Source organism: Streptomyces sp. Ru72 (assembly GCF_002920635.1).
In the GTDB taxonomy this organism is placed as follows: domain Bacteria; phylum Actinomycetota; class Actinomycetes; order Streptomycetales; family Streptomycetaceae; genus Streptomyces.
In genome coordinates this window covers 1-55,441 of the sequence record NZ_PQSR01000024.1, presented here as the reverse complement: position 1 = coordinate 55,441, position 55,441 = coordinate 1, and the positions used below count along the sequence as shown (strand labels likewise).

Below are 55,441 nucleotides of genomic sequence, written 5' to 3'. Positions count from 1 at the left end.
GCGAGGGGTGCGAGCACCTGCCGCTGAAGGTGGCCGGCGAGGTCCGCGCCTTCGACCCGGCGGCGGTGGTCGAGGAGCGCTTCCTCGTGCAGACCGACCGGTTCACGCACTTCGCGATGGCCGCGGCCGACCTGGCCCTGGCCGACGCCCGGATCGGCCGCGCCGACGAGCACGGTTCGCCGTTCTCCCTCGGCGTGGTCACCGCGGCCGGATCCGGCGGCGGTGAGTTCGGGCAGCGGGAGCTGCAGCAGCTGTGGGGAAAGGGCAGCCGCTTCGTCGGCCCCTACCAGTCCATCGCCTGGTTCTACGCGGCCAGCACCGGTCAGATCTCCATCCGCCGCGGGTTCAAGGGCCCCTGTTCGGTCGTCGCGGCCGACGAGGCCGGCGGCCTCGACGCCCTCGCGCACGCCGCGCGGGCCGTGCACCGGGGCACCGATGTGATCGTGGCCGGCTCGACCGAGGCGCCGCTCGCACCGTACTCGGCGGTCTGCCAGCTCGGTTACCAGGAGCTGAGCACCGCCGAGGACCCGGAGCGCGCCTACCGCCCCTTCACCTCGGGGGCCTGCGGGTTCGTGCCCGCGGAGGGCGGCGCCATGCTCGTCGTGGAGGACGAGATTTCGGCCCGTGAGCGGGGCGTACGGGTGCGGGCCGTGCTGGCGGGGCACGCGGCGACGTTCACCGGCGCCTCACAGTGGGAGCGGTCCCGGGAAGGGCTCGTCCAGGCGATCCGCGGCGCGCTGGAGGAGGCCGAGTGCGCCCCGGAGGAGATCGACGTGGTGTTCGCCGACGCCCTCGGCGTACCGGAGGCGGACCGTGCCGAGGCGCTGGCGATCGCCGACGCGCTGGGCGCGCACGGCAGGCGGGTACCCGTGACGGCGCCCAAGACGGGCATAGGCCGCGGCTACTGCGCGGCGCCCGTGCTGGACGTCGCGTCGGCGGTGCTCTCGATGGAGCACGGCCTGATCCCGCCCACCCCCAACGTCCTCGACGTCTGCCACGACCTCGACCTGGTGACCGGCCGGGCCCGCGCCGCCGAGCCGCGCACGGCGCTGGTCCTCAGCCGGGGCCTCATGGGGTCGAACACGGCGCTCGTGCTGCGGCACGGCGCGGCCGAGTGAGCCGGGAGTGAACGACCGGAACAGCGGCGCCTCGCAGCGAGGCCGCCCTGGAGCAAAGGAGACCCACCGTATGAACGACCGCATCACCGTGGAAGAACTGTCCGAGCTGATGAAGAAGGCCGCCGGAGTCACCGTCGCCCCGCAGGAACTGCAGCAGCGGTGCGACTCCGGCTTCGACGCCCTCGGCATCGACTCGCTCGGCCTGCTCGGCATCGTCGGCGAACTGGAGAACCGGCACGGTACCCCGATGCCGCCCGACGCGGAGCGCTGCAAGACCCCCCGGCAGTTCCTCGACCTCGTCAACAGCACCCTCATGGCAGGAGCCTGACATGGCCGGACACACCGAGAACGCCATCACCATCGCCGCGCCGGTGGACCTGGTCTGGGACATGACCAACGACCTGGAGAACTGGCCGAACCTGTTCAGCGAGTACGCCTCCGTGGACGTGCTCTCCCGCGAGGGGAACAGGACGACCTTCCGGCTGACCATGCACCCCGACCAGAACGGCACGGTGTGGAGCTGGGTCTCGGAGCGGGAGACGGACCGTCCCACGCTCAGCGTCAAGGCACGTCGTGTCGAGCCGGGGCCCTTCGCGTACATGAACATCCGGTGGCAGTACGAGGAGGTCCCCGAGGGCACCCGGATGGTGTGGACGCAGGACTTCGCGATGAAGCCCGACGCCCCGGTCGACGACGCCTGGATGACCGACAACATCAACCGGAACTCCAAGGTGCAGATGGCCCTGATCCGGGACCGCATCGAGAAGGCCGCCGCCGAGTCGCGGCCCGCGCCCGCGCTGGCCGACTGAACCGGACGGAGGACACGCTCATGCACCAGGCCCTGATCGTCGCCCGTATGGCCCCCGGATCGGCCCCTGACATCGCCAAGGTGTTCGAGGAATCCGACCGGGGAGAGCTGCCGCACCTCGTCGGGGTCACCCGGCGCACCCTGTGGCAGTTCGGCGACGTCTACATGCACCTGATCGAGGCCGAGCAGGAGCCCGGCCCGGCCATCGCCAAGGTGGCCCAGCACCCGGCCTTCCGGGACGTCAGCGAGCGGCTCACGGCGTACGTCAGCGCCTACGACCCGGCCACCTGGCGCTCCCGAAGGACGCGATGGCGCAGTGCTTCTACCGCTGGGAGCGGGACTCCGCTCGCTGAACCGACCCCGACCCCACCGTCCGAATCACCCGAACGGCCACCGGTCGCCGGGCCCGCGTGGACCGCGGACCCGGCGACCGGTGGCGTGTGGGGGCGGCCCGGCGGGCCGGTGGCTGTCGACGTTCAGTGGGGGACGTTGTTCACCGGGAAACGCTGTTCACCGGGGGACGCTGTTCACCGGGGGACGCTGCAGTCGAACGCGTGCAGGTAGGGGTTGACCGGGCTGATGTCGTCGATCATCAGGCCCGCGGCGGTGATCCGGTCCACCATGCTCTTCGTGGTGTGCTTGGCCCCGCCCACGTTGAGGAGCAGCAGCAGGTCCATGGCGGTGGAGAACCGCATCGAGGGCGTGTCGTCCACGAGGTTCTCGATGACCACGACCCGCGCCCCGGGGCCGCCCGCCGTGACGACGTTGCGCAGGCACCGGGCGGTCGAGTCGTCGTCCCACTCGAGGATGTTCTTGATGATGTAGACGTCGGCCTTGACCGGGATGGCCTCGCGGCAGTCGCCCGGCACGATGCGCACCCGGTCGGCGAGGGCGCCGCCCTCCCGCAGCCGCGGGTCGGCGTTGCGCACCACGGGGGGCAGGTCCAGCAGCGTTCCCTGCATCGACGGGTACTTCTCCAGGAGGCTCGCCACCACATGCCCCTGGCCGCCGCCGATGTCGGCGACCGAGGAACTCCCCGACAGGTCGAGGAGTTCGGCGACGTCCCGCGCGGACTGCCGGCTGGAGGTCGTCATGGCCCGGTTGAAGACGTCGGCCGACTCCGGGGCGTCCTCGTTGAGGTAGGTGAAGAACTCCTTGCCGTACAGGTCCTCGACGACGTTCCGGCCGGTGCGCACCGCCTCGTCCAGCTTCGGCCACGCGTTCCACGTCCAGGGCTCGGTGCACCACAGGGTGATGTAGCGCAGGCTGTTCGGGTCGTCCTCGCGCAGCAGCCGGGACATGTCGGTGTGCGCGAACGTCCCGTCCTCGTGCTCGGCGAAGACGCCGTAGCAGGCCAGGGCCCGCAGCAGCCGCCGCAGTGGCCGGGGTTCGGTCTTCACCGCGGCCGCGAGGTCCTCCACGGCCATCGGGCCGTCCCCGAGGGCGTCGGCGACGCCCAGGCGGGCGGCGGCGCGGAGGGCGGCGGCGCACGCCGCCCCGAACGCGAGTTCCCGCAGGCGCATGGGGGGCGGCGGGGCAGGGCTTACGGTCGTCATGTGCTGCCTTTCCTCTCTGGGGTGCCTGGCGTCAGCACAGTCCCGCGGGCTTGGAGGCGCCGCAGGTGTTGCCCTGGAAGGTGTTGCCCTTGCCGGTCTCCCCGTTGACGAGGTCCGCCGGGGCGTTGCGCCGCACCGTGTTGCCGGTGATCTGGTTGCGTTCGTTCGAGGCGCCCACCATGCTCTTGAAGAGCACGATGCCGCCGGAGAGCGGAGACTTGCCCGTGTGGTCCGTGATCGTGTTCCGGGTCACCAGGGTGCTCTCGGCACCGGTCAGGACGATCCCGGAGCCCTGCAGGGCGGGCAGCCGGGTGGTCTTCGGGCAGGACTTGTTGTTCTGACGGATGACGTTGTCGCTCACGGTCAGGGCACCGGCCCGCGGCGTGTTCTCGTCCCCGACGACGAAGACCCCCGCGCAGTTGGCGGTGAGGTCGTTGCTCATGACGGTGAGGTCCCTCAGGCGGCGGACGGTCACGCCGATCCGGTTGCCCTGGAGATGGTTGCGCGCGATCACCGCGCCCTTGGTGTCCGTGGCCCCGCCCTCGGAGACGACCGTGTTGGCGAGGAACAGGCCCGCGTCGCCGTTGTCGCGGGCGGTGTTGTCCAGGAACACGCCCCGGGTGGAGCGTTCCTGCGCGATGCCCCACACCTTGTTCTTCTCGGCGGTCACGTGCCGGACGGTCAGCCGGTCGGTCCACGTCGACCACAGGCCGCTCTTGGAGAAGCCGGTCAGCGCGAGGGAGGCGATGGTGGTGTCCGTGACGGGGTGCCCCTGCGTCCCCTCGACGCAGATCCCGTTGCCGGCCTTCGCGCAGGCGTTCGAGGCCGCTTTGTCGGCCGGTGCGATGACGGTGTTGCGGCCCATGCCGCGCAGGGTCAGCCCGGAGGTGGTCACCCGAACGCTCTCCCGGTAGGTGCCGGCGGCGAGGAGGATGGTGTCTCCCGGTTTGGCGGCGTCCACCGCCTTCTGGATCGAGTCACCCGGACGCACCGTGCGGGTGCCGGGCGTCGCGGGGAGGGAGTCGGCGGTGGCGCCGCACCCCGACGCGACGAGCGCTGCGGCACACGCGAGATAGGCGAGATGGCGTTTCGTCATATTCGGTACGCTATGACCGGATAAGCCGTTGAAAGCCGGATCGTCCATACGGGGGCGTGTCTCGGCCCGCCCTGTCCTCGGGCGGAGGTTCAGCCGCGCAGTGTGCGGGCGATCTCCAACTGGACCGCCTCCAGCGGCCTGCCGTCCCCGATCTCCCACAGGCAGTTCTGCAGCACCCGGCCCAGCGTCCAGGCCCGCGCCCGCTCCCGGTCCAGGCCCAGCGCGTCCGTCAGGGCGTCGAAGCGCCACCGGGTCTCTTCGGGGTCGTAGCGGTTGTGGATCGCCGGGAGCAGGTCGAAGCCGGGGTCGCCGGCCAGCGGCTTGGGGTCGATGGCCAGCCAGGGGGCGCGGTCGGCGGCCAGTACGTTGTCGTAGTGCAGGTCCCAGTGCAGCAGGCGGTCGCCCGGCTCGGAAGCGACCTCGCCCAGGGCGGCCGCGCAGTCCGCGACCAGGCGGCGGTCCGCCGGCTCCGCTATCCGCTCGAGCGCTCGGGGGACCCGCTCCAGCATCGCCCGCGCGATGTCGCCGAGTCGGCGCATCGCCTCCGGGGCCGGGACGGCGGTGAGGCGGGCCAGCAGCTCCGCGATGACGAGGACCGCCTCACGCGCGTCGGGCACATCGGCCAGTGAGCGGGTCTCGTCCAGCCGTTCGAGCAACAGCGTGCAGGTCGGCTCGTCGTGCTCCAGCAGGCGTACGGCGCCCTCCCCGTCCCAGACGCTCAGTGCCAGGGGCTCGCCCTCGCTCTCGTCGTCCCGGAGCTGGAGCTTGAGCGCTGCCGAGGTGCCGTCGGTGCGGGTCACCGGCAGCACCAGCGCGGTCACCCCGTACATCGCGGGCCCTTCCACCCGCAGCCCCCACCGCTCCAGGAACTCCTCCACCCGCCGGGGCAGCTCCGCGACGAAAGCGCGTCCCGCCTCCCGGTTGAATTTCTCCTGAGAAGCGACCAGCTCGCCAGGCACCTCGATCACCTTCCCGACGATACTGGCCTGTGTGGACGGGGTCAGGCGCATTCGGCGCGGCCTCGGGGCAGCGGCGGCCTACATACGCAGCGCCCCGGGGACATACGTGTGGCTGCTGATCCTGTTCTTCACCACCATCGCGCTGCACCACATGTCGCCGCACTTCGAGGAGCGCTTCCTCCGGCACCGGTCCACCAACATCCACCAGCTGTCCCAGGACCCGCTGCGCGTGTTCATCACCTCCGCGATGTGGATCGACGGCGGGCACTGGCTGCCGTACGCCGCGCTCTACACGGTCTTCCACGCGCAGGCGGAGCGCTGGCTGGGCACCGCCCGCTGGCTGACCGTGTGCGCCGCCGCGCACGTGCTCGCCACGCTCGTCAGCGAGGGCGCGCTGCTGCAGGCGATAAAGGACGGGATGGCCCCGCACTCGGCGGTCAACACGCTCGACTTCGGGGTGAGTTACGCGCTGGCCGGGGTGGTCGGCGTGCTCACCTACCGGCTCGCGGCGCCCTGGAGCTACGCGTATCTGACCGTCGTCCTCCTGGTGTACGCCCTCCCCCTGACCGCGACTCCCACGTTCACGGATTTCGGGCATTTCATCTCGGTGCTGATCGGTCTGGCCTGTTATCCGCTGACCCGAGGCTGCGGAAAACCATGGAATCCGAAGGAGACACTGGTCGCTCTGAGGGGTTAGCGTCCGGCTTCATGAACAGTGCGGTGAACAGCGTCGTCAACGGCGGCGTCTCCTTCTGGTACGCCGACGACGGCCTCCCCGAGCCCCGGGAGCCCCTCGCCGGGGACGCGACCGCCGATGTGGTGATCGTCGGCGGTGGCTACACCGGCCTGTGGACCGCCTACTACCTGAAGAAGGCGGCGCCCTTCCTGCGGATCACGGTCCTGGAGCAGAGGTTCTGCGGCTACGGCGCCTCCGGCCGCAACGGCGGCTGGCTCTACAACGGCATCGCGGGCCGCGACCGGTACGCGCGGCTGCACGGCCACGAGGCCGCCGTACGCCTGCAGAGGGCGATGAACGACACCGTCGCCGAGGTCGTCCGCGTCACCGAGGAGGAGGGCATCGACGCGGACGTGCACGCCGGCGGCGTCCTGGAGGTGGCGTACACGCCCGCGCAGCTGGCCCGGCTCAAGGCGTTCCACGAGCAGGAGTTGTCGTACGGCGAGAAGGACCGCGAGCTGTACGGCGCCCGGCGGACAGCCGAGCGGATCAGGGTCGCGGACGCGGTCGGCTCGACCTGGACCCCGCACGGGGCGCGGCTGCACCCGGTGAAGCTGGTCAAGGGTCTCGCGGCGGCCGTCGAGGCGCTCGGTGTGACGATCCACGAGCACACGCCGGTCACCGAGATACGCCCGAAGCACGCCGTGACGCCCTACGGCACGGTCCGCGCACCGTACGTCCTGCGCTGCACGGAGGGCTTCACCGCCTCCCTGAAGGGCCAGCGGCGCACCTGGCTCCCGATGAACTCCTCCATGATCGCGACCGAGCCGCTCACCGAAGCGCAGTGGGAGCGGATCGGCTGGGAGGGGCGCGAGACGCTGGGCGACATGGCGCACGCGTACATGTACGCCCAGCGCACCGCCGACGGCAGGATCGCGCTCGGCGGCCGCGGTGTCCCGTACCGCTTCGGCTCCCGCACGGACAACGACGGCCGCACCCAGCCCGACACCGTCGAGGCGCTGTACGACATCCTGGTCCGCTTCTTCCCGTCGCTGGCCGGGATCCGGGTGACCCACGCGTGGTCGGGGGTGCTGGGGGTGCCGCGCGACTGGTGCGCCACGGTCACCCTGGACCGCTCCACCGGCCTCGGCTGGGCGGGCGGCTACGTCGGCTCGGGCGTCGCCACCACGAACCTCGCCGCCCGCACGCTCCGCGACCTCGTCCAGCAGGACTCGGGCCAGGCGGGCCCGACGGAGCTGACGGCGCTGCCGTGGGTGAACCACCGGGTGCGCAAGTGGGAGCCGGAACCGCTGCGCTGGCTGGGCGTGCACGGCATGTACGCCACCTACCGCACGGCGGACCGGCGCGAACGGACGGCGCCCGGCATCGAGTCGTCACGGCTGGCACGACTGGCCGACCGGGTCGCGGGACGCCACTGACGCACCCCTGACAAATCTTTACGCTCTGATTGCCCGTAAACGCTTCTCCCTCAACTCCCGTCTCCCCAAAGCTGTGGGCAGCTTGTGTCATGTACGCCACGGCTCTTAGGGGAGGGCACGTTTTTCATGGCAGGCGACGGGTTGCGCAGAAGACGGGTATGGGCGGCGGTGTTCGCCGTGTCCGCAGCGCTGGGTCTGACGGTCACACAGGCCCAGGCGGCATCAGGTACCCATACGGACCCCTTCGGGGTGCGGGCGCTCAAGAAACAGGCCCTTGTGAATCAGCACAAGGGCCTGTCGCCGTTCGCGGAGACGGGGGACCCCGGCGACCCCGGAGGCGACGAGGACGAGGCCGGGAACATAGCCGAGCAGGCGGACCAGTACGCGGAGGCCCGCACCTCGCCGGGCATCGTGGCGCCGGGCGCCTACGGGGCCGCGTACGACGAGCTGAGCGGTCTGCGGCACACGCACAGCAAGTGGAGCGAGCTGACGCGGCTGCCGTACGACTCCGACGACCCGCGCTACCGGGACATCAACTCCAACTCCAGCGGCGGCGCCGGGCGGGTCACGGGGCGCGTGACCGGGCTCGCGGCCGACGACCACGGGTATGTGTACGCCGGTTCGGCCAACGGCGGTGTCTTCCGCTCCCGTACGGGCGGCGGGCACTGGCAGAACATCTCCGACGGCCTGCCCGCCCTCTCCACGGGCGACCTCCAGCTCGACGGCCGCGGACGGCTGTGGTACGCGACCGGTGAGGCCAACACCAGCGCGACCTCGTTCCTCGGCACGGGTGTCTACGTGCTCGACGACCCGCGCAAGGGGAAGTTCAGCACCCGTGACCGGGTCGGCGGGGACGAGCTGGAGTCCACCTCGATCAACGCCCTCAGGTTCGGCGGGGACAAGGTGTGGGCGGCCACCACGCGCGGCGTGTGGAGCCACTCCACGAAGACCCTGACGGGCCACTGGAAGCTGGAGTTCGCGCCCAACCCCGACTATCTGCCGGGCGGTTCCGAGGCGAGCGACCCCGACGCGGCGTACAAGAACATCACCAGTGACATCGCCATCGACCCCAAGGACCCGAACAAGGTCGTCCTCGCGGTCGGCTGGCGCGGCGGCGACACCTACAACGGCTTCTACGCCAAGGGTCCGCGCGGCTGGCAGCGGCTGACCGGGCTCGGGGACCTGCCGAGCGACAGCGACGACGTGGGCAACGTGACCTTCGCGCGCAGCGCCGACGGCTCCCGCTACTACGCCATCGACCAGTCGCCGGCGATGACCAACTCCAACCCCGACAGCGGGCTCGCCGGCATCTTCGTCTCCAAGTCCGGCTCGCCGACCGGGCCGTGGACGAAGATCGCCGACTACACGCAGCTGCGCGACTCCGGGTCCGCGCTCACCGGCGCCGGCTACCAGCCGGGCATCCAGGCCTGGTACGACCAGTTCCTCACCGTCGACCCGAAGAACCCCGACCACGTCTACGCGGGTCTGGAGGAGGTCTTCGAGACCAAGGACGGCGGCAAGAGCTGGACCGTGCCCGGGCCGTACTGGAACTTCGGCTTCCCCTGCTGGTCCATCGACCCGTCCAAGCAGAGCGGTGACTGCCCCTCCACCGTGCACGCCGACCAGCACGCGGTGGCGATCGGCAGCAACGGCGGCGCGCCGTACCTGGTGGTCGGTGACGACGGCGGCGCGTACCGCAGGCCGCTGAACGGCTCGGCGAACACCTCGGGCCACGCCACCGACTGGACGTCCCTGAACGACGGCACGATGGACGCGCTGCAGTACTACTCGGTCGGCGTGGGCATCGACCGGGCCGCGCGCGGGCTCGACGTCAGCGGCGGTCTGCAGGACAACGGCCAGTCGATCCTGCGGCCCGGCGACCGGGTGATGGGCTCCAACTTCGGCGGTGACGGCGGCGACACGATCGTCGACCCGGCCAACGGCTGCAACGTCGCCTCCGAGTACGTGTACCTGGCGGTCGCGGTCACGCAGAACTGCGCCGTGAACGACGGCAGTTGGGTCAGCGACCCGTCGAAGGCGACCACCTACTCCGTGGCCCCGCCCGACAACGCGACCAGCGAGGCCCGCTTCATCGCCCCGCTGAACTCCGACATCAAGGACGCGAACACCTGGGTCGCGGGCGGCCGGCACGTGTGGATCAACACCAAGGGCTGGGCGATCCGCAGCGGCAGCGAGTGGCTGAACGCGTTCGACCTTGGTGCGGGCCACACCGCCACAGCCGTCGCCTCCTCCGGGGGCAAGGTGTACGCCGCCTGGTGCGGGCCCTGCAACAACGAGGGCTTCACCCGGGGCATCGCGGTCGGCAACGCGGACGGCACCGGCTGGCACCAGCTGAACCTTCCGGTCGACGGGACGGTCCCCAACCGCTACCTCGCGGGCCTCGCGATCGACCCGGCGGACTCCAGCCACGTCCTCCTGGCGGTCAACGGCTTCTCCCGGAAGTGGACCGAGGGGCCGGGTGCCGGTGTCGGGCACCTGTTCGAGACCCGGGACGGCGGCGCGACCTGGAAGGACATCTCCGGGAACCTGCCCGACGTGCCCGCCAACACGGTGGTGCTGCTGAAGAACGGGACCGTGGCGATCGGCACCGACCTCGGCGTCCTGGTCCGCCCGGCGGGTGCGTCCAGCTGGAAGGTGGCGGGCACCAACCTGCCCACGACGGCGGTCCTCCAGCTCCGCACGGGCCCCGACGGACGGCTCTACGCGGCCACCCACGGGCGCGGCATCTGGGCGATCGACGTACGGCGCCTGCGCTGAGCCGTCGGTGACGGGCGGGGTGGGGCCGGGCCTTGGTGGGCCCGGCCCCACCTGTGTTTGACTGCCCGCATGATCCGCACCGCGACTCCCGACGACATCCCCGTCATCCACACCCTGATCCGCGAACTCGCCGCCTACGAGAAGGCGGCCGAGGAGGCGCGGGCCACGCAGGAGCAGTTGAGCGAGGCGCTCTTCGGCGCCCGTCCGGCGGCCTTCGCGCATGTCGCGCAGGACGACGGGGGAGAGGTCGTCGGCTTCGCGCTGTGGTTCCTGAACTTCTCCACCTGGCGGGGCGTGCACGGCATCTACCTGGAGGACCTGTACGTCCGCCCGGAGGCCAGAGGCGCCGGCCACGGCAAGGCGCTGCTGACCGAACTGGCCCGCATCTGCGTGGAGCGCGGCTACGAGCGACTGGAGTGGTCGGTGCTGAACTGGAACCGCCCGTCGATCGACTTCTACGAGGCCCTGGGCGCCCGCCCGCAGGACGAGTGGACGGTGTACCGGCTGACGGACGGGGCGCTGGCGGAACTGGGGCGGGGCGCCAAGGGCTAGTACCGCAACCGCATCCGGGGTGACGATCGATGCCGTCTGCCGTTGATGTGACTGTGCGCTGATGCGCTGACGGACGAACAGGTTGAGTCGTGGTCCGAGGGGACAGTCGGGCTGCGTGCCCGGTTCTCCCGCCGTTTTGGCAGGTCCGAGCCGCGCGAGCGGGCGTTGGACTACCTTCAGGGCCCAACCCTGCAACGGCACCTGGCCGGGCAGCACGGCTGTGCACCAGGGCACGATCCCGTCGGGCAGGACCGGCGCCACCTCATCCTCGGGGTGTGGACGATCGCCGACACGGCCAACGCGTTCCCCTCCTGCCTGGACGTCATGTTCTGCATGCTCCCGGGCCTTGCCCGACGGTGAATTCATCAACCACTATGTGGGCTGATGGATAAAACATTGAACCGGAGACCGGCGCTCTCGCCGGTGGTCGGCCTTGTCGCCGCCCTGACTTGTTGTGTGCTGGGCATCGCCCCGGCCCCCGCCGTGGCGGCGGACCACGCCGCCACGGCATCCATACCGGAGATCTGGCCGACACCTCGTCAGGTACGGCCGGGCCACGGTTCCCAGCCGGTCCCCGAGCGGGTGGTCGAGGTCGTCGGGCACGACACCGACCCGCCCGCGCGCAGGCTCGTCGAGAGCGTGCTGCGCGGCGCCGGGGCCCGCACCATCGATACCGTCACGGCGGGCGCCCCCGTACCGCCCGCCGCGCTCACCGTCTACGTCGGCGGCCCGACCGAGAACCCGGCGACCGCCCGGGTGCTCGCCCGGCTCGGGGCCTCGTCCCCGGCCGGGCTGCCGTCCGGCGGCTACGAGCTGGCGTCCGGCCAGGGTCAGGTGGCCCTGGCCGGCGTGGACGCCACCGGCACGTACTACGCGGCACAGACGCTGCGCCAGCTGGTCGCCGGAAGCCACCGGGCGGTGCCCGTCGTCACGGTCCGGGACTGGCCGCAGGCCGCGCTGCGCGGAGTCGTCGAGGGCTTCTACGGGGCGCCCTGGTCGCAGCAGGACCGGCTGTCCCAGCTGGACTTCTACGGCCGCACCAAGCAGAACGTCTACGTCTACTCCCCCAAGGACGACCCCTACCTGCGGGCCGACTGGCGCGACGAGTACCCGGCGGACCAGCTCGCGCCGCTGAAGCAGCTCGTGGACCGCGCCGCGGAGAACCACGTCCGTTTCACCTACGCCCTCTCCCCCGGCCTGTCGGTCTGCTACTCGTCGGCTTCCGACGAGAAGGCGCTGGTGACCAAGTTCGAGCAGCTGTACTCCATCGGCGTGCGCTCGTTCGCGATCCCACTGGACGACATCAGCTACACCACCTGGAACTGCGCAGAGGACGAGAAGGAGTTCGGCACCGGCGGCGGCGCGGCGGGCCAGGCCCAGGCGTCGCTGCTGAACAAGGTCGTCAAGGACTTCGTCGGCACGCACCCGGACGTGCAGCCGCTGGAGATGGTGCCGACCGAGTACTCAGACCTCGCCGACTCGCCGTACAAGACCGCGCTGCGGAAGCAACTGGACTCCTCGGTGGTCGTGGAGTGGACCGGTGTCGGCGTCATCGCGCCCACGATCAGCACCGACCAGGCCAAGCAGGCCCGTGAGGTGTTCGGGCACCAGATCCTGATCTGGGACAACTACCCGGTCAACGACTACACCACCAGCCGGCTGCTGCTCGGCCCCTACACCGGCCGCGAGACCGGCGTGGCCGGTGAGGTCGCCGGCATCACCGCCAACCCGATGATCCAGGCCGAGGCCAGCAAGCTCGCCCTGTTCACCTCCGCCGACTACGCCTGGAACCCCGGCGCGTACGACCCGCGGGCCGCGTTCCTCGCCTCCGTCGCCGACCTCGGCGGGAAGGCGGCGGCGTCCCTGCGGATCTTCGCGGAGAACAACTACTCCTCGCAGCTGGACGCCACCGAGTCGCCCACCCTCACCCCGCTGATCAAGGCGTTCACCACCGCGTACACCAGCGGCAGCGGGCTGGACGAGGCGGCGAAGAAGCTCGGCGCGTACTTCACCGCCATGACCGCCGCCCCCGCCGACCTTCGCGCCCACCTCGGCAACCCCGGGTTCCTGAGCGAGACGGCGGCCTGGCTGGACAAGCTCGGCGCCTACGGCACTGCGGGCAACACCGCCGTCCAGCTGATGCTCGCCCAGGCGCGCGGCGACACCGACGCGGTGACGACGTACTACGACCGGCTCCAGACGGAACGAAAGCAACTGGACTCGGTGCCGCAGCAGATCGCGCCGGGCGTGATGGACCAGTTCCTCTTCGACGCCACGCTGCGGGCCGCGCCCGACCCCGGTCCGGACGCCTCGTTCACCCCGTCGTCGCTGTCGCTGGCCCCCGGGGCGAGCGGCACGGTGACCCTGACGGTGGCCGACAGCCGCTCCACGGCGGACCGCACCGTCTCCTGGAAGATCGCCGCGCCCGACGGGCTCACGGTCTCCCCGGACAGCGGAAGCGTCACCGTCCCGGCGGGCGGCAAGGCCACCGCGACGGTGACCTTCACCGCGTCGGGCGGCGCGGGTGCCGGGGTGCGGTCGGCGGTGGTGACCGGTGACGGGCTGGTGGACCGGGCGATCCCGGTCCAGGTGACGGACGGCCAGGGCACCGAGCGGGCGCTGACCGCCAACTTCAGTGGCGCGTCGGTGAGTTCGGTGGACCTGGCGTCGGGGACGTCGACGCAGATCCCGGTCGGCCAGAACCCCGGCGAGGTCGTCCTCAGTGTCGACGGGCGGACCGCGTACGCCGCCAACCAGGGCTCGGACACGGTCAGCGTCATCGACGTCGCCTCCGGCAAGGTCACCGCCACGGTGCCGGTCGGCGACGTGCCGTCGGGCCTGGCTCTCACGCCCGACGGCAGGACGCTCTGGGTCGCCGACTACTCCGACGACGCCGTCCAGCCGGTGGACCTCACGACGCTGACCGCCGGGACGAAGGTCGCCGTCGGCGGCGGCCCGGAGAACATGGCGATCACCCCGGACGGCGCCACGCTGTACGTGGCGAACATCCACGACAACACGGTGTCCCCGGTGGACCTCGCGACGGGGAAGGCGGGCACGGCGATCCCGGTCGGCCCGAACCCGTTCAACGTGGTTGCGGCGCCGGACGGGAAGACGGTGTACGTGTCCGACTCCGGCGGCTCGACGGTCACCCCGATCGACACCGCGACGAACGACACCCGGGCCTCCCTCCTGGTCACCGGCCAGGCCTACGGCCTCGCCATCTCCCCCGACGGCCGCACGCTGTGGGTCAGCCCCAGCAACGGGGACACCGTCACCCCCGTCGACACGGTCACCGGCGCCCCCGGCACCCCGGTCACGGTGGGCCGCTCGGCGTTCGACGTCGCCCTCGACTGGAACGGGACCACGGCGTACGTCACCACCGCGGACGCCGGCAAGCTGGTGCCGGTCACCACGGCGACCGGCGCGGTCGGCACGGCGTACTCGACAGGCGCGTACCCGCTGGCAGCCGCGGTGACCCCGGTCCCGGTCGGCTAGTACTGCAACCGCATCCGGGGTGACGATCGAGGTCGTCTGTGGTTGATGTGACTGTGCTGATGCGCTGACGGTCGAACAGGTTGAGTCGTGGTCCGGTGGGAGAGCCGGGCTGCATGCCCGGTTCTCCCACCGTTGTCGGAGCAGGTTGGCCGGCTCCGCCCGGACGGTGTCCAGCGCCTGCCCCCCGAAGCAGGGCACCAAATCCGCCGGGCACGGAGAACTGCCAGATCGGAACCTTCCTCGCCTACGCCTCGGCCCAGGGGCGTGCCCTGATCGATCGCGAGCTCTACCTCCCAGCCTCCCAGCCTCCCGGACCGACGACCGGGACCGCTGTCGGGCCGCCGGCCCGACGACGAGGCCCTTGGCGAGCAAGAACGAACAGCCGTGGTGGCTGCTCCGCCACGATCGGGTGTGGCTCAGTCGTCGGCGACGCGGACGAGGGCGAGTGTGATGTTGTCCGGGCCGCCCGCGCTGATGGCGGCCTTCCACAGCTCGAAGGCGGCCCGCCCGTCGTCGTGCTCCCGCAGCACCGCGTCGATCTCCTCCTCCAGGACCGGGTCCGTGAGGCCGTCGGTGCAGACCAGGTAGCGGTCGCCCGGTGACAACGGCGTCGCCGTGACGTGCGGTGCGACGGCACGGTAGTGCGGGGCACCGCCGATGCACTGGGTGACCAGCGAGGTGGTGCGTTGCCCGGGGGCCAGGGGCGGGCTGTCGTCCACGCTGACCTGCCGCAGCCCGTCCCGCGGCGCGGCGAAGACCCGGCTGTCGCCCACGTTGAAGACCAGCAGCTCGTCGGGCAGCAGGATGATGCCCGCCACGGTGGTGCCCATCATGGCGAGGTCGCCGCCCTCCTCGCCCCCCGCCGCGGCGTAGACGGCCCGGTTGCAGGACTCCACGGCGTCACGGACGCCGTCCGCACCGCTGAGTGCCGGACCGAGGGCCGCGAACCGGCGTGCGACCAGCGCGCTCGCCACCTCGCCCCCGGGATGCCCGCCGAGCCCGTCGGCCACGGCGACGACCAGGGGCGTCCCCAGGGGGAAGACCAGCGTCTGCGGGTTCTCCGTGACGGTGGCGCACAGCGTCCAGGGGCCGGCGACGAGACTGTCCTCGTTCTTGTCCCGCACCAGTCCCGGGTGGCTGAGCGCGCTGACAGCGACGTACGACACCCAAGGCCACCGCCGATCACCGGATCACCTGTGGTCAGAGGCGATTCGGCCCCTGCTCGTCCCCCCGCTCGCCCTCCGCCTGGGACGGCTCCGTGCGGGGCACGTCCGGGTGCTGCTCCACGGCACTGCGCTCGCCCGGCTCGTCGCGCTCGCCCTCGGCCTGCGACGGGGTGTGCGAGTAGAGCCAGGTGTCGTAATCCGAGGCTCCGGATGACTTCATGGCAGGCCTCCTTCGTCGCTCCCCCTCCATGGTCCACCCACGCGACTGCCGTGGCGAGACGAGTGGCGACGCGCGTCCCTGCCGGGCGGTGTGACGGGGTTCCGCTTCGAGCGCCGTGGCCGCCACCATCCCGCCCCCGGGCCGCCGCCCGTGCCGGCCGCCGCCTGTGCCGGGCCGCTTCCCGTGCCGGCCCGCCTTCCGTGCCGGGCCGCCTTCCGTGCCGGGCCGGCTTGCGGGTCTGCCGCCCGTGCCGGTTCGCTTCCCGTGTCGGCCCGCCGTGCGGGTCTGCCGCCCGTGCCGGTTCGCTTCCCGTGCCGGGCCGCCGCCTGTGTCGGCCCGCCGTGCGGGTCCGCCTTCCGTGTCGGCCCGCCGTGCGTGTCGGACCACCGCCCGTGCCGGGCGGTCGTCAGTCCGCTTCCGCCACCCGCAGTCCCAGGGCCGCCGCCAGCACCGGCGCGAGATCCAGCAGCTGCGCATGGCTGATCGCCGCGCCGGACAGGCGGTCCACCCCGCGGGCGACGTCCAGGTCCGCCGCGCGGCGCAGGTCCACGTCCACCAGGGTCGCCGCCGTCAGGTCGGCTCCCTTCAGTACGCAGTCCACGAACTCCACCCGCTCCAGCCGGGCGCCCCCGAAGTCCGGCTCGATGAGCACACAGCCCTCGAAGACGACGTCCTTCAGCCGTGCCTTGCGCAGGTTCAGGTAGTCGATCTTGCCGCCGCGGACCAGTACGCGCTCCAGCACCGCCCCGTGCAGCTGCGTCCCGCCGAGCCGGGCGTCCACCAGCTCCACATCGCGCAGGGTCGCCTCCGCGAGGTTCGTGCCGACCCCCCGTATGCCCGTGAGGACCGAGTCCAGCACGCGCGCGTGGCTGAGTCCCGTCCCGTCCAGCGCGCACCCCGTCAGCGCGCAGTCCATGAACCGGGCGCCCCCGCCGTCCTGCTCGGCGAGATCCGCGTCCCGGAACTCCAGCCCGTCATAGTCCCCGTCCGGCACCACCTCCCCGTCCGGCCACGCCACCAGCTCGGGCAGCCGGACCTCCGGCCGCCGCGCCGCCTTCACCACCCGCGCCTTCCGCACCATGCCCCCATGCTCCACCCCACCACTGACAACCGCCCCGGCCTGCGAGGTCGCCCTTGACCTCAAGCGCGCTTGAGCTTGAAGGGTGGGCTTCGAGAGCAGCACGACAGACGACGGCAAAGACGCACGGACGAGGAGCCCGCCCATGCACGCGATCCGGCTGCACGCCTTCGGCCCCGCCGAGAACCTCACCCACGAGAAGGTCGAGGACCCGGAGCCCGGCCCCGGCCAGGTGCGTGTCGCCGTCGCCGCGGCGGGCGTGCACCTGCTGGACACCGCGCTGCGCGAGGGCGAGACCGGTCCCGCGCCCGGGCCGGCCCCGCTGCCCACGATCCCCGGCCGCGAGGTCGCGGGCACCGTCGAGTCCCTCGGCGAGGGCGTCGACGCCCGCTGGCTCGGCCGCCGGGTCGTCGCGCACCTCGGCTTCGCGCCCGGAGGCTATGCCGAACTCGCCGTCACGGACGTCGCCCGCCTGCACGAGATACCGGCGAACCTGGACGAGGCACAGGCCGTCGCCATGATCGGCACAGGCCGTACGGCGATGGGCATCCTTCAGTTCGCCGACCTCGGCCCCGGCTCCGTGGCCCTCGTCCCGGCCGCCGCGGGCGGCATCGGCACCCTCCTCGTGCAGTACGCCCGGCACGCGGGCGCCACCGTGATCGGGCTCGCGGGCGGTCCGGAGAAGGTCGCGCGGGTGCGGGAGAACGGCGCGGACCTCGCCGTCGACTACACGGACCCCGCCTGGGCGGACCGACTCGCGGAGTATCGCGGCAGGGTCACCGTGGTCTTCGACGGCGTGGGCGGCGCGGTGGCCCGGACCGCCGTGGGACTGCTCGCGCCGGGCGGCCGGCACCTCGTGTTCGGGTGGTCCGCCGAGGGCATCCGGGGCGGCCGGCCGTATCTCGTCGACGGTGTCTCCGAGCAGGTCCTCGGCCCCACGATGCTGCGGAGGGCGGGCGGTCCGGACCCCTTGCGCACCCTGGAGGAGCGGGCGCTCGCCGAGGCCGCGGCCGGCCGCCTGGTCCCCGCCGTCCAGCGCTTCCCGCTCGCCGAGGCGGCCGAGGCCCACCGGGCCCTTGAGACGCGGGGCACGGTCGGCAAGGTGGTGCTGGAGCCGTGAGGGGCGGACCGCCCCGTCGGGGAGCTCCCGGTGTCAGGCGACCCGGGGGAAACGGGCCTGCAGCGTCCAGATCGCCGGGTTCTCGCCGAGGTCCTCGTGCAGGTCGGTCAGGTCGGCGATCAGGTCCTGCAGGAAGTCGCGGGCCTCGCGGCGCAGTTCCGCGTGGGGGAACGTCAGCGGAGGCTCGGCCGGCGGCAGCCACTCCGCCTCGATGTCCACCCAGCCGAAACGGCGCTCGAACAGCAGGCGGTCGGTCGACTCGGTGAAGTCCAGCTCCGCGCGCTGCGGCCGGGCGGCACGGCTGCCGAGCGGGTCCCGGTCGAGCCGCTCGACGATGTCGCACAGCGCCCAGGCGAAGTCGAGCACCGGCACCCATCCCCAGGCTGTGGACAGCTCCCGGTCCGCCTCGGTGTCGGCGAGATAGACGTCACCGCAGAACAGGTCGTGCCGCAGGGCGTGGACGTCCGCACGGCGGTAGTCGGTCTGCGGGGGGTCGGGGAAGCGGTTGGAGAGGGCGTAGCCGATGTCGAGCACGGGGGCGATGGTGTCACAGGGCCTTGCGCAGCACGGCGCACGGGCGGCCCCGGTCACGGTCCGGCCGGCGGTCGATGACCTCGTAGCCGAGCGCCGCCCAGAAGGCGAGGCCCGCGGGGTTGTTCTCCAGCACGGCCAGGCGCACGGCGGTGCGGCCCGCGGCGCGGAAGCGGTCCTCGACCAGGGACGCCAGCAGTCGCCCGTGCCCGTGCCGCTGCATCGCCGCGTCCACCATCAGCAGGCCGATCCACGGGTCCGGGTCGGACGGGTCGGGGTGGTGGGCCAGCGTGACGACGATTCCGACGAGCCGCCCGAAGCTGCGGGCGAGCAGGACCTCCACATCGGGGTGCGCCAACTCGTCGGCCAGCGCGGCCGCCACCTGCTCCGGGCGGATGTCGTCCGGGTCGGGGAAGTCGCCGCTCAGGGCGTGGAACTCCCGGTTGGAGGCGTAGAGCGCGGTGAGTTCGGTCAGCAGCTCACCCGGAAGGTCGTGGTCGGGGGCGGGGCAGAGGGGCTCGAGGATCACCCGCGCAACGTATCGCGGACGGGTTCCGCACGGGTCGCGGGAGACCGGGGACCACGCCGGGGCCCCGGCCCCCTCGGACCGGGGTCCCGGTGAGGGGACAGGGGGCCGGCGTCAGACGTTGACGCCGAAGTCCTGGGCGATGCCCACCAGGCCCGACGCGTAGCCCTGGCCGACCGCGCGGAACTTCCACTCCGCGCCGTTGCGGTACAGCTCGCCGAAGACCATGGCCGTCTCCGTGGCCGCGTCCTCCGACAGGTCGTAGCGGGCGATCTCCTGGCCGCCGGCCTGGTTGACGATGCGGATGTAGGCGTTGCGCACCTGGCCGAAGTTCTGCGAGCGGGACTCCGCGTCGTAGATGGACACAGGGAAGACGATCTTGTCGATGTCGGCCGGGAGCGCCGCCAGGTTGACGTTGATCGCCTCGTCGTCGCCCGCGCCCTCGCCCGTGCGGTTGTCACCCGTGTGGACGATCGAGTTGTCCGGGGTCTGCTTGTTGTTGAAGAAGACGAAGTGCTGGTCCGAGTAGACCTTCCCCTGGGCGTTGACCGCGATCGCGGACGCGTCGAGGTCGAAGTCCGTGCCGGTGGTGGTGCGGACGTCCCAGCCGAGGCCCACGGTGACGGCGGTCAGGCCCGGAGCCTCCTTGGTGAGCGAGACGTTGCCACCCTTGGACAGGCTTACAGCCATTGTTGGGAGTCCCTTCCCTCGTTGCGTGTGCGGATGAAGCTACCGCCACCTCTAGCAACGCCAAGGGGGGTACTCACGGTTCCGGGTTCCTTTACCTTTTTTACCTGCCGCCGGAAATCGGGATGACGCGGACCGGGCGGAGCGGGGAACATGGACGGCATGTCCGGTCCTTACGTCGTCCGCGGCTCCGTCTCGCTCCCCGAGGCCGAGCTGATGTGGCGTTTCTCGCGGTCGTCCGGGCCCGGCGGACAACACGTCAACACCAGTGACTCGCAGGTCGAGCTGCGCTTCGACCTGGCGAACACCGAGGCCCTTCCCCGGGTGTGGAAGGAGCGCGCCCTCGAGCGCCTTGCACCCCGCCTGGTCAACGGGGTCGTCAGCGTCCGCTCCTCCGAGCACCGCTCCCAGTGGCGCAACCGCGAGGCCGCCGCGGTACGCCTGGCGGCGCTGCTGGCGGAGGCGACCGCGCCCCCGCCCAAGCCCCGCAGGCCGACCCGGATACCACGGGGGATCAACGAGCGGCGACTGCGCGAGAAGAAGCAGCGCTCGGAGACGAAACGCGGCCGCTCCGCCCGTGACTGGACGTAGGCGGACAGCCGGACCGGCGGTTCAGGCCAATTCCAGGACGCCCACGGCCTGGTCCCCGCTCGTCTCCCCGTTCTTGTGGAATCCCAGCCCCGGACACCTTCCGCTCACCCCAAGTGCCGGTACCGCCCCCGGAAATACATCAGCGGTCCGCCCTCCGCGCTCGGCACCCGGGCCGTGAGCACCCTGCCGATCACCAGCGTGTGGTCGCCCGCCTGCACCCGCTGTTCCGTGCGGCACTCCAGGGTCGCCAGTGCGCCGCCGACCAGCGGTGCGCCGGAGGCCTCGCCGCGGATGTACGGGATGTCCTCGAACAGCAGACGGTCGCTGACGCGGCCCTTCATCGCGAAGCGTCCCGCGATGTGCCGCTGGCTCTCCGAGAGGACGGAGACCGCCCACAGCGGCTGCTCGGCGAGCAGGTCGTCCATGCGGGCGCCCTCGCGCAGGCTCACCAGGACCAGGGGCGGGTCCAGGGACACCGACATGAAGGCGGTCGCCGTCATCCCGACGTCCTCGCCCTTCGGCCCCTCGGGGTCCAGCGCCGGCTCGTGCGAGGTCACCAGGACCACGCCCGCCGCCAGCCGGGACATGGCAGCGCGGAACTCGTCGTTGCTCACCCCCTCAGGATGCCCGGAGGAGGGCGGCACGGCGGACACGGACGGGACAGCGGAAGTCTTGAGCACGTCAAAACGCTAGTCTCCGCTTCCGGCCGCCCGCATCGGGCCCGGGCCCGATGCGCGTCCTAGGACCAGCGACGGACCGCGACGGACGCCGTCGGACGTCGTAGGATCACAGGCTCTGCACACAGGGCCCGCATCGCGTCCGGAGGCATTCCGCGGAAACACAGGAAAATGCGGAAGCTCTCCGTAATTGTTCATCTTTGGCTGTGACTTGAGTCACAGGAAGCGTATTTTGTTGACCCTGTGTACCTAGTGGGCAGCGCGCTGTGATTCAGTGGCGGAGACGCTGCATGATGCTACCCGTGGAGTACGCCCAGTAGCGTGCCGTGGAAAACCGGGAACGGTAGTACGCCGACGCGTCCCTGGAGTTGCTGCGAGATCTCGAGGGGAGGGCGAATGGAGACCGAGTCCGAGCCGTATGTCCGTCTTGCGACCCTGCGGCAGCTGCACCAGGTGATGGCGGACATGAACACCGCCCGCAGCCTGGCGGACACGCTGCAGACGGTGGCCGACGGCATCGTGAACGGCCTCGGCTACGAGCTGGCGGCCGTCAACCTCGTACGCCCGGACGGTGACCTCGTCGTCGCCGCACTCGCCGGGAACTCCGCGGCGGAGGCGCTGATCACCGGCCGCGTCGGCTCCCGCGCCTCCTGGGAGCGGCGCCTCAGCATGGGCGAGGCGTGGGGCACCCTGCGGTTCATACCCCACACGGAGGGCTGGATCCTCGACGAGGACGACGTGCCGCAGTGGTACACCGACGGTCCCGAGCCCCGCTTCGAGGACGAGTGGCACCCCTCCGACCGCCTCTTCGCGCCCATGTACACGCCGGGTGTCCAGGGCAGCTCCTGCGGTGAACTCCTCGGCGTCATCTCCGTGGACCGGCCGCGCAACGGGCGGCGGCCCGGCGCCTGGGGGCGCGAGGCGCTCCAGATGTACGCCTTCCACGCCGCCATCGCCATCAGCAACGCCCGGCTGCGAGCCAACATGCAGCGGGCCCTGGTCCGCCTGGAGCGGGAGCAGCAGGCGCTGCGCGCCAGCGAGGAGTCCTTCCGGCAGGCGTTCGAGTACGCCCCCTCGGGCATGGCCATCGCCGAGATGGGCGGCGACCAGCACGGCCGGATCCTGCGCACCAACGACGCGCTGTGCCGCCTGCTCGGCCGGCCCGCCTCCGCGATGCGCCGCTACTCGTTCTCCGACCTCGTCCACCCCGAGGACATCGGCACCCTGCTGCGCACCTCCGCCGAGGGCGGGCGCGCCGAACTGCGGCTCGGACGCCGCGACGGCACCTATGTGTGGGTGTCCCTGCGCAACTCCGTCGTCGCCGACGCCGCCGACGGGCCCCGCTTCCTGCTCACCCACGTCGAGGACATCGAGGAGCGCAAGCGCCGCGAGCTCCAGCTCGCCCACCGGGCCTCGCACGACTCGCTCACCGGCCTGCCCAACTCCGCGGAACTGCGCGCCCGTCTGTCCGCCCGCCTGTGCCGGCGCCCGCAGTCGCTGCCGCCGAGCGCGGCGGACTCCCTGGACGCCGCGTACGGCGACGGACTCCGCAGCGACCACCCGGCCGCCCACGGCAGCGGCGGCCACGCCTTCGACTTCCACGCCGGGCCGGGGCCGTACGACGCCTTCGACCACCATGTGCACACCGTCGCGCCGGACAGCGGCGCCGACGACGGCACCAAGGGCCTCGCGGTGCTCTTCTGCGACCTCGACGGCTTCAAGTCCATCAACGACCGGTTCGGGCACAACGCGGGCGACGCCGTCCTCATCGAGGTCGCCCGGCGGCTCAGCCGCGGGGTGCGGGACGGGGACACGGTGGCCCGGCTCGGCGGCGACGAGTTCGTCGTGCTGGCCGACGGGCTCGGCAAGGCCGACGCCCAGGACCTCGCCGTGCGTCTGCGCAACGAGATCATCCAGCCGATCCGGGTCGACGGCCGCGCCATGCGGGTCGGCGCGAGTTTCGGCATCGGCTGGGCACACTGCGGCATGACGGCGGACGAAGTGCTGAAATCGGCTGACGAGCGGATGTACGTAGAGAAACGGTCTCGTCCCAAACAGCACAGGCGTGCGGGGTAAACCGCAGGTCAATCCTTGGGTGATGGGAACAACAGCCGTGTGCGGTCCGGGGACCGGGTAGGCTCGCCATTCAGCCACGTACGCATCTGGACCCGCACCTGTTGAGGAGACCTAGGGATGACGCCCGGCAACAACGGCGCGAGCACGCCCGAGGACGACGACCCGTTCGGCTACCTCTACGCCGACGGTCAGGCCAACGGCGCCCAGCCGCCCTCCGGCGGCTACGGCTACCCCGGCTCCGTCAACAGAGTGCGCACGGTCGGCCAGCGCCAGTACGGCCAGCCGCAGGCCCAGACGGCCCCCTACGGCCAGGTCCCGCAGCAGCAGTCGTACGGCCAGCCGAACGCGCACTACGCGGCTCCGGAAACGGTGCCGGGCGGTGCCCCGACGACCCGTCAGACCCCGACGGCTCCGCCGCCCGGCGGTGGCCGCGGCCGGGGTCCCAACACCAAGGGCCTGCTGATCGGCGCCATCGCGGTGGTCGCGGCGGTCGTCATCGGCATCGGCGTCGCCATGATCACCGGCGACTCGAACGACGGGAAGAACAAGGCCGCCGGAGCTTCCAGCGCTCCGTCGGCCTCCCAGAGCGCCCAGCCCAGCCAGTCGGCGAGCAGCAGCACGGCGGCCGAGCTGCCGAAGACCGACGCGAAGGTCCTCCAGCTGTCTGGCGGCGCGACCACGGCCTCGGACGTCAAGGGGGCGAAAGCGGACGGCGGGACCTACGTGACAGGGTTCAACACTGTCGGAGCCTCGGTCACCTGGACTGTCAATGACATCCAGAAAGCCGGCTCGTACCGCCTGTATGTGCGTTATGCCATTCCCGGTGTGGACGCCAACGCGACGCTGACGGTCAACGGCAAACCCAACCCGCAGCCGGTGGGCATGAAGAACTTCATCGGCTCACCGAACGGCGACTTCGAGAAGGGCTGGCAGTCCACCTGGGCTCCCGTGACGTTGACCAAGGGCACCAACACGCTGACGATCTCCTGCGGTCAGGGGAACCAGTGCAACGCCCTCATCGACCAACTGTGGGTGCAGTAGGACTCGGACAGCGGAACACTCCGCCGGTCGACCGGCGGGGTGCCGGCGCCCGCCTCGCCATGACGGGACAATGAGCGCGGTGCTCCACCCGTGATGGGCGGAGCACCGTCGGTTCACCTCAGGCTCGGTCGCCGGTCGAAGGCCCCGGCACTACCTCGCCCAGACTTCGATCCCCGTAACGGTGCCACGGGTGTTGTCCGAGTAGGTGTGCGGCTGCAGAGTGACCAGCCGGGATCCGACGCCGCAGCCGGTGCCGGGAGTGATGTGCCAGAACTCGATGCGGTAGGACGTCTGGTTCGAGACGGACCGGGCAGTGGTGAAGGGATAGCAGCCGGGCGTTACGGAGAGGACGGTCCTGGTTCCGGTCCTGTTCGTCCCCGACCACCCGCAGACCTTCCCACTCGGGCAGGTGTTGGGATCAGCCGCCGCAGCCGGTGTGGCAAAGGCGCCGCCCAGCAACGCGCCGGCCACGGCCACCGTCGTCAGGCTTTTCCTGAGTACGCTCATATGAATTCCCCGATTCTGAATTTCGCTATTGGTCGATATAGCGAACGGTGATCATCTGATCATCCAGCTCACATGAGGGGAAAGGGCGTTTTTCGGCCAAACTGCCAGGCGGGCATATCCCGTGAAAATCGGGAAGCGTTCACGCCGCCGTGACCTCGGCCGTCACCGCCACCTGGTCCAGCAACTCCTCGTAGGCCCGCCGGTCGAACTCGCCCGCTGCCGGGGCGAGTACGGTCGCCGCCGACAGGGCCACCGCCCGGGCCAGGCGCTGCGGCCACGGCAGGTGTTCCACCAGGCCCGACAGCAGGCCCGCGACCGCCGAGTCGCCCGCGCCCGTCGGGTTGCCCCTCAGTCGGCGCGGCGGGGCGGCCCGCCAGTGGCCTTCCGTGTTGACGGCGAGCAGGCCCTGCGCGCCCAGTGAGGCGACCACCGTGTGCGCCCCGCGCCGACGGGCGTCCCGGGTGGCCTGGAACGGCTCGTGGGAGCCGGTCAGTTCGGCCAGTTCGTCGGCGTTCGGCTTGACGATGTCGGGGCGGGCGGCCAGGCCCCGCCGGAGTGCCTCCCCGCTGGTGTCGAGCAGCACCGGGACGCCCGCCGCCCGGGCGGTGCGCACCAGGTGGGCGTACGCCCCCACGGGCACGCCCGGCGGCAGGCTGCCGCACAGGGCCACTACGGCGGCGGAGCGCACCAGGTCGTCGTACGCCTGAAGGAACGCCGACCACTCGGCGGGCGTTATCACCGGGCCGGGTTCGTTGAGCTGGGTCGTGTCGCCGGTGGACCCGTCGACCACCGCGATGGTGCGCCGGGTGGCGCCCGCGACCGGGACCAGCGCGTCCACGAGGCCGTGCGCGCGGGTGAGCTGCTCCCGCAGCAAGCGGCCCGTCGCGCCGCCCGCGAAGCCCGTGACGGTCACGTGGTGGCCGAGCGCGGCGAGCACCCGGGCGACGTTCAGCCCCTTGCCGCCGGGCCGTTCGGTCACCTCGGTCACCCGGTGCGAGGAGCGCGGCCTCAGCTCCCGTACGCGATAGGTGATGTCGAGAGCGGTGTTCAGCGTGACCGTCAGGATCACGGGACCTCCCTCGAGAGTCGTGCCGGCGCGGTCCGGGGCCCGGATTCGTCGGTGCGCCTGCCGTCGGCGGTTGCGGAGGCTCGATCATGCCAAAAGAGTCGGCGGTCGGCCCAGTCCCGGGGCCGACCGCCGTACGCCAACAAACGGATGAATCACCCCAGTTGGGGATCGACCACCCACTGTCCGCGACGCATCACGCCCTTGAGGCGGAAGTCGCCGTCCAGCAGCACCAGGTCGGCGTCCTTGCCGGGCTCCAGGGAGCCCACCCGGTCGTATACGCCGAGCAGCTTCGCCGGGCGCGCCGAGATGGCCGTGACGACGTCCTCCACCGCCAGCCCGTCGACGGTGACCGCCCGGTGGAACGCGCGGTCCAGCGTGAGCGTCGAGCCGGCGATCGAGCCGCCCTCCACCAGCCGGGCCACCCCCTCGTGGACCTCGACCTCGAGCGGGCCGAGCATGTACCGCCCGTCCCCGATGCCGGCCGCGTCCATGGCGTCCGTGATGAACGCCACGCGCTCCGCGCCCGCCTGACGGAACGCCAGTCGCAGCGCGGCAGGGTGCAGATGGACGCCGTCGTCGATCAGCTCCACCGTGACCCGCTCGTCCTCCAGCAGGGCGGCGATGGGGCCGGGGGCGCGGTGGCCGAGCTGCGGCATCGCGTTGAACAGGTGGGTGGCTACCGTGGCGCCCGCGTCGATGGCCCGGACCGTCTGCTCGTAGGTCGCGTCCGTGTGCCCGATCGCCGCGATCACCCCGTGCTCGACGAGCAGCCGTACGGAGTCCAGGCCGCCGGGCAGTTCCGTGGCGAGTGTGACCATCGCGGCCCGGCCGCGCGCGGCGTCGATCAGCTTGCGCACCTCCGCCGGGTCCGGGTCGCGCAGCAGCTCCTCGGAGTGCGCGCCCTTGCGGCACGGCGAGATGAACGGACCCTCGAAGTGGATGCCGGCGATGTCGCCCTGCTCGGCGAGCTCGGACAGCATCCCCGCCTGCCGGACGAGGACGTCCATGTCGTCGGTGACGGCGGACGCGACGACGGTGGTGGTGCCGTGCAGCCGGTGGGCGCGGACGGCCGTCAGGGCGTCGTCGGCCGTGCCGGAGAACGACGCGCCGCCGCCGCCGTGGTTGTGGATGTCCACGAAGCCGGGGACCAGCCAGTGGCCGCGTACGTCGATGATCTCGGCGCTCTCGGGGGCGGACCGGGCGATGCGCGTGCCCTCCACGACCAGGCGGCCGTCGTCCACGACCCCGCTGGGCAGTACCACCCGGGCACCGGCGAGAACCTTCGTAGTGGCCATCAGATGGTTACCTCCGCAGGGTCAGTGGTTTCGAGGAGATCCCAGGCCATGAGCCCGGCACCGAGGCATCCGGCGGCGTCCCCCAGGGCGGCGGGGACGATCGACGGCAGCTTCTGGAAGGTCACGCGGCGGCGCACGGCCTCGCGCAGCGGTGTGAGCAACGTTTCCCCGGCCTCGGCGAGCCCGCCACCGATGATCACGGTGCGGGGGTCCAGCAGGGTGAGCGCGGTCACCAGGCCGTCGGCGAGAGCGTCCACGGCCTCCTGCCAGACCTTCCGCGCCCGCGGGTCCCCCGACGCCACGGCCTTCGCGCAGTCGGCGGCGTCCGCCTCCGCGGCACCGGCCGCCTCGGCCCAGGCCCCGCCCACGGCGGCGGCGGACGCGTACCGCTCCAGACAGCCGCGCTGACCGCACGGACACGGGGTCCCCTGCGGCCGTACGACGATGTGGCCGATCTCGCCCGCGAAGCCGTGCGCCCCGGCCTCCACCCGGCCGCCGATGCCGATGGCGCCCGCGATCCCGGTGCCGAGCGGCACGAACAGGAACCGGTCCGCCCCTCGGCCCGCGCCGAGGCGCCCTTCGGCGAGCCCGCCGGTGCGCACGTCGTGCCCCAGCGCCACGGGCACCCCGCCGAGCCGGCGGCTGAGCAGGTCCCGCAGGGGCACATCGCGCCAGCCCAGGTTGGCCGAGTAGGCGGCGACACCGCGCTCGGCGTCCACGATCCCGGGGACGGCGACGCCGGCCGCGGCCGCGGGTTCGCCGAAGTGGCGCTCGCCGTGCGCGCGCAGCTCGGCGGCGAAGGCGAGCACCGACTCCACCACGGCGTCCGGCCCGCGCTCACGTCCTGTGGCCCGGCGCGCCCGGTGCAGCAGCTCACCGCCGGCCCCGACCAGAGCGGCCTTCATCCCGGTGCCGCCCACATCCAGGGCGATGACATGTCTCACGGGGAACAGTGTCGCCCCTGGACCCGGAAGAGGTCTAGTCCACTCGGTGGTGTAGACCTTATCCTTTGGATATTCCGAATGACGAGACGGCAGGGCTAGAGCAAGTGCAGCGACGCGGAACGCGCAGGACGACATGGGGCAGGGGTCTGATCGCGGTGGTGTCCGCCCTCGGCATGACCGGAGCCCTGGCGAGCTGCGCGGGTGCGGTGGGTTCCGGGGACGTCACCCTGCGGCTGGTGGCCGCGGACTACGGCGACTCGTCGGCGAACAGCTCCGAGAAGTACTGGGACCAGCTGGTCAAGGACTTCGAGGCGGAGCACTCCGGGATCAAGGTGGACGTCAGCGTCTACTCGTGGAACGACGTGGACCGCAAGGTCAAGGAGATGGTGGCCGGCGGCGACGCCCCGGACATGGCGCAGATCGGGGCGTACGCGGACTACGCGGCGGCGGGCAAGCTGTACGAGGCCTCAGACGTCCTCTCGATCCCCGTCCAGGCGGACTTCGCCTCGGAGCTGAGTGACGCCGGCAAGGTGAACCGGACCCAGTACGGCATGCCGTTCGCCGCCTCCACGCGGATCCTCTTCTACAACAGGACGCTGTTCTCCGAGGCCGGCATCACCACCCCGCCGCAGAGCTGGAGCGATCTGGCGACCGACGCACAGCTGCTGAAGGCCAAGGGCGTGAAGTACCCGTACGCGCTGCCGCTGGGCCCCGAGGAGGCGCAGGCGGAGACGATGCAGTGGCTGCTCAGCGGCGGTGCCGGCTACCTGGACGCCTTCGGCTCCTACGACCTCGACTCCACGCAGAACGTGGCCACCTTCACCTGGCTGAAGGACAACCTGGTGGGCAAGGGACTGACGGGCCCGGTGGCACCGGGGAAGCTGAACCGCGCCGACGCCTTCGCTGCGTTCACGCGCGGCGAGGTAGGCATGCTGAACGGCCACCCGTCCCTGATGAAGATGGCGCGCGAGAAGGGCGTGAAGTTCGGCATGGTGCCGATGCCCGGGATCAACGGCCGGGCGAAGTCCACCATGGGCGTGGCGGACTGGATGATGGCGTTCCGGCAGGGTGGCCACAAGGACCAGATCCGTGCGTTCCTCGACTACGTGTACAGCAAGAAGAACGTGCTGTCCTTCTCCCGCGAGTACGACCTGCTGCCGGTGACCAGCTCCGCCCAGGAGGCCATGGCGCAGTCGTCCCAGGACCAGGACCTGGAGCCGTTCCTGCAGGAGCTGCCGAGCGCGGAGCTGTACCCGGTCGGCAAGACGTCGTGGGCGACGGTCAGCGCGGACATCAAGAAGCAGATAGGCAAGGCGGTCGGCCCGGACGGCAGCCCGGCGGCGATCCTGGGCCGGCTGCAGCGGGCGGCCGTGACAGCGGACAGCGCGGCCCGCTGACGGCAGGCACGCGGGGGGAGCGTGTCGGACCCACCGGTTACCGTTCCCCCATGGACGACCTGAACCCCAGAGAGAAGGCCATTCTGGCCCTGGAGGGCCGCGGTTTCTCCGGGCCGGGGGCCAAGGAGCGGGCCATACGGGAGCAGCTCCATCTCGCCCCCGTCCGCTACTACCAGCTGCTCAACGCCCTCCTCGACGACCCCAGGGCCCTGGCCCACGCCCCGGTCACCGTCAACCGCCTCCGCCGTATCCGCGAGGCACGCCGCGCGGAACGCTGAGCGGGTGGCCGCAAGACGCGCCGGGCGCGCCCCCGTGACCCCGTGGGTGCGCCCGGCCGCGCGCCGATAGGGTCGGACCCATGGGCAGCCACACGGACTCCTTGCCGACGCCCGCCACCCCGGCCGGGCGTGACGGTCTCGACGCCATCCTCGCCCGGCCCGAGCGGGCCGTCCTCGCCTTCGACTTCGACGGGACGCTCGCCCCGATCGTCCCCGACCCCGACCAGGCCCGCGCCCACCCCGACGCGGTCCCCGCCCTCGCGGCCCTCGCCCCGAAGGTCGCCTCCGTCGCCGTCGTCACCGGCCGCCCGGCCGGCGTCGCCGTCCGCCACGGCGGCTTCGCGGGCGTGCCCGGGCTCGACCACCTCGTCGTCCTCGGTCACTACGGCGCCGAACGCTGGGACGCCCGCACCGGCACCGTCACCGCCCCGGCCCCCCACCCCGGAGTCGCCGCCGTCCGCGCCGAACTCCCGGGCCACCTCGACGAGATCGGCGCCTGGCGCGGCACCTGGATCGAGGAGAAGGGCCGCGCCGTCGCCGTCCACACCCGCCGCGCCGAGGACCCGCAGGCCGCCTTCGAGGCCCTGCGCGAACCCCTCGCCGACCTCGCCGCCCGCCACGGCCTGATCGTCGAACCCGGCCGCATGGTCCTGGAACTGCGCCCGCCGGGCATGGACAAGGGCGTGGCCCTGTCCGAGTACGTCCGTGAGACCGGCGCCGAAGCGGTCCTTTACGCGGGCGACGACCTCGGCGACCTCCCCGCCTTCGCCGCCGTCGACAAACTCCGCTCCGACGGCGTCCCCGGCCTCCTGGTCTGCAGCGGCAGCGACGAGGTCACGGAACTCGCGAAGAGGGCGGACCTGGTGGTCGACGGCCCGCAGGGGGTCGTACAGCTGCTGAGGTCATTGGCAGAGAGGCTGGCGTAAGGCGCGCCCCTTCAGGGGCGCGGGGAACTGCGCGACAAGCCCCCGCCGGCCCGCACCCGAAAAACGACCTCAAGCCTCCAGCGCAGCCAACTGATCCAAGAACCACCGGCCGGGCGGAAGCGCCGTAGCCTGCGCAGCCAACCGCTTCGAGCGCTCCGTCCGCTCACCCACCGGCATCGACAACGCCTCGTGCAAAGCCTCCGCCGTCCCCCGGATGTCGTACGGATTGACCGTCACCGCGTCGTCGCCCAGCTCCTCGTACGCCCCGGCCTCCCGCGACAGCACGAGCGCACACCCCTGGTCCGACAGCACCGGAACCTCCTTGGCGACGAGGTTCATACCGTCCCGGATGGGGTTCACCAGGGCCACGTCGGCGAGCCGGTACGCGGCGAGAGAGCGCGCGAAGTCGTCCTTGACGTGCATCTCGACCGGGGTCCAGCCCGGAGTCCCGTACCTTTCGTTGATCTCCGCGGCCACCCGCTGGACCTCCGCCGTGTACTCCCGGTAGACGGCCAGGTCCTGGCGGGACGGGTACGCGAACGCCACGTGGACCACCCGGTCGCGCCACTCCGGGCGGGACTCCAGCAGTTCCTCGTACGCGAGCAGACCCCGCACGATGTTCTTCGACAGCTCCGTCCGGTCCACCCGCACGATCACCTTGCGGGGGCGGCCGTCGGGGCCGGTGCCGATCTGCTCCCGCAGGATCGCCATCCGTTCGTCCACGTCCGCCCGGTGCGCCCGCTCGCGCAGGAAGTCCGCGTCCGCGCCCAGGCCGTGCACCCCGATCCGGGTGCACCCCAGCCCGCCGACGAGCGCCTCGCAGCACCCGGCGAAGGCGTCCGCCCACCGCCGGGTGAGGAAGCCGAGCCGGTCGGCGCCCAGCATGCCGCGCAGCACCTGAACGGCGATGTCGTCCGGAAGCATCCGGAAGTAGTCCACCGGCGCCCACGGCGTGTGCGAGAAGTGACCGATCCGCAGGTCCGGTCGCAACTGCCGCAGCATCCCGGGGACCAGCGTGAGGTGGTAGTCCTGCACCACGACCGCCGCCCCCTCGGCCGCCTCCTCGGCCAGTGCCTCGGCGAACGCCCGGTTGTAGGCCTCGTACGACGCCCACGCGTGCCGGAACTCCCTGCCGAAGACCGGCTCGAGCGGCGTCTGGTACAGCATGTGGTGGACGAACCACAGCACCGAGTTCGCGATGCCGTTGTACGCCTCGGAGAACACCGTCGCGTCGATGTCGAGCATCCGGACCCGCCGGCCGCCGGTGTGGGCCGGATCCAGTGCGCCACCCGTGCGGCGTACGGCCTCGCGGTCGCCGTCGTTCAGGGCCGCGCACACCCAGACCGCGTCCGCTTCGGGGCCGATCGCCGACAGCCCGGACACCAGGCCGCCTCCGCCGCGTTTGGCGGTGAGCTGCCCGGAGTCGTCCAGCACGTACGAGACGGGGCCGCGGTTGGAGGCGACGAGGATGCGGGCGCCGTGCGCATGCTGCGTGGAAGCCATGCCACGAAACCTAGCCCGCGCCGAAAACGCTCAAACGTACGGTTCGGCCGTATGCGGAACCGTGTCCGTCACGTCCGGGCGTCCGGCTGCGCACGGTTCAGGCCACCTTTCGTTCCATGTACTCCGCGATCTCCGCCATCGGCGGCCTCTCCTCCACGTCCACCGAGTACGTGCGGGGCTGGAAGCGGCCCTCGACCCGTTCGAACTGTGTGAGGGCCGGGCGGACCAGATGGCCGCGGGCCAGGCGGAGCTGGGCCGTGCGGTAGATCGCGGCGGCCATGCGGCCGAGCGCCTGCCCGTCCTGGTGGCGGTGCTTGCGCACGCCGACGTCGACCTGGGCCAGCGCGTCGAGGCCCACCAGATGCAGCGCGTCCACCAGCATGCCCAGCTCGACGCCGTACCCGACCGGGAAGGGGAGCCGTTCCAGCAGGGAGCGGCGGGCCGCGTACTCGCCGCCGAGCGGCTGGACGAATCCGGCGAGCTGGGGCCAGTGCATGTTGAGCAGTGGGCGGGCCATCAGTTCCGTGACGCGGCCGCCCTGTCCCGCCGTCCTGCCGGAGGCGAGCGCACTGGACTCGGTGCCGAGCGGCCGGTCGTACATCGCCTTCACCAGGTCCACGTCCGGGTCGGTGAGCAGCGGGCCCACGATCCCGGTCACGAAGTCCGAGGAGAACTCCTTCAGGTCCGCGTCGACGAAGCAGACGATGTCCCCGCCGGTGACGAGCAGGGAGCGCCACAGCACCTCCCCCTTGCCGGGCACGGCCGGTATGCGCGGCAGGATCGTGTCGCGGTGCACCACCCTCGCGCCGGCCGCGGCGGCGACCTGGGACGTGCGGTCGGTGGATCCGGAGTCGACGACGACGATCTCGTCGACCAGGGGGACCTGCCGCACGAGGTCGTGGCGGATCACGGAGACGATCTCGCCGACCGTCTCCTCCTCGTTGAGCGCGGGCAGCACGACGCTGACCGAGGAGCCCGAGGCTCGCTTCGCGGCCATGATCTGGTGGAGCGGGCGATCGGTGACGGACCAGGAGCGGGTGCTCAGCCAGCGCTCGACTTCTTCCAGCACGGTCTGCGGCTCCTCACGTTCGTACGGGGTGGGGGGTGAGTCGGGGACGGTCGAACTGTCTCTCTTGTGATCCATCTCGCGGTTCGGACGACTATCTCAACTCTCCCGGCCGTCGGTTACAGTCTTGAACAACGCCGGTGACCATCGCATGTCGGGGTCCACCCCCGGCGCGCCCGGCGAAACAACCGCATACAGCTCATCCAGAGGGGCAGAGGGACACGGCCCGGTGAAGCCCCGGCAACCCTCCAGTCGGCTCTCGTCTTCGCAGGCGGGGCTCCCGGCTAGGGAAGGTGCCAATTCCGTCTCACGGCGAGGTGCGTCGTGGGGAAGATGAGGAGAAAGGGCCTCGCCTGACATGGCTGTGCATACAGTTGCAAGCACCACCGACTCCGTGAACCTCGGCCCCGCCGCGGCCCTGTCCTGCCGCGAGTGCGGCCACCGGGTGCCGCTCGGCCCGGTCTTCGCCTGCGAGGAGTGTTTCGGCCCCCTGGAGGTCGCCTACGACTTCTCGGGCTACGACACCGAGGAGCTGCGGAAGCGCATCGAGGCGGGCCCCGCGAACATCTGGCGCTATGCGCCGCTGCTGCCGGTCCCGGCGGACGTCGCCGACAAGCCGAACCTCAACCCGGGCTGGACCAAGCTCGTCAAGGCCGACAACCTGGCGCGCGAGCTGGGAGTCACCGGCGGGTTGTATGTGAAGGACGACTCCGGTAACCCGACGCACTCCTTCAAGGACCGCGTGGTCGCCCAGGCGCTGGAGGCGGCGCGCGTCTTCGGCTTCACCACCCTGTCCTGCTCCTCCACCGGCAACCTCGCGGGCGCGGTCGGCGCCGCGGCGGCCCGTGCCGGCTTCCGCTCCTGCGTGTTCATCCCGCACGACCTGGAGCAGGGCAAGGTCGTCATGGCCGCGATCTACGGCGGCGAGCTCGTCGGCATCGAGGGCAACTACGACGACGTGAACCGCTTCTGCTCCGAGCTGATCGGCGACCCGGCGGGCGAGGGCTGGGGCTTCGTCAACGTCAACCTGCGGCCGTACTACGCGGAGGGCTCCAAGACCCTGGCGTACGAGATCGCCGAGCAGCTCGGCTGGCGGCTGCCGGACCAGATCGTGGTGCCGATCGCCTCCGGCTCGCAGCTCACGAAGATCGACAAGGGTCTGCAGGAGCTGATCAAGCTCGGGCTCGTCGAGGACACGCCGTACAAGATCTTCGGCGCGCAGGCCGAGGGCTGCTCGCCGGTGTCGACGGCGTACAAGGCGGGCCACGACGTCGTGCGGCCGCAGAAGCCGAACACGATCGCCAAGTCGCTGGCCATCGGCAACCCGGCCGACGGCCCGTACGTCCTGGACATCGCCCGCCGCACGGGCGGCGCCGTGGAGGACGTGACGGACGAGCAGATCGTCGACGCCATCAAGCTGCTGGCGCGCACCGAGGGCATCTTCGCCGAGACGGCGGGTGGCGTGACCGTCGGTGTCACGCGCAAGCTGATCGAGAACGGCGTCCTCGACCCGGCGAAGACGACGGTCGTCCTCAACACCGGGGACGGTCTGAAGACGCTGGACGCGGTGGCCGACACGGGGCTGACCGCGACGATCCGTCCTACCCTCGAGTCCTTCCGCGAGGCCGGTCTCGTCTGACCTCCGCCCGCCACAACCCAGCAGCCGTACCCCGACCGGAGGTCATCCCCCGATGAGCGTCACCGTCCGCATCCCCACCATCCTGCGCACCTACACGGGCGGCCAGGCCGAGGTCACCGCCGAGGGCGCGACCCTCGCCGAGGTCATCGCCGACCTGGAGAAGAACCACACCGGCATCGCCGCCCGTGTCCTGGACGACCAGGGCAAGCTGCGCCGCTTCGTCAACGTCTACGTGAACGACGACGACGTCCGCTTCGAGCAGGGCCTTGAGACCGCCACCCCGGACGGCGCGGGCGTCTCCATCATCCCGGCGGTCGCGGGCGGCTGACGGTCCTTCAGGCGCCTGATCATTACCCTCGGTAATGTAGGTGACCGAGAGTTCATCGAATTGCCCTCTCCGCGAGAGAAGCGGAGGGGGCAATTCTGCATGGTTGAGCGCGGTACAGTTGGGGAACGCGCTCCCGGACTCTCCTTCCGGGTCCGCGATCAGCGGCCGCGCGCCCGACAAGATGCAGCCAAAGTGTGCAGGGCTTTTGCGCCATTCATTCCCTTTGCCCGGCCCGACTTGCCCTGAATTCGGGTGAATTCTCCGTACATTCCCGACCGGTCGGACCCCGAATTCTCGTCCGATTGACCTGTTGCAGAGGGCAGTTGGACAGATACATTCAGCCGCGGTCGACGCGTTCCGGCGCACGCCCCCAACCGTTGGGGGGTGAGGTCTGACCCGGATCCGCGAAGTGTGGATCTGTGCAAGGGCCAGTAATAGGGGAGTTAGGCATGGCTCAGGGCACCGTCAAGTGGTTCAACGCGGAGAAGGGGTACGGCTTCATCGCGGTCGACGGTGGTGCGGACGTCTTCGTCCACTACAGCGCGATCCAGATGGACGGCTACCGCACCCTTGAAGAGGGCCAGCGGGTCGAGTTCGAGATCTCGCAGGGTCAGAAGGGCCCGCAGGCGGACATGGTCCGCGTGACCGCCTGATACAACGCGCCGACGACTGAACTGTTCGACGTGTCGAGGGGCTCGTATCCCGTCCGGGGTACGGGCCCCTCGGTCGTGCCCGGCCATCGGCTCCTCCACGGGGCGCACGGGAGCGTTCACCTCTGTGCACCTTGGACGCCGCTTGCACTCGGCAGGGGCGAGTGCTAATCATTGGCGTTAGCACTCTGAAGGTGAGAGTGACAACAGAAGGACCGGGTCGGTGAGGCCGCGGGCCGGGTGGGGCAAGGAACCTCCGGCCGGGGCCGTCCGTCGCGGGCGCGGGCGCGGTCCGAAGTAATCACCCCCAGTCCTGGGAGGACCACTTCACATGGCCAAGATCATCGCGTTCGACGAGGAGGCGCGGCGCGGCCTCGAGCGCGGCATGAACCAGCTCGCGGACGCCGTCAAGGTGACCCTCGGCCCCAAGGGCCGCAACGTCGTCCTCGAGAAGAAGTGGGGCGCCCCCACGATCACCAACGACGGTGTCTCCATCGCCAAGGAGATCGAGCTCGAGGACCCGTACGAGAAGATCGGCGCCGAGCTGGTCAAGGAAGTCGCCAAGAAGACGGACGACGTCGCCGGTGACGGTACGACCACGGCGACCGTGCTCGCCCAGGCGCTGGTCCGCGAGGGCCTGCGCAACGTGGCCGCCGGTGCCAACCCGATGGGCCTGAAGCGCGGCATCGAGAAGGCCGTCGAGGCCGTCTCCGCCGCCCTGCTCGAGCAGGCCAAGGACGTCGAGACCAAGGAGCAGATCGCCTCCACGGCCTCCATCTCCGCCGCCGACACCCAGATCGGCGAGCTGATCGCCGAGGCCATGGACAAGGTCGGCAAGGAAGGCGTCATCACCGTCGAGGAGTCGCAGACCTTCGGTCTGGAGCTGGAGCTCACCGAGGGCATGCGCTTCGACAAGGGCTACATCTCGGCGTACTTCGCCACCGACATGGAGCGTATGGAGGCCGTCCTCGACGACCCGTACATCCTGATCGCCAACTCCAAGATCTCCTCGGTCAAGGACCTGCTCCCGCTCCTCGAGAAGGTCATGCAGTCCGGCAAGCCGCTGCTGATCATCGCCGAGGACGTCGAGGGCGAGGCCCTGTCGACCCTGGTCGTCAACAAGATCCGCGGCACCTTCAAGTCCGTCGCCGTCAAGGCCCCGGGCTTCGGCGACCGCCGCAAGGCCATGCTCGGCGACATCGCCATCCTCACGGGCGGCGAGGTCATCTCCGAGGAGGTCGGCCTCAAGCTGGAGAACGCGACCCTGGACCTCCTGGGCCGCGCCCGCAAGGTCGTCATCACCAAGGACGAGACCACCATCGTCGACGGTGCCGGCAACGCCGAGCAGGTCCAGGGCCGGGTCAACCAGATCCGCGCCGAGATCGAGAACAGCGACTCCGACTACGACCGCGAGAAGCTGCAGGAGCGCCTGGCGAAGCTGGCCGGCGGCGTGGCCGTCATCAAGGCCGGTGCCGCCACCGAGGTGGAGCTCAAGGAGCGCAAGCACCGCATCGAGGACGCCGTCCGCAACGCGAAGGCGGCCGTCGAGGAGGGCATCGTCGCCGGTGGTGGCGTGGCCCTGGTCCAGGCGGCGCAGAACTCCTTCGAGAAGCTGGACCTCGACGGTGACGAGGCCGTCGGCGCCGAGATCGTCCGCAAGGCCCTGACCGCCCCGCTGACCCAGATCGCCGTCAACGCCGGCCTCGAGGGCGGCGTCGTGGTGGAGAAGGTCCGCAACCTCACCCCGGGCCACGGCCTGAACGCCGCGACCGGTGAGTACGTGGACATGATCGCCGAGGGCATCATCGACCCGGCGAAGGTGACCCGTTCCGCGCTGCAGAACGCCGCCTCCATCGCCGCGCTGTTCCTCACCACCGAGGCCGTCATCGCCGACAAGCCGGAGAAGGCCGCCGCGCCCGCCGGTGGCGGCATGCCGGGCGGTGACATGGACTTCTGATCCTCCCGAGGATCGGTACCAGTCCTTCCGTACGAGGGCGGCACTCCCTGTCTGTGGCAGGGGGTGCCGCCCTCGGGCGTGTCCAGGATCACGCGGGCGTCCCGCCCGGCCTGGAATGTGGGGCAGCGCATAGGCAGTTGCTTCAGAAGCTGCAACAATGCGCGCGCACATACCAGTCGGTTAACAAAACGATCTTCGAGGAGCCCCTCACGTGACCGTCACCACGCCCGCCTCCCGCGCGGCCCAGATCCTCTCCCGCCCGATCGCGCTGGGTGGCCTCACCGTCCCGAACAGGATCGTGATGGCGCCGATGACCCGCATGTTCTCGCCGGGCGGCGTCCCCGGCGAGGACGTGCGCTCCTACTACGCGCGCCGCGCCGCCGCCGGCGTCGGCCTGATCGTCACCGAGGGCACCTACGTCGGCCACGAGTCGGCCGGCCAGAGCGACCGCGTCCCGCGCTTCCACGGCGACGAGCAGCTCGCGGGCTGGGCCAAGGTCGCCGAGGACGTGCACGCCGCCGGTGGCACGATCGTCCCGCAGCTGTGGCACATCGGCATGGTCCGCAAGCAGGGCGAGCCCCCCTTCGCGGATGCCCCCGCCGTCGGTCCGTCCGGCCTGGTCACCGCGGGCGCCGAGCCCACCGGCAGGGCGATGACCCAGCAGGACCTGGACGACGTCGTCGAGGCGTTCGCCCAGGCCGCCGCGGACGCCGAGCGCATCGGCTTCGACGGCGTGGAGATCCACGGCGCCCATGGCTACCTCGTCGACCAGTTCCTGTGGGCGGGCACCAACCGCCGCACGGACGCGTACGGCGGCGACCCGGTGGCCCGCACCAGGTTCGCGGCCGAGATCGTCGCGGCGGTCCGCGAGCGGGTGTCCCCCGACTTCCCGGTGCTCTTCCGCTACTCGCAGTGGAAGCAGCAGGACTACACCGCCCGTCTCGCCGAGACCCCCGAGGAGCTGGAGGCGATCCTCACCCCGCTCGCGGCGGCGGGTGTGGACGTCTTCCACGCCTCCACGCGCCGCTACTGGCTGCCCGAGTTCGAGGGCTCCGACCTCAATCTCGCCGGCTGGACGAAGAAGCTCACCGGCAAGCCGGCGATCACGGTGGGTTCGGTGGGCCTGGACGGCGACTTCCTCCGCGCGTTCCAGGGAGAGGGCGCCCCGGTCAGGACCCTCGACAACCTCCTGGACCGACTGGAGTCGGAGGAGTTCGACCTGGTGGCGGTGGGCCGGGCGCTGCTGCAGGACCCGGAGTGGGCGAAGAAGGTCCTTCAGGGCCGCTTCGACGCGCTGGGCGCGTATGACGCGGCGGCGCTGAAGACCCTGTACTGACCGGAGCGCTGACGGACGGGGCGCCGAGGCCCCGCACCGACGAACGGGGAGTACGGCCCCTCGCCCTTCGACGGCGGTGGGGCCGTACCCCTGTACGGCTTCGCCGCACGGCGTGGCGTGCTCTCAGGTCCAGCGCGGCCGAATTCGCTTGCTTAAGTCAATCAATAGGCATAAGGTTGCGTAAGTCAAGCAGATCCATGCCCGACGGAGGCCCCCGACATGTCCCCCAACACGCCGCCGAGGCCCACCGCCATCGTGGCCGTCCTGGCCTTCGCCGGCATCGTCGTCTCGCTGATGCAGACGCTGGTCATCCCGATCGTCCCCGAGCTGCCGCAGTTGCTGCACGCCTCGTCGTCGGACACCGCCTGGGCCGTCACCGCCACCCTGCTCGCGGGCGCCGTCGCCACCCCTGTGACGGGCCGTCTCGGTGACATGTACGGCAAGCGCCGGATGCTCCTGCTCAGCGCGACCGTGCTGGTGGCCGGATCCCTCACGGCGGCCCTCAGCGACTCCCTCACTCCGATGATCGTCGGACGGGCCCTGCAGGGCCTGGCGGCCGGTGTCATTCCGCTCGGCATCAGCATCATGCGCGACGAGCTGCCCGCCGAGCGCCTGGACTCCGCCACCGCGCTGATGAGCGCCTCCCTCGGTGTCGGCGGCGCCCTCGGCCTGCCCGCCGCCGCGGTCATCGCCGAGAACTACGACTGGCACGTGCTGTTCTGGACCTCGGCGGTCCTCGGCGCCGTGGCCGCCGTCCTCGTCCTCGTGTGCGTGCCCGAGTCGAAGGTGCGCACCGGTGGGCGCTTCGACGCGGTCGGAGCCCTGGGCATGGCGGCCGGACTGGTGTGCCTGCTGCTGGCGATCTCCAAGGGCGCCGACTGGGGCTGGGGGAGCGGCACCACCGTCGGCCTGTTCGCGGCGGCCGTCGTCGTCCTGCCGGCGTGGGGCTTCTTCGAGCTGCGCGTCGCGGAGCCGCTGGTGGACCTGCGCACCACCGCCCGCCGCCAGGTGCTGGTGACGAACCTCGCCTCGATCGCGATCGGCTTCGCGATGTTCGCGATGTCCCTGGTCCTCCCGCAGCTCCTGCAGCTGCCCACGGCGACCGGCTACGGCCTCGGCAAGTCCCTGCTCACCGCCGGTCTGGTGATGGCGCCGTCCGGCCTGGTGATGATGGCCGTCGCCCCGGTGTCCGCGGCCGTCTCCAAGGCCAGGGGGCCGAAGACGACCCTGATGACCGGCGCCCTGATCGTGGCCGCCGGCTATCTGCTGAACATCGTGCTGATGGACCAGGTCTGGCACTTCGTGCTGGTCTCCTGCGTCATCGGCGCCGGCATCGGCTTCACCTACGGCTCCATGCCCGCGCTGATCATGGGGGCCGTGCCCGCGTCCGAGACCGGTGCAGCCAACAGCCTCAACACGCTGATGCGGTCCATCGGCACCTCCACCGCGAGCGCGGTCGCCGGCGTGATCCTCGCCAACATGACCAAGGCCCTGGGGCCCGTCACCCTGCCCTCCCGGGACGGCTTCCGCACCGTCCTGGCCATCGGGGCCGGTGCCGCGCTCCTCGCCTTCGCCGTCGCCTCCTTCATCCCGCGGCGGCGTCCGGCCACCGGGCAGACGCCGCCCGCGGCCGACGGTCCGGCCGGGCACGCGGAGGTCTCCGAGGCCAAGGCGTAAAGTCCAACTGATCGTCGGGCCGGGCGGTCGCGGTCCCGCCTCGTGCGGGCGGCGGCCGCTCGGCCGTCCGTGCACCACGTGTTCCACCGGCACCCGGACGAGGGGCCGTACCGGCGACAAGTTGGAGGTCACACGATGACGACAGCCGAATCCCGCACGCCGACCACCGACGACGAGACCGGACCCGTGGTGCGCACCGCGACCGGCGCGGTGCGCGGGCGCCGGGAGGACGGGCTAGCGGTGTTCCGCGGCATACCGTTCGCCGAACCGCCGGTGAGGGCGGGGCGCTTCCAGGCACCCCGCCCGGTGCGCGCGTGGGACGGCACACGGGAGGCGTACGCCTTCGGCCCGCCGCCCCCGCAGGAGACGGCCATCCTGGGCCGTACCGGCGTCCTGGACGCGTCCGTCGGCGACGACTGGCTGACCGTCAACGTCTGGACGCCCGATCCGGATCCGGCCTCCCGCCGTCCCGTGATGGTGTGGATCTACGGCGGCGCCTACAAGCTGGGCCACGCGGGCAGCCCCGGATACGACGCCCGGCACCTCGCCCGCGACGGTGACCTCGTCGTCGTCACCTTCAACTACCGCGTCGGGATCGAGGGCTTCGCCCGCATCGAGGGCGCCCCGGCCAACCGGGGTCTGCTGGACCAGGTCGCGGCCCTGGAGTGGGTGCGGGACAACATCGAGGCGTTCGGCGGCGACCCGGAGCAGGTGACCGTCTTCGGCGAGTCGGCGGGCGCCGGGTCGGTCGCCGCGCTGCTGGCCATGCCCAGCGCGGCGGGGCTGTTCCGGCGGGCGATCGCCCAGAGCGTGCCGGGCACGTACTTCTCCGACGCACTGGCCCGTGACCTCGCGACCGCCATCGCCGCGGAGGCGGGCCTGCGCCCCACGGCCGCCGACCTGTCGGCCGTGGACCCGCGCCGACTGACCGACGCGGGCCAGGCGTTGAGCGCCAAGATGCTCCAGTACCAGGACCGCTGGGGGCAGGTCGCGCCCACGGTGACCCCCTTCTCGCCGGTCGTCGACGGCGAGGTGCTGCCCACCACCCCCTGGCAGGCGCTGGCGGGCGGCGCGGGCCGGGACGTCGAGCTGATCACCGGCCACAACCGGGAGGAGTACCAGCTCTTCCTGGTCCTCGGCGGCATGCTCGGCCGGATCACCGAAGAGCAGGTGACGGGAGCTTTGCGCCTGTTCGCTCCGGGCCCGGACGGCGAGGCCGCCTACCGCGCCGCGTTCCCCGACGCCACGCCCGACGAGCTGTACGAACGGATCCAGTCCGACTGGCTCTTCCGCATGCCCACCCTGCACCTGGCCGAGGCGCAGGTGGCCGGGGGCGGCCGTGCGTACGCGTACGAACTGACCTGGCCCGCCCCGGGCAGCGGAGGCGTCCTGCGCGCCTGCCACGGCCTGGACATCCCGCTGCTGTTCGGCACCTTCACGGCGGACCTCGGCTCCCTGCTGTTCGCGGACGGGGAGCCCGGCCCGGAGGCCGAGGCGCTGGCCTCCCGCTTCCGCACGTCCTGGACGACGTTCGCGAGGACGGGCGACCCGGGCTGGCCGGCGTACGACACCGAACGCCGGCTGGTGCAGGTGCTGGACGTGGAACCGACGGTCACGGCGTATCCGGAGGAGGCGTCGCGGCGCATCTGGGAGGGCTACGAGTTCCCGGCGCTTCCGCTGCGGGGATGAACCGCCGCTGCCCATGGGGCAGTTGGTGAGCGCGCCCGGAATACGGTCCGCGGTGCGCCGCGTTGCCTGATCATGACGCTGCGCCTGACGCTTCCGAACGGCACCGACCTCGCCTACGAGTCCACGGGCGAGGGCCCGCTCGCCGTGTACGCCCACGGCCTGCTGCTGAGCCGGCAGGCCGAGGCGGACCTGGGCCTGTACCGCTGGACGGCGGTCGAAGCCCTGCCCGGCCGCCGTTTCGTGCGCTACGACGCCCGGGGGCACGGTGAGTCGGGTGACCGTCCGCACGCCGGCGACTACACCTACCCGCGGTTCGCCGACGACCTGCTGGCTCTGATGGACCACCTGGACGGCGGGCGGCCCGTGGCGGGCATGGGCGGCTCGCTGGGCTGCGCCACCGTGCTGACCGCGGCGGTGCGCGCACCCGAGCGGTTCGACCGCCTGGTGCTCGTGATCCCGCCGACCGCATGGGAGACCCGGCCCGCTCAGGCGGAGCTGTACCGCACTCTCGCCGACGTCACGGACAAGGAGGGCGTGGAGGGGTTCGGAGCCGCTCTGGCGGGCGCGCCGGTTCCGGAGTCCCTCGCCGACGCGCCGGGCTACCCGCCGCGGTCGTTGGGGGCGCACCCCGAGACGCTGTCGGCGCTGCTGCGCGGGGCGGCGGCCTCCGATCTGCCGGCCCGGGAGGAGATCGCCCGTCTCGCCCAGCCCACGCTGGTCCTCACCTGGAGCGGTGACCCGGGGCACCCGGTCTCCACGGCGGAGCAACTCGCCGAGCTGCTGCCCGGCGCGCGACTGCACGTCTCCCACGACACCACCGACATCGCGACCTGGGACGAGCGCATCGCGGAGTTCCTGCGGGGATAGATCCGTTCCTGCGGGAGAGAGCCGTACCCGCGGGGGTCGATCCGCGTGCCTTCGGCACGGTGCGGGCGGGCACGGAGAAAACGGGCGCATTCATCGCGAGCCGCGTGGCACCTGGGTTGCCATGAGAGGGAAGCGTACGGCGATCCAGCCGGTGTGGCGCTGGCTTCAGACGGCCGGCCAGGCGGTGCGGCGGGCCTGGGAGGAACCCGGCCGGGAGCGGGACATCGTCGTCCAGGCACTGAAGGCGGCACTGGCCGCCTGGGTGGCCTGGGCCGTGGCGGGCTGGTGGCTGAAGGCCCCGGTGGCCTTCGTGGCGCCCTGGGTGGCGGTCGTCCTGGTGGAGTCGACCGTGTACCGGTCGATCGCGCACGGGCTGCAGCAGCTCGCGGCGATCGCCACCGGCACGGTCGTGGCGACGGCGGCGGCCCTGCTGCTGCACGACACGATGACCGCCATGGCGCTGGTGCTGCCCACGGTGGTCCTGCTGGGCCACTGGCAGCGCCTGGGCAGCCAGGGCGTCTACGCGGCCACCGGCGCGCTGTTCGTGCTGACCGACGGGCAGGTCACCGTCGCCACCTCGGCCGCCCGGATCGCCGAGGCGGTCTTCGGGGCCCTGGTCGGGATCGTCGTCAACGCGCTGATCCGGCCCCCGGTGTATCTGCGCGACAGCCGGGCGGCCCTCCAGGACGCCGCCGGGGAGGCCCACGACATCCTCGAGGCGGTGGCCGGCGGGATGGCCGAGGACCGGTGGGACGCCGACGAGGCCACCGCCTGGCACGAGCGGGCGCTGCGCCTGGAACGCCTGGTGGACCAGGCCCGCTCCGCGATCGGCTGGAGCCGGGAGAGCATGCGCATCAACCTCCGTCGCCGCTCACGCGCCCACTCCGCGCCGGGAAAGGACTACGACGACGCGGTCGTGGTCCTGGACTACGCCGCCGTCCACACCGCCGGTGTCACCCGGGCCGTCCTGGAGGCCGCGTCCGAGGACCGCCCGGCGGCCCGGCCGGACCCGTCCACCGCCCGCCGCTACGCGGACTTCCTGCACCAGACCGCGCAGGCGCTCCGGCTCTACTGCGCGAGCCGCTTCGGCAACCGGGACGACCACGAGCTGCGCCAAGCCGTGCGCAAGCTGCGCGACACGCACGACGATCTCCGCCGGCACCTGGCCGGCTCGGTACCGGACGACCCCAGCGAGGTCGCCACCTACGGCACCCTGCTCACCCAGGCGCGCCGCCTGGTCGACCAGCTCGTCGCCACGGAGCCCTGACCGTCGCGCTCCTGCCGCGCGGGCGTGCAGGACCATGGAAGCCGGTGCCGACAGCTCATGCCCAGCCGCACGGGAGACCGCCGATGACACAGCCCCCGCTCCCCGGAGTCCTGGCCGACGTCGCCCCGATCCTGGACCACTGGGGCTATCTGGCGGTCGCCGGCCTGGTGTTCATCGAGGACTTCGGCGTGCCCGTGCCCGGCGAGACGATCCTGATCGTCGCCGCCGTCTACGCGGGCGCGGGCCGGCTCAACATCGTCCTGGTGGCCGTCATCGCCTTCTTCGCCGCCGTGCTCGGCGACAACGTCGGCTACGCCATCGGGCGCTTCGGCGGCCACCGGCTCGTCGAGCGCTACGGCCGCTACGTCCTGCTCACCCCGGCCCGCGTGAAGAAGGCGGAAGGCTTCTTCACCCGGCACGGCGGCAAGGTCGTCACCGTCGCCCGTTTCATCGAGGGCCTGCGCCAGGCGAACGGGATCATCGCCGGGATGGCCGGAATGTCGTGGCGCCGGTTCCTGATCTTCAACTCCCTGGGCGCGGCCCTGTGGGTCGGCGCCTGGGTCACGTTCGGCGGCCTGGCCGGGGCCCACCTGGACACGCTGTACCCGGCGATCCAGCGCTACGAGCTGTATGTGCTGATCGCGATGGCCGTGCTGATCCTGGCCCTCATCGGCCGGCACCTGTGCCGCCGCCGCAGCGACGCGCAGCGGCAGCCGGAGCAGTGAGGAGGCGGGCCCGGTTGCCCACGGGCATGGTTCGTGATCAGTCGGAGTAGTCCTTCAGTCCCTCGGTGTCCAGGGTGAAACCGACGGGGTCGGGAAGCTCGGCCCGGGAGCCCCATGGATAGGTCGGGGCTTGCAGGTAACGGCCGTCCTTGGGCTCCGAGAAGACGGTGACCGTGTTGGTGTCGCGATCGATGAGGAGGTACACGGGGATGTCGGCCTCCGCGTAGCCGACGGGCTTGTCGACGCGGTCCCGCTGGTCGGTGTCGCGGTCGTGAGACGTGATCTCCACGGCCATGAGGATGCCGTTGGTCGGGGACCACTCGCCGTCGCCCTTGAAGTGGTCCACCGGCACCAGGGTTCCGTCCGTGCGGGCTCGGCCCTTGCGGTATGCCTCGGCCTTGACGCCGGCCTCGGGGACGAGGTCCAGGTCGGGGCGGTGTTGCATGCACTGGCGCAGCAGCCACATGAAGATCGACCGGTGGTTGCCGTCCGGCATGGCCTTGACCTCGACTTTTCCGTTGATGTACTCGAGCCTCACGGTTTCCGGAGCCACGGCGGCCAGCTCCTCGAACTCGTCGACGTCGAGCGGGCCGTGCCGGACGCACAGCTTTCCGCCGAGGAACTCCAGCCTGTTCCGCAGCTCCCTCGGAGCCCTGCGGACCAGTTCCTCGAAGTCCTCGACCGACATCTGCGGGCCCTCTTCGGTGTCAGGGGTCATGGCGTCGCCTCCTTCCCTCCATCGTGCCCCGGGGTGGTGTCGGCGGACCGTGGGAGCCGTCACGCGGGTGTCCTTTCACGTCGTCGCAGCGACATCTCACTGCGGGTCTCCGCCGCACGGGCGTGGACCGTCGAGGCGGGTAGGGGCGCTTTGGGGTGAGCAGGGGCGTGCCCGTCTCGGCACGCGCCACAGAGGCCGCCCGGCAGCGCTTCCGGGCGTCCCGGGATACCGCACTCCGCGCATTCGAGGAGACGCAGAGTGCGGGGTGCGGGCTCCGGCGGAAGCTTGTCGGTCAGGCGCCTGCGGACCAGGGCCGCCGGGTGGTGGACCGGGGAGGGCAGGCCGGCGGTCAGGGCACGGAGTACGGCCTCGTCCGTGGCGCCCCTCGCGAACCACTGGGACACGAGCGGGGCGAGGGCCGCGCAGTCGGCCTGGGAGAGCGACAGGGCGGGGGCCGTGCGACCGAGGGCGGCGAGGAGGGTGTGGGCGCGGGAGCGGGTCGGCCGGGGTACGTCCGCCGACGGCTCCTTCGGCACGTCGCCCCGGACGAAGGCCGCCCACCAGTCGTCGTCCCGTGCCGTGCGGGCGAACCACGATCGGGTGATCCAGCGGAACTCCCCCGAGTCCGTCTCCAGGCGCTCCCGGCCTCGACGCAAGTGCCCTGCCCGGTGGAGGTTGTTGAGGACGGTGCGGAGTGCGCACTGGCCGTACGGAAGGTGCTTGGCCAGCGTTTTCACGGAGATGCCGGCGCCGTCGGGAAGGCGGTCGATGTAGGCGGCGACGGCGGCTTCGCGGGGTGGGAGGTGGGCGAAGTCGAGGTTGGCGCCGGGGCGTTGGCCAGGGGCAGAGCGCTTGCCGTAGCCGGGATTGGCCATCGGGTGCGGGGAGGCGTGCGCGGGCAGGGAGGCAGCACTAAGCTTGGCGTCAGCCATGGGATCGACTTGCCTTCGATCTCGTAGGTCAAGCCCCCGCAGGTGTTGGTAGCACCGAGCGGGGGCTGTTCGTTATGCGGGCACGCTAGAGCCTCGTCACCGTGCGTTGCAAGCTGAACGCGGTAAGTCAACACGCAGGGTGGGAGGGTGGGTTGAGGCCCTCCACCCGTTCCCTGCAAAGAGGGCTCGAAGCGCGGGACTTGAGCTTCGGGGCGCAGATCGGCTGGGATCGCTGGGGCGTTGCTGAGTCAGGGCGCGCCGGTGCGCAATCGGTCAGTGATGGCGCCCTGGACGTCGGTGAGCCACTGACGCAGGGAGGCACCCTCAGGCAGGGGCTCCTTTCCAACTCGTCTTCGACAGTGCTCCTTCTCCGCGTCGGTGACGGTCAGGATGCGAGCCACGCGTGGCAGCAGTGAGCCGTCAACTGACGCTCATGCCCCGTTCTGGCCACTGGCTGCGTTCCTCGAACAAGGAGTTGATCTTGCGTGATGCCTTGAGGAACGTGTAGTCGGCGTTGCCGTCGTCGGATGTCGAGGTGCGGCTGCCCGTGTCCATCGTGAGCGTACGGTCCATCTCCGCGGGATCCTCGCCGAAGGAGTAGCGGATGGAGCCCGGCCGCTCGGACAACTTCTTGAAGTAGACCAGGGACGCCATTACCACTCGCTCTCGAAGTCTTCCCGCTTGTTGAGCGGAACCTTGCTCTGCCAATTGTAGTTTTGATTGGCTACCCGATGTGCTTCCTGGTAGGTCGCACCTGGGTGCGTGCGCAGGTACTCGAGCTCTGTGAGTTCGTGTTCGAGCAGCACATGGTCCTCGGGCAGAGCGTTGCCGGAACGAAGGCGGATCCAGGCATCGGCGATCTCGGCGTCGGCGTCGAATTTGCGCATGACAACCTGGCCGGTTTCGTAGTCCTCGATCGGGTGCTCCGTGTCGAAGACGTGCTTCTTGACGGCAGAGATCTCTTCCTCGGTGAAACCCGTCGTCCCGTTCGCGCGGCGCACACCTGCGGTGTTACGGCTGATGGCGGCGATGTCGCGGGAATCCCGCCGGAAGTTGTCGTACGCGGCTTCAGCCCAGTTCGTCTGCGCCGGATCGTCGAGGATGTCACGTGGGCGCCGCCGGGCGCCGGTGAGCCACTCGTCGCTGTTTCGTGTCACCGGCAGGATGGGAGCAGTCTCGTACGGCATGCCGGCCAGGGCCATTCGAGATCCGGCTAGATCGAGGCTTATGCCATCGAAAAGGCCGGATACCCCTCCGGCCCGAGCAGCCTGATAGGTGGTCCCGGCCCCGCCCACAAGGCCACCGGCGAGTGCGCCGTAGATGCCGGCCTGCCGGGCCTCGTCGAGGTTGATGGCGGTCTTCTGCTCGCCCAGGGCGATGGCGGTGGGCTGGGCGACGGCCAGGTCCACGGTGATGGACTCCACCCCGCCGAAGGCCGCCGTGGCCAGGGTGGTGCCGGCGATCGTGGCGACTTCCTCGGTCACCGCCACGCCCAGGGATGCGGCGAGTTCGGTGACGCCCGCCGCCGCGGCTGCCGCGGCGCCCTCGGAGATGCCGGCGGTGAAGAAGGCCAGGGCGGTGCCCGCGACGAGGGTCGCGCCGACGATCTCCAGTTCGTGTTCGAGGTGCTTCTTCGCGCCGTGCACCGCATCCGCGTAGGAGTCCAGTGCCTTGGCCATGTCCCGGGCCGCATCGGCCAGGTCCTTCAGCCAGCCCCGGCCGCCGTCGTAGTAGCGGCGCCAGAACGTGTGGAAGGCGTCGATCGACTCGCCTTTGTTGTCCTCGATCAGCGCACGGCGGCCTTGTTGGCGGCCGCGGTGATGTCGTCGACGTCGTCGGCGAAGGACCGCCATGCCCGGGCCGCGTCCCGCAGTGCGTCCTCGTCGGCGTCCGGCCACCACATGCCCGTCAGGTCCTGGACGACCTTACGGGCCTTGTCCGCGACACTCACGTGCCGTCACCCGTGGTGTGGTGGCCGAACATGCCCCGGATGCGTTCCTCGTTGTCGATGTGCTTGTCGGCCATGTCGACCAGGCCCGCGTGGATGCTGGCCAGGCCGTCGACGAGGATCTGGGCGGAGTGCTCGATCCGCGTGAGGTGCGGGGCGTAGGCCGCGTGGAACTTCTGCCCCTGCTCGTCGTCGCCCCACGGGGCGCCCGCCGCGGCCAGGTTTTGCTTCAGCGTGGTCAGCGCGTGTGCGAGAGCAACGCTTTCGCGTGGAAGGCGGGTGCCGCCGTCTTGATGTCGTCGACCTTGATGTCGAGTATCTCGTCCTTGCGGCCCATGAGTTGGCGTCTTCCCCTCCGTCGACTGCCCGGCTGTTCGACCCTAGCCACCGGGTGTCAAGCCATGACGGCACGTCATGCAAAATCGGAGCAAATATCGGTTCGGTAGCCGTGAGTTCGATCATGGGTCGTGTCGCCTGGGAGGTAGGGCAGGTGTCGGTCGTGCATCGTGTCGTACCCGGCCCGAGCGGAACCTGGCCTACTCGTGCCTGACGCTTTCGAGGAACGCCGTCCAGGTCTCCGCCCGGAACACGAGCTTCGGGCGAAGTCCTCCGTCCCCAGGACCTCGTCCGGCATCCGCGCGTACTCCGGCTGCATCCGCCGTGTCCCCGGCCTCCAGTCGCCCGATGAACGAGCCGCTCACGAACGGAGAGTGACCCACGACGTCGCCGCTCTGGCGCAGGAACTCCTGACCATGGCCGAGGCGGACCACCGGGCCGCTGTCCGGGCGAACGGCGACGACCCGGTCGAGCAGCTGGCATGGCGCCGGCTGACCGCTCGGCACGGGGACCGGCTGGCTGCGATCATGGACGAGTTCGGCTGGCCGACGGCGGATGCCGTCGGCGAGGAGGCTGCCCGTGCGGCCTGGCTGATCGCCCAGCACGCGGACCGCCAGCTCGACGTCCAGCGCCGTGCGCTCCGGCTGATGGAGCAGGCGGTGGCGGCCGGGACGGCCCGTCCGCGCGAGCTGGCGTTCCTGCGCGACCGGACGCTGGTCAACGAGGGGCGCAGGCAGGTCTACGGGACCCAGATCGCCGGTGTGAGAGAGGACGGTTCGCCGGTGCCGTGGCCCTGCGAGGAGCCCGAGCGCGTGGACGAACTGCGTGCCGAGGCCGGCATCGAGCCCTTCGCCGAGTACGTCGCCAAGTTCGCGCCGAGCTCCGCATGATCGCCTCCCGCGCCGACTGGCTACGCCCGACGCGCGAAGCCGAACGCGTACGTCGTCACGAAGCCCACCAGATAGCCGGTCAGCAGGCCCCCGGCGTAGATCGCCGCCGTCGCCCCCGGTCCCCTGTTCCCCGCCAGCAGCGGAAACAGGGCCCATCCGGACGGTCCGATCGCCGTCGCGCCCACCTTGTAGCCGAGCATCGCGAAGCAGCCGACGAACGCGCCGCCCGCCGCGCCGCCGACGCACGCCGTGAGGAACGGGCGGCCGAGCGGCAGCGAGACTCCGTAGATCAGGGGCTCGCCCACGCCCAGCAGGCCCGCCGGGAGGGCGGACCTGATCGTCGTACGGAGGGAGAGGTCGTGGCGGAGGCGGACGTAGACCGCCAGGGCCGCGCCCACCTGGCCCGCGCCCGCCATCGCCAGGAGGGGGAGCAGGACCGTGGAGCCCTGCTGTTCGATCAGAGTGGTGTGGATCGGGATCAGGGCCTGGTGCAGGCCCAGCATCACGAGAGGGAGGAACAGGCCGCCGAGGACCAGGCCCGCTGCCGCGCCCGTCGTCGACAGGAGCCAGTTCGCCGCCGTGCCGATGGCGCTCGCCGCCGCTCCGGCCGCGTACATCAGGACGTAGAGCGTCACCAGGCCGGGGAGGAGCACCGTGAGCGTGGGGGTCAGCAGGACGTCCAGGGTGGCCGGGACCCAGGTGCGGCACCACTTCTCGACGCCCGTCGCGAGGAGCGCGGCGGCCAGGGCGCCCAGCACCCCGCCCTGGCCGGGGGCGAGGGCCGTCCCGAGCACCGTGACCTTGGCGACCCCCGGGTAGACCACGACCGCGGCCACCGCGCCGCCCAGGACCGGCGTGCCGCCGAACTCCTTCGCCGTGTTGTGGCCCACGAAGACCGCGATCAGGGCCATGAAGGCGGAGGAGAGGGTGGTGAGGGCGGGTGTGAGGGACGGCAACAGGCGCAGGTTGAGGAGCAGGCCCGTCGCGCCCGCGATGACACCGCAGCCGATGAGGGCCGGGATCAGCGGCACGAAGACGTTCGCCACGCGGCGCAGGAGGATCTTGCCGGGGGTGGCGTTGCGCCGTCGCCGGGCCTCCTTCAACGCGGCTCCCCGCGAGGCCGGGTCTCCGGCCGACGAGGCCCCCCGGGCGGCCGGTTCGTCGGCGCTCGTGCGGACGAGGGCCTCGAACTCCGCCGTGATCTGTGCGGCCTTACCCGGCCCGAGCACGGTCTGGTACGTGTCGTCGTCCACCACTCCCAGCACCTCGGGCAGCGCGCGCAGGGCGTCCTCGTCGACGAGGGATCGGTCGGCCAGGCCCAGCCGCAGCCGGGTCATGCAGTGGGCGACGGAGGTGACGTTCGCGGCGCCGCCGACCAGGGGGAGCAGCGCGGCGGCGGTGGCGGCGTATGAGGTACTGGGCACGGGTCGAGGGTGCGGCGCCTGCAACCACCGAGGCGGGCGCCGCGCGGCAACCTCCGCCGCTCTCCACCGAAAGGCGGCTCAGCCGCCCGACTTCTCCAGCGCCGCGCGCAGATGCCCTCCGCTCTGAGCGAGGAGACGTTTCGCCGTCGGGCCGTCCACGCGGCCCAGGATGGTGAGGATCGCGTGCTTGACCTCTCCGCCCGTGGCCGCGAGGGCACGCTCGATCTCCTCGTCGCTCGCGCCGGTGGCCAGCGCCACGATGCGGTGGGAGCGGGCGCGCAGCTTGTCGTTGGAGGCGCGGACGTCCACCATCAGGTTCCCGTACGTCTTGCCGAGGCGGATCATCGTGATCGTCGAGAGCATGTTGAGGACCAGCTTCTGCGCCGTGCCCGCCTTCAGCCGGGTCGAGCCGGTCAGCAGTTCGGGGCCGACCACGATCTCGATGCCGTGGTCGGCGGCGGCCGCGAGCGCGCTGTCCGCGTTGCAGGACAGGCCGACCGTCAGCGCGCCCCGCGCCCGCGCGTGCTCCACCGCGCCGACCGCGTAGGGCGTGCGCCCGGACGCCGAGACGCCGACCACCGTGTCACTCTCCGTCAGCTCCAGCGCGTCGAGGTCCTTCGCCGCCAGCTCCCTGGAGTCCTCCGCGCCTTCGACCGACGTCACCATGGCGCCCGGGCCGCCCGCGATCAGCCCCACGACCTGGGAGGGGTCCGTGTCGAAGGTGGGCGGGCACTCGGACGCGTCCAGGACGCCGAGCCGCCCGGCGGTCCCCGCGCCCGCGTAGACGAGCCGGCCGCCGCGGGCCATCCGCTCGGCGATGGCGTCGATCGCGGCGGCGATCTCCGGCAGCCGTGCGGCGACCGCGGAGGGCACGGTCGCGTCCTCGCCGTTCATCAGTTTCGCGATCTCCAGCGTCGGCAGCCGGTCGATCTCGGCCAGCTCGGGACGGAACGCCTCGGTGGTCAGCGTCTCCAGCTCGGCGCGGAGATCGCGGGGGTGGGACGAGGAGGTCATGAGGGTGGCTCGTTTCCGGTGCGGAACTGCTCTGGGAGGAGGACGGAAGGGCTAGCGCTTCGTTCCGCCCCGGGGGCGGTGACGGTGCGCCAACGCCTCGTACGAGGCGGCCAGCGCCGGCGCCGCCGTCTCGTACGTCCGCTGCGCCACGCCCACGAACAGGCAGTCCACCACGAGCAGTTGGCTGGTGCGGGACGACATCGCGGCCGGGCGCAGCTCGCTCTCGCGGGCCGTGGACGTGGTCAGGACGTGGTCGGCGTACTGCGACACCGGGCCGTCCGGGCGTCCGGTGATCGCGACGGTGGTCGCGCCGTGCTCGAAGGCGACGCGCAGCGGTTCGATGACGTCGCCGGTGGAGCCGGAGTGCGTGATCGCGATCGCCACGTCCTTGGTGCGCAGCTGCACGGCGTTGGTGACGGCGAGGTGCGGGTCGCTGTGCGCGTGGGCTATGAGACCTATCCGCAGCAGCTTCTGCACCAGGTCCTGGGCGACGAGCCCGGAGGCGCCTATGCCGTAGACGTCGACGCGGCGGGCGGCGGCGAGCGCGGCGACGGCGGCGCCGAGCTGCACGGTGTCGAGTCCGGCCGCCGTGTCGGCGAGGGTCTGCTGCTCGTCGTGGGCGAGCTTGGCGACGACATCGGCGATGGGGTCGTCGACCGCGATGTCCGCGGTGACGGACGGGGCGCGGCCCGACTGCTGTTGGGCGGCGAGCCCGGCGAGGGCGAGCCGCAGGTCCCGGTAGCCGGGGTAGCCGAGCAGGCGTGCCGTGCGGACGACGGTGGCCTCGCTGGTGCCGGTCAGTTCGGCGAGCCCGGTGACCGTGAGCGCCGCGCAGCCGGCCGGGTCCCCGGCGACGGCCTCGGCGACGCGCTGCATCGACCGCGTCATGGACGGAGCGAGGGTGCGCACCTTGGCGGCGAGGGCGGCGGGGGCGGGTGGCACCCCCGGACCCACCGGCCCGGAGAAAATTTCCTTCACGTCTCGGCTCACATGTGAAAGCTATTTTCGATTCGGTCGTCCGGTCAAGAGTGCGCACAATAGGGGCATGGATCCCATCAGCCCCCTGGAGCAGGCCCTGCACGCGGCGCGCGCCCTAGTGCTCGCCGACCTGGTCGCGGGCGAGGTCGCCCAGGCGGACGTGGTGTCACTCGTCGAGGACTCCGTGGCCCAGCGGCGATGGTGGGTGGAGCAGTGGCCGGACGGCGCCGACTACGTGGCGGGCCTGGTCGCGCAGGACGTCCAGGACGCGCTCCTGGAGCGGTACGGCCGCTGGCCGCTGTGCCCGGTCTGCGGCTCCGGCGACCCGCACGCCCTCGACGTGGAGCCGGAACTCGGGCCCAACCCGCACTGGGTGTGTCCCAAAGCCGGTGTGAAGGTCGCGGCGGTGGGCTCGCTGGCGAGGGCGACGGGCGGGATGGCGTCCTCGTGACGGTCTACATCGACCCTCCCGCCTGGCCGGGTCACGGCCTCCTGTGGTCGCATCTGATCAGCGACGTCTCGTACGACGAACTCCACGCGTTCGCCGGGAGGCTGGACGTGCCGCGCCGCGCCTTCGAACGCGACCACTACGACATCCCCTCGCACCGGTACGCGGACGTCGTGGCCGCCGGTGCGGTGGAGGTCTCCAGCCGCGAGGTGGTGTGGCTGCTGCTCGCGTCCGGACTGCGCCGGCGCAAGGGCCGCGAGCAGGGGCTCAGCGGTGCAGCGCGTACGCGTACGTCTCCTCGTCCTCACTCACTCGGGTGAACCCGGCCCGGGTGACAACGCCCTGCGACGGGATGTTGGCCCGCTCGACGGTGGCGAAGAGCGTGCCGACGTCGTCCCTGGCCAGCGCCCACGCGGCGAGGGAGCGCAGCGCTTCGGTCGCGTAGCCGTGGCCGCGGGCGCCCTCCACCAGGTCGTAGCCGACCTCCGCGCGTCCCTCCTCGTCCGGGGCTCCGTGGAAGCCCATGCTCCCCACCGCACGCCCGTCTTCCCTCCGTACGAGCGCGAAGACGCCCCACTCCGGCCGGTGCACCCCGGCCTCGTACGCCTTCACGAGCATCCCGGCGGCTTCCCGCGTGCCCTCGAAGGGCTCGCCGTCGAGCCACTCGAAGCCTCCGGTGCCGCCCATGCGCAGATCGGTGGCGGCCGCCGGGGTGACGCCCTGAAGGGTGAGACGCTCGGTGGGGACGACCAGGTTGTTGCTCCAGCGCCACTCGGTGACCGGCTCACGCCCGGGCAGATCGCCACGGCCCGTGGCCCACAGGAGCGTCGGCCAGGGCTCGGGGCCGGGCCGCACATGCGGGAAGAGCCGCATGAGCAGGTCCTCGCACAGCTCGGCGGGCGGGGCGTAGGCGAGCCCCAGGCCCTCGGCGATGTCGTGCGTGTGCAGCACGACCTCGGTGACCCCCATCGCGGCGAAGCCTTCACGGTTCGCGCTGCGGAACGGGTACGGGTGGAAGGCGCGCACCTCGCGCGGGGTGGTGCGTATGGCGGCGACGAGCAGGGCGCAGGTCGTCTGCAGGATGTCGAGCGCCGCGTCGTTGCCGACGTCCTTCGCGATGCCGAACGTCAGGGGCAACCGCCTCTCGGCCCGCCCCGCCAGCCCGCCCGCGTACCTGAGGAGAGCTTCGGCCATGTGCTCCGCCGTGCGTCGGCAACTCCAGTCCAGCCGACCCGCCTTCACCCTGTCCCAGTCCCGGTCCACCGCCGTCCGCAGGACCGTCACGGCCCCCGCGACCGCCTCCGTCACCTGTTCCCCGCCCATGCTTCGCATACGGGGCAGCGTACGGGCCGGGCGCTCAACGGAGCGACAGCATTTCCAGCTCGGAGGTGATGTTGTAGCGGGCCGTCGCCTCCCACTTCTCGCGCCCGTACGGGGTGC

Annotated in this window: 53 protein-coding genes, 2 pseudogenes and 1 riboswitch (1 of these 56 cut by a window edge); of the genes and pseudogenes, 30 read left to right on the top strand and 25 right to left on the bottom strand. The window is 71.5% G+C overall.

What is annotated here, in order from left to right; translation table 11 throughout:
- From C3488_RS14495 to C3488_RS14480, 4 genes and pseudogenes are all read left to right on the top strand, one after another.
- A protein-coding gene (locus tag C3488_RS14495) for a ketosynthase chain-length factor (protein ID WP_103839814.1) crosses the window boundary here: on the top strand, positions 1-1,118 show its 3' portion. It extends 127 nt beyond the left edge of the window; only the last 1,118 of its 1,245 coding nucleotides appear in the window; its start codon lies off the left edge, out of view; it ends in the stop codon at positions 1,116-1,118.
- A gap of 70 nt (positions 1,119-1,188) precedes the next feature.
- Entirely contained in the window at positions 1,189-1,446 is a 258-nt protein-coding gene (locus C3488_RS14490) for an acyl carrier protein (protein ID WP_103839813.1), read from the top strand.
- Position 1,447: 1 nt separating this feature from the next.
- On the top strand, positions 1,448-1,927 hold the full coding sequence (locus C3488_RS14485) for an SRPBCC family protein (protein ID WP_103839812.1): 480 nt from the start codon (positions 1,448-1,450) through the stop codon (positions 1,925-1,927).
- 20 nt (positions 1,928-1,947) lie between these two features.
- A pseudogene (locus C3488_RS14480) lies at positions 1,948-2,279 on the top strand (TcmI family type II polyketide cyclase).
- A 174-nt stretch (positions 2,280-2,453) separates the two neighbouring features.
- On the opposite strand, the gene C3488_RS14475 reads toward C3488_RS14480, so the two are convergent.
- The 3 genes from C3488_RS14475 to C3488_RS14465 all read right to left on the bottom strand — a co-directional run bounded on the left by C3488_RS14475 (position 2,454) and on the right by C3488_RS14465 (position 5,588).
- Positions 2,454-3,482, bottom strand: coding sequence for a methyltransferase (locus tag C3488_RS14475; protein ID WP_103839811.1), 1,029 nt, complete (start codon positions 3,480-3,482; stop codon positions 2,454-2,456).
- 31 nt (positions 3,483-3,513) lie between these two features.
- On the bottom strand, positions 3,514-4,578 hold the full coding sequence (locus tag C3488_RS14470) for a nitrous oxide reductase family maturation protein NosD (protein ID WP_103839810.1): 1,065 nt from the start codon (positions 4,576-4,578) through the stop codon (positions 3,514-3,516).
- 89 nt (positions 4,579-4,667) lie between these two features.
- The gene (locus C3488_RS14465; RefSeq protein ID WP_181139016.1) at positions 4,668-5,588 is read right to left on the bottom strand and encodes an aminoglycoside phosphotransferase family protein; all 921 of its coding nucleotides are present in this window, start codon (positions 5,586-5,588) and stop codon (positions 4,668-4,670) included.
- Between C3488_RS14465 and C3488_RS14460 the strand changes: the two genes are divergently transcribed.
- From C3488_RS14460 to C3488_RS14435, 6 genes and pseudogenes are all read left to right on the top strand, one after another.
- Entirely contained in the window at positions 5,569-6,234 is a 666-nt protein-coding gene (locus tag C3488_RS14460; protein WP_181139015.1) for a rhomboid-like protein, read from the top strand. The genes C3488_RS14465 and C3488_RS14460 overlap by 20 nt on opposite strands.
- 11 nt (positions 6,235-6,245) lie before the next feature.
- Positions 6,246-7,652 (top strand): FAD-binding oxidoreductase, encoded by a 1,407-nt coding sequence (locus C3488_RS14455; RefSeq protein WP_103839808.1) that lies wholly within the window; start codon positions 6,246-6,248, stop codon positions 7,650-7,652.
- A gap of 126 nt (positions 7,653-7,778) precedes the next feature.
- On the top strand, positions 7,779-10,430 hold the full coding sequence (locus tag C3488_RS14450; RefSeq protein ID WP_103839807.1) for a glycosyl hydrolase: 2,652 nt from the start codon (positions 7,779-7,781) through the stop codon (positions 10,428-10,430).
- 69 nt (positions 10,431-10,499) lie between these two features.
- Positions 10,500-10,982, top strand: a complete 483-nt coding sequence (locus C3488_RS14445; RefSeq protein WP_103839806.1) for a GNAT family N-acetyltransferase — start codon at positions 10,500-10,502, stop codon at positions 10,980-10,982.
- A 396-nt stretch (positions 10,983-11,378) separates the two neighbouring features.
- Complete coding sequence (locus C3488_RS14440; protein WP_308460668.1) at positions 11,379-14,480, top strand: beta-N-acetylglucosaminidase domain-containing protein; 3,102 nt, start codon at positions 11,379-11,381, stop codon at positions 14,478-14,480.
- Between the two features lie 215 nt (positions 14,481-14,695).
- Positions 14,696-14,826 (top strand): annotated as a pseudogene (locus C3488_RS14435) (IS701 family transposase); the annotation flags it as partial.
- A gap of 70 nt (positions 14,827-14,896) precedes the next feature.
- Here the strand turns inward: C3488_RS14435 and C3488_RS14430 are convergent.
- The 3 genes from C3488_RS14430 to C3488_RS14420 form a co-directional block, all read right to left on the bottom strand.
- Complete coding sequence (locus C3488_RS14430) at positions 14,897-15,646, bottom strand: PP2C family serine/threonine-protein phosphatase (RefSeq protein WP_103839804.1); 750 nt, start codon at positions 15,644-15,646, stop codon at positions 14,897-14,899.
- 34 nt (positions 15,647-15,680) lie between these two features.
- On the bottom strand, positions 15,681-15,866 hold the full coding sequence (locus C3488_RS14425) for a hypothetical protein (RefSeq protein WP_103839803.1): 186 nt from the start codon (positions 15,864-15,866) through the stop codon (positions 15,681-15,683).
- 406 nt (positions 15,867-16,272) lie between these two features.
- Positions 16,273-16,947, bottom strand: coding sequence for a pentapeptide repeat-containing protein (locus C3488_RS14420; RefSeq protein WP_103839802.1), 675 nt, complete (start codon positions 16,945-16,947; stop codon positions 16,273-16,275).
- Between the two features lie 142 nt (positions 16,948-17,089).
- Between C3488_RS14420 and C3488_RS14415 the strand changes: the two genes are divergently transcribed.
- Positions 17,090-18,064 (top strand): zinc-binding dehydrogenase, encoded by a 975-nt coding sequence (locus C3488_RS14415; protein ID WP_103839801.1) that lies wholly within the window; start codon positions 17,090-17,092, stop codon positions 18,062-18,064.
- 33 nt (positions 18,065-18,097) lie between these two features.
- Here the strand turns inward: C3488_RS14415 and C3488_RS14410 are convergent, their stop codons facing one another.
- From C3488_RS14410 to C3488_RS14400, 3 genes are all read right to left on the bottom strand, one after another.
- Positions 18,098-18,598: a hypothetical protein gene (locus C3488_RS14410; protein WP_103839800.1), complete on the bottom strand. Its 501-nt coding sequence runs from the start codon at positions 18,596-18,598 to the stop codon at positions 18,098-18,100.
- 13 nt (positions 18,599-18,611) lie between these two features.
- Complete coding sequence (locus tag C3488_RS14405) at positions 18,612-19,124, bottom strand: GNAT family N-acetyltransferase (RefSeq protein WP_103839799.1); 513 nt, start codon at positions 19,122-19,124, stop codon at positions 18,612-18,614.
- A gap of 111 nt (positions 19,125-19,235) precedes the next feature.
- On the bottom strand, positions 19,236-19,811 hold the full coding sequence (locus C3488_RS14400) for a TerD family protein (RefSeq protein ID WP_103839798.1): 576 nt from the start codon (positions 19,809-19,811) through the stop codon (positions 19,236-19,238).
- 150 nt (positions 19,812-19,961) lie between these two features.
- Here C3488_RS14400 and arfB point away from each other — a divergent pair, with 150 nt between their 5' ends.
- Positions 19,962-20,399 (top strand): alternative ribosome rescue aminoacyl-tRNA hydrolase ArfB, encoded by a 438-nt coding sequence (gene arfB / locus C3488_RS14395; protein WP_103839797.1) that lies wholly within the window; start codon positions 19,962-19,964, stop codon positions 20,397-20,399.
- Positions 20,400-20,503: 104 nt separating this feature from the next.
- Here arfB and C3488_RS14390 read toward each other — a convergent pair whose 3' ends face one another.
- Positions 20,504-21,079, bottom strand: a complete 576-nt coding sequence (locus C3488_RS14390) for a flavin reductase family protein (protein ID WP_258053422.1) — start codon at positions 21,077-21,079, stop codon at positions 20,504-20,506.
- A gap of 393 nt (positions 21,080-21,472) precedes the next feature.
- Here C3488_RS14390 and cdgB point away from each other — a divergent pair, with 393 nt between their 5' ends.
- Together cdgB and C3488_RS14380 are read left to right on the top strand one after the other, a co-directional pair.
- Entirely contained in the window at positions 21,473-23,152 is a 1,680-nt protein-coding gene (gene cdgB, locus C3488_RS14385; RefSeq protein WP_103839796.1) for a diguanylate cyclase CdgB, read from the top strand.
- Between the two features lie 117 nt (positions 23,153-23,269).
- Entirely contained in the window at positions 23,270-24,193 is a 924-nt protein-coding gene (locus C3488_RS14380) for a CBM35 domain-containing protein (RefSeq protein ID WP_103839795.1), read from the top strand.
- Between the two features lie 150 nt (positions 24,194-24,343).
- Here C3488_RS14380 and C3488_RS14375 read toward each other — a convergent pair whose 3' ends face one another.
- From C3488_RS14375 to C3488_RS14360, 4 genes are all read right to left on the bottom strand, one after another.
- Positions 24,344-24,700 (bottom strand): peptidase inhibitor family I36 protein, encoded by a 357-nt coding sequence (locus C3488_RS14375; protein ID WP_103839794.1) that lies wholly within the window; start codon positions 24,698-24,700, stop codon positions 24,344-24,346.
- A 139-nt stretch (positions 24,701-24,839) separates the two neighbouring features.
- Positions 24,840-25,769: a 1-phosphofructokinase family hexose kinase gene (locus C3488_RS14370; protein ID WP_103839793.1), complete on the bottom strand. Its 930-nt coding sequence runs from the start codon at positions 25,767-25,769 to the stop codon at positions 24,840-24,842.
- Positions 25,770-25,921: 152 nt separating this feature from the next.
- Entirely contained in the window at positions 25,922-27,064 is a 1,143-nt protein-coding gene (nagA, locus tag C3488_RS14365) for an N-acetylglucosamine-6-phosphate deacetylase (RefSeq protein WP_103839792.1), read from the bottom strand.
- A complete protein-coding gene (locus C3488_RS14360; protein ID WP_103839791.1) occupies positions 27,064-28,008 on the bottom strand; it encodes an ROK family protein in 945 nt (314 codons plus the stop codon). The genes nagA and C3488_RS14360 overlap by 1 nt, the downstream gene beginning before the upstream one ends.
- A gap of 146 nt (positions 28,009-28,154) precedes the next feature.
- Between C3488_RS14360 and C3488_RS14355 the strand changes: the two genes are divergently transcribed.
- The 3 genes from C3488_RS14355 to otsB all read left to right on the top strand — a co-directional run bounded on the left by C3488_RS14355 (position 28,155) and on the right by otsB (position 30,609).
- Positions 28,155-29,405, top strand: coding sequence for an ABC transporter substrate-binding protein (locus tag C3488_RS14355; protein ID WP_374955419.1), 1,251 nt, complete (start codon positions 28,155-28,157; stop codon positions 29,403-29,405).
- 50 nt (positions 29,406-29,455) lie between these two features.
- Positions 29,456-29,683, top strand: a complete 228-nt coding sequence (locus C3488_RS14350; protein WP_103839790.1) for a DUF3263 domain-containing protein — start codon at positions 29,456-29,458, stop codon at positions 29,681-29,683.
- A gap of 80 nt (positions 29,684-29,763) precedes the next feature.
- The gene (otsB, locus tag C3488_RS14345) at positions 29,764-30,609 is read left to right on the top strand and encodes a trehalose-phosphatase (RefSeq protein ID WP_103839789.1); all 846 of its coding nucleotides are present in this window, start codon (positions 29,764-29,766) and stop codon (positions 30,607-30,609) included.
- 69 nt (positions 30,610-30,678) lie between these two features.
- Here otsB and C3488_RS14340 read toward each other — a convergent pair whose 3' ends face one another.
- Positions 30,679-32,112 carry a trehalose-6-phosphate synthase gene (locus C3488_RS14340; protein ID WP_103839788.1) on the bottom strand — a complete coding sequence of 478 codons (1,434 nt, stop codon included), beginning with the start codon at positions 32,110-32,112 and terminating at the stop codon, positions 30,679-30,681.
- 97 nt (positions 32,113-32,209) lie between these two features.
- Positions 32,210-33,181 (bottom strand): glucosyl-3-phosphoglycerate synthase, encoded by a 972-nt coding sequence (locus C3488_RS14335; protein WP_103839842.1) that lies wholly within the window; start codon positions 33,179-33,181, stop codon positions 32,210-32,212.
- A gap of 193 nt (positions 33,182-33,374) precedes the next feature.
- A riboswitch (SAM riboswitch) is annotated at positions 33,375-33,518 on the top strand.
- A gap of 18 nt (positions 33,519-33,536) precedes the next feature.
- Here C3488_RS14335 and thrC point away from each other — a divergent pair.
- The 10 genes from thrC to C3488_RS14285 all read left to right on the top strand — a co-directional run bounded on the left by thrC (position 33,537) and on the right by C3488_RS14285 (position 45,313).
- Positions 33,537-34,817 carry a threonine synthase gene (gene thrC / locus C3488_RS14330; protein WP_103839787.1) on the top strand — a complete coding sequence of 427 codons (1,281 nt, stop codon included), beginning with the start codon at positions 33,537-33,539 and terminating at the stop codon, positions 34,815-34,817.
- 52 nt (positions 34,818-34,869) lie between these two features.
- A complete protein-coding gene (locus tag C3488_RS14325; RefSeq protein WP_029387398.1) occupies positions 34,870-35,145 on the top strand; it encodes a MoaD/ThiS family protein in 276 nt (91 codons plus the stop codon).
- A 449-nt stretch (positions 35,146-35,594) separates the two neighbouring features.
- Positions 35,595-35,798 (top strand): cold-shock protein, encoded by a 204-nt coding sequence (locus tag C3488_RS14320; protein ID WP_004986573.1) that lies wholly within the window; start codon positions 35,595-35,597, stop codon positions 35,796-35,798.
- A gap of 328 nt (positions 35,799-36,126) precedes the next feature.
- Positions 36,127-37,752: a chaperonin GroEL gene (groL, locus tag C3488_RS14315; RefSeq protein ID WP_103839786.1), complete on the top strand. Its 1,626-nt coding sequence runs from the start codon at positions 36,127-36,129 to the stop codon at positions 37,750-37,752.
- 211 nt (positions 37,753-37,963) lie between these two features.
- Entirely contained in the window at positions 37,964-39,088 is a 1,125-nt protein-coding gene (locus C3488_RS14310) for an NADH:flavin oxidoreductase (protein WP_103839785.1), read from the top strand.
- A gap of 219 nt (positions 39,089-39,307) precedes the next feature.
- Positions 39,308-40,765 carry an MFS transporter gene (locus C3488_RS14305; RefSeq protein WP_103839784.1) on the top strand — a complete coding sequence of 486 codons (1,458 nt, stop codon included), beginning with the start codon at positions 39,308-39,310 and terminating at the stop codon, positions 40,763-40,765.
- Positions 40,766-40,900: 135 nt separating this feature from the next.
- The gene (locus tag C3488_RS14300; protein WP_103839783.1) at positions 40,901-42,454 is read left to right on the top strand and encodes a carboxylesterase/lipase family protein; all 1,554 of its coding nucleotides are present in this window, start codon (positions 40,901-40,903) and stop codon (positions 42,452-42,454) included.
- A 72-nt stretch (positions 42,455-42,526) separates the two neighbouring features.
- Entirely contained in the window at positions 42,527-43,321 is a 795-nt protein-coding gene (locus C3488_RS14295; protein WP_103839782.1) for an alpha/beta fold hydrolase, read from the top strand.
- Positions 43,322-43,442: 121 nt separating this feature from the next.
- Entirely contained in the window at positions 43,443-44,588 is a 1,146-nt protein-coding gene (locus C3488_RS14290) for an aromatic acid exporter family protein (RefSeq protein WP_103839781.1), read from the top strand.
- Positions 44,589-44,671: 83 nt separating this feature from the next.
- Positions 44,672-45,313: a DedA family protein gene (locus tag C3488_RS14285; RefSeq protein WP_103839780.1), complete on the top strand. Its 642-nt coding sequence runs from the start codon at positions 44,672-44,674 to the stop codon at positions 45,311-45,313.
- 37 nt (positions 45,314-45,350) lie between these two features.
- On the opposite strand, the gene C3488_RS14280 is transcribed toward C3488_RS14285, so the two are convergent.
- The 5 genes from C3488_RS14280 to C3488_RS40500 form a co-directional block, all read right to left on the bottom strand.
- Positions 45,351-46,031: a Uma2 family endonuclease gene (locus C3488_RS14280; protein WP_258053421.1), complete on the bottom strand. Its 681-nt coding sequence runs from the start codon at positions 46,029-46,031 to the stop codon at positions 45,351-45,353.
- 59 nt (positions 46,032-46,090) lie between these two features.
- Positions 46,091-46,963: a helix-turn-helix domain-containing protein gene (locus C3488_RS14275; RefSeq protein WP_258053420.1), complete on the bottom strand. Its 873-nt coding sequence runs from the start codon at positions 46,961-46,963 to the stop codon at positions 46,091-46,093.
- Between the two features lie 420 nt (positions 46,964-47,383).
- A complete protein-coding gene (locus C3488_RS14270; RefSeq protein ID WP_103839778.1) occupies positions 47,384-47,617 on the bottom strand; it encodes a hypothetical protein in 234 nt (77 codons plus the stop codon).
- Positions 47,617-48,816 (bottom strand): hypothetical protein, encoded by a 1,200-nt coding sequence (locus tag C3488_RS14265; RefSeq protein WP_146067863.1) that lies wholly within the window; start codon positions 48,814-48,816, stop codon positions 47,617-47,619. Before C3488_RS14265 ends, C3488_RS14270 begins: the two co-directional genes overlap by 1 nt.
- Positions 48,750-48,914 carry a hypothetical protein gene (locus C3488_RS40500; protein WP_181139014.1) on the bottom strand — a complete coding sequence of 55 codons (165 nt, stop codon included), beginning with the start codon at positions 48,912-48,914 and terminating at the stop codon, positions 48,750-48,752. Before C3488_RS40500 ends, C3488_RS14265 begins: the two co-directional genes overlap by 67 nt.
- 707 nt (positions 48,915-49,621) lie before the next feature.
- On the opposite strand from C3488_RS40500, the gene C3488_RS14250 reads away from it, so the two are divergent.
- Positions 49,622-50,137 carry a DUF6624 domain-containing protein gene (locus tag C3488_RS14250; protein ID WP_103839776.1) on the top strand — a complete coding sequence of 172 codons (516 nt, stop codon included), beginning with the start codon at positions 49,622-49,624 and terminating at the stop codon, positions 50,135-50,137.
- Between the two features lie 20 nt (positions 50,138-50,157).
- On the opposite strand, the gene C3488_RS14245 is transcribed toward C3488_RS14250, so the two are convergent.
- The 3 genes from C3488_RS14245 to C3488_RS14235 all read right to left on the bottom strand — a co-directional run bounded on the left by C3488_RS14245 (position 50,158) and on the right by C3488_RS14235 (position 53,565).
- Positions 50,158-51,561 carry a PTS transporter subunit EIIC gene (locus C3488_RS14245; protein WP_103839775.1) on the bottom strand — a complete coding sequence of 468 codons (1,404 nt, stop codon included), beginning with the start codon at positions 51,559-51,561 and terminating at the stop codon, positions 50,158-50,160.
- Between the two features lie 78 nt (positions 51,562-51,639).
- Positions 51,640-52,575: an N-acetylmuramic acid 6-phosphate etherase gene (murQ, locus tag C3488_RS14240; RefSeq protein WP_103839774.1), complete on the bottom strand. Its 936-nt coding sequence runs from the start codon at positions 52,573-52,575 to the stop codon at positions 51,640-51,642.
- Positions 52,576-52,626: 51 nt separating this feature from the next.
- Entirely contained in the window at positions 52,627-53,565 is a 939-nt protein-coding gene (locus C3488_RS14235; protein WP_103839773.1) for a MurR/RpiR family transcriptional regulator, read from the bottom strand.
- Positions 53,566-53,620: 55 nt separating this feature from the next.
- On the opposite strand from C3488_RS14235, the gene C3488_RS14230 reads away from it, so the two are divergent.
- Positions 53,621-54,004, top strand: a complete 384-nt coding sequence (locus C3488_RS14230) for a hypothetical protein (RefSeq protein ID WP_103839772.1) — start codon at positions 53,621-53,623, stop codon at positions 54,002-54,004.
- Positions 54,001-54,321 (top strand): DUF4031 domain-containing protein, encoded by a 321-nt coding sequence (locus C3488_RS14225; protein WP_103839771.1) that lies wholly within the window; start codon positions 54,001-54,003, stop codon positions 54,319-54,321. Before C3488_RS14230 ends, C3488_RS14225 begins: the two co-directional genes overlap by 4 nt.
- Here the strand turns inward: C3488_RS14225 and C3488_RS14220 are convergent.
- A complete protein-coding gene (locus tag C3488_RS14220) occupies positions 54,269-55,333 on the bottom strand; it encodes a GNAT family N-acetyltransferase (protein ID WP_103839770.1) in 1,065 nt (354 codons plus the stop codon). The genes C3488_RS14225 and C3488_RS14220 overlap by 53 nt on opposite strands.
- Positions 55,334-55,441 lie beyond the last annotated feature (108 nt).

Excerpts from the sequence above, each read along its gene's own strand:
- C3488_RS14490 (WP_103839813.1), top strand. The coding sequence starts at position 1,189 with ATGAACGACCGCATCACCGTGGAAGAACTGTCCGAGCTGATGAAGAAG.
- C3488_RS14485 (WP_103839812.1), top strand. The coding sequence starts at position 1,448 with ATGGCCGGACACACCGAGAACGCCATCACCATCGCCGCGCCGGTGGAC.
- C3488_RS14475 (WP_103839811.1), bottom strand. The coding sequence starts at position 3,482 with ATGACGACCGTAAGCCCTGCCCCGCCGCCCCCCATGCGCCTGCGGGAA.
- C3488_RS14470 (WP_103839810.1), bottom strand. The coding sequence starts at position 4,578 with ATGACGAAACGCCATCTCGCCTATCTCGCGTGTGCCGCAGCGCTCGTC.
- C3488_RS14465 (WP_181139016.1), bottom strand. The coding sequence starts at position 5,588 with ATGCGCCTGACCCCGTCCACACAGGCCAGTATCGTCGGGAAGGTGATC.
- C3488_RS14455 (WP_103839808.1), top strand. The coding sequence starts at position 6,246 with ATGAACAGTGCGGTGAACAGCGTCGTCAACGGCGGCGTCTCCTTCTGG.
- C3488_RS14450 (WP_103839807.1), top strand. The coding sequence starts at position 7,779 with ATGGCAGGCGACGGGTTGCGCAGAAGACGGGTATGGGCGGCGGTGTTC.
- C3488_RS14445 (WP_103839806.1), top strand. The coding sequence starts at position 10,500 with ATGATCCGCACCGCGACTCCCGACGACATCCCCGTCATCCACACCCTG.
- C3488_RS14425 (WP_103839803.1), bottom strand. The coding sequence starts at position 15,866 with ATGAAGTCATCCGGAGCCTCGGATTACGACACCTGGCTCTACTCGCAC.
- C3488_RS14420 (WP_103839802.1), bottom strand. The coding sequence starts at position 16,947 with ATGGTGCGGAAGGCGCGGGTGGTGAAGGCGGCGCGGCGGCCGGAGGTC.
- C3488_RS14415 (WP_103839801.1), top strand. The coding sequence starts at position 17,090 with ATGCACGCGATCCGGCTGCACGCCTTCGGCCCCGCCGAGAACCTCACC.
- C3488_RS14400 (WP_103839798.1), bottom strand. The coding sequence starts at position 19,811 with ATGGCTGTAAGCCTGTCCAAGGGTGGCAACGTCTCGCTCACCAAGGAG.
- arfB (WP_103839797.1), top strand. The coding sequence starts at position 19,962 with ATGGACGGCATGTCCGGTCCTTACGTCGTCCGCGGCTCCGTCTCGCTC.
- cdgB (WP_103839796.1), top strand. The coding sequence starts at position 21,473 with ATGGAGACCGAGTCCGAGCCGTATGTCCGTCTTGCGACCCTGCGGCAG.
- C3488_RS14380 (WP_103839795.1), top strand. The coding sequence starts at position 23,270 with ATGACGCCCGGCAACAACGGCGCGAGCACGCCCGAGGACGACGACCCG.
- C3488_RS14375 (WP_103839794.1), bottom strand. The coding sequence starts at position 24,700 with ATGAGCGTACTCAGGAAAAGCCTGACGACGGTGGCCGTGGCCGGCGCG.
- nagA (WP_103839792.1), bottom strand. The coding sequence starts at position 27,064 with ATGGCCACTACGAAGGTTCTCGCCGGTGCCCGGGTGGTACTGCCCAGC.
- C3488_RS14350 (WP_103839790.1), top strand. The coding sequence starts at position 29,456 with ATGGACGACCTGAACCCCAGAGAGAAGGCCATTCTGGCCCTGGAGGGC.
- otsB (WP_103839789.1), top strand. The coding sequence starts at position 29,764 with ATGGGCAGCCACACGGACTCCTTGCCGACGCCCGCCACCCCGGCCGGG.
- C3488_RS14340 (WP_103839788.1), bottom strand. The coding sequence starts at position 32,112 with ATGGCTTCCACGCAGCATGCGCACGGCGCCCGCATCCTCGTCGCCTCC.
- thrC (WP_103839787.1), top strand. The coding sequence starts at position 33,537 with ATGGCTGTGCATACAGTTGCAAGCACCACCGACTCCGTGAACCTCGGC.
- C3488_RS14325 (WP_029387398.1), top strand. The coding sequence starts at position 34,870 with ATGAGCGTCACCGTCCGCATCCCCACCATCCTGCGCACCTACACGGGC.
- C3488_RS14320 (WP_004986573.1), top strand. The coding sequence starts at position 35,595 with ATGGCTCAGGGCACCGTCAAGTGGTTCAACGCGGAGAAGGGGTACGGC.
- groL (WP_103839786.1), top strand. The coding sequence starts at position 36,127 with ATGGCCAAGATCATCGCGTTCGACGAGGAGGCGCGGCGCGGCCTCGAG.
- C3488_RS14305 (WP_103839784.1), top strand. The coding sequence starts at position 39,308 with ATGTCCCCCAACACGCCGCCGAGGCCCACCGCCATCGTGGCCGTCCTG.
- C3488_RS14300 (WP_103839783.1), top strand. The coding sequence starts at position 40,901 with ATGACGACAGCCGAATCCCGCACGCCGACCACCGACGACGAGACCGGA.
- C3488_RS14295 (WP_103839782.1), top strand. The coding sequence starts at position 42,527 with ATGACGCTGCGCCTGACGCTTCCGAACGGCACCGACCTCGCCTACGAG.
- C3488_RS14290 (WP_103839781.1), top strand. The coding sequence starts at position 43,443 with ATGAGAGGGAAGCGTACGGCGATCCAGCCGGTGTGGCGCTGGCTTCAG.
- C3488_RS14285 (WP_103839780.1), top strand. The coding sequence starts at position 44,672 with ATGACACAGCCCCCGCTCCCCGGAGTCCTGGCCGACGTCGCCCCGATC.
- C3488_RS14280 (WP_258053421.1), bottom strand. The coding sequence starts at position 46,031 with ATGACCCCTGACACCGAAGAGGGCCCGCAGATGTCGGTCGAGGACTTC.
- C3488_RS14275 (WP_258053420.1), bottom strand. The coding sequence starts at position 46,963 with ATGGCTGACGCCAAGCTTAGTGCTGCCTCCCTGCCCGCGCACGCCTCC.
- C3488_RS14270 (WP_103839778.1), bottom strand. The coding sequence starts at position 47,617 with ATGGCGTCCCTGGTCTACTTCAAGAAGTTGTCCGAGCGGCCGGGCTCC.
- C3488_RS14265 (WP_146067863.1), bottom strand. The coding sequence starts at position 48,816 with ATGGCGGTCCTTCGCCGACGACGTCGACGACATCACCGCGGCCGCCAA.
- murQ (WP_103839774.1), bottom strand. The coding sequence starts at position 52,575 with ATGACCTCCTCGTCCCACCCCCGCGATCTCCGCGCCGAGCTGGAGACG.
- C3488_RS14230 (WP_103839772.1), top strand. The coding sequence starts at position 53,621 with ATGGATCCCATCAGCCCCCTGGAGCAGGCCCTGCACGCGGCGCGCGCC.
- C3488_RS14220 (WP_103839770.1), bottom strand. The coding sequence starts at position 55,333 with ATGCGAAGCATGGGCGGGGAACAGGTGACGGAGGCGGTCGCGGGGGCC.